Here is a 56048-nt window from a genome sequence, read left to right as displayed (position 1 = left end):
ATGTCCAGGGAGGACATGCGAGAAGTCTATAATCTGCTGTGTGTGCTGGAGCCGCTCGCGGTGCGGCAGGTGTGCTGTGAAGATGAGATCGCGACCGTCGAAGCATTCGCTGCCATGGACGTTTATGTCGAGTCAATGCGGACGGCGGAGCAGGCTGGGGAGATCGACGCCTGGGCGGAGGCGGAGCTTGGGCTGCGTCGAATGATCATCGAGTTGGGGCGCAATCGTCGCCTTTCCACCATATTGGCCAGTCTGTTTGATCAATTGCAGCGGGGGCGCCTTGTGTTGCTGCGGCTGATGCCGATGCCGGTCGGGTCTGCAGATCGATGTGCTGCGATTCTGGAGGCGATGCAAGCTCGTGATCCGGATATGGCGGAGCAGCTGATGTGTGCCTATCGGCAAGACGCCCGTGCATTGACTGACGAGGTTTTTCAGGTCAGTCGCCTGTCGCAGGTTTGAACCGGGCGAGTGTTTGTCAAAGCAAACGCCGCGCCTGATGGGGCGCCCCTTTCCTTTTTCTATCAAGGGCAGCTTGGTGAAAGGGAAAGGGGCTGGTGGGGTGTCCTGGTGAGAGGCTGGAGGCCCCGAGCCTGAAATTTTTATCGGTTTTTGTTTACGTGTAATCATAACTTATATCCTGTTCCACCCCTTTGATTTGCCGACTACTGTCCCTTCAGATAGCCTCCTGTCCAAAATCAGGAACGCTGTGACCGGACGTTCGGGCAAGATGGTGGGAGGCGTTTTCCATCTACCCAATTCGTGCCGCAGTCTGAGAATGCTTTCTGATGACACCGAGTTGGCGAGGAAATTATGTCTCAGGAGCCATGCTACGACGTTGCCCATTTGGGCCACGTCGAGTTGCTGACGAACAAGTTCGAGGAAAGTCTGGCATTCTTCGTGAATGTCTACGGCTTGACCGAGAGTGGCCGAGACGAGACCTCTGTCTATCTCCGGGCTTTCGATGATTACGAGTTCCATTCCCTCAAATTGACCCAGTCCGACACGACCGGTGTCGGCCATATCGGCTATCGCTGTTCCTCTCAGGCTGCTCTTGAGCGCCGGGTGGCTGCCATCGAGGCAATGGGCTGCGGCATCGGCTGGGTCGAGGGCGACCTGGGGCATGGCCGAGCCTATCAGTTCAATGATCCGGACGGGCATGTTTTCGAAGTCTATTTCGACACCTGCAAGTATGTGGCGCCGGATGGCGAGAGGGCGGCCTTGAAGAATATCGCTCAGCGGTATCACGGGCGCGGGGCAGCGGTTCGTCGGATCGATCATCTCAATCTGCTGGCGCATGATGTCTCGAAAATCCGTGAATGGATGCCGAAGGCGCTCGGGTCACGGGTGACCGAATACATTCAGCTCGACAACGGTCGTCTGGGCGGATGCTGGTTTACCGTCAACAACAAGTCCTATGACATCGCCTACACCGAGGATCACACGGATGCGACGGGGCGCTTTCACCATGTGACCTATGCGGTTGATCAGCGTGAAGACGTGTTGCGCGCGGCAGATATCTTTCTGGAGAACGGCGTCTTCATCGAGACAGGACCGCATAAGCACGCCGTCCAGGGCACCTTCTTTCTTTATGTCTATGAGCCTGCCGGCAACCGCGTCGAAGTTGCCAATGCCGGGGCGCGTCTGGTGTTGCAGCCGGACTGGGAGCCGGTGTGCTGGACAGAGACCGACCGCATGAAAGGTCAGGCCTGGGGCCTCAAGACCATTCCAAGTTTTCATACCCACGGCACACCGCCGGTGGACGCTTAATTCACTCGGAGATATTTCGCATGACCAACAAAACGGCCCTGGTGATCAGTGCTCATTCCGCTGACTTTGTCTGGCGCTGTGGGGGCGCTATCGCCCTGCATGAAGACAAGGGCTATGACGTCACGGTGGTCTGCCTGTCCTACGGCGAGCGCGGTGAGAGTGCCAAGCTGTGGAAGCAGGAAGGCATGACGCTGGAAAAGGTCAAAGCCGGTCGTCAAAAGGAAGCTGAGAACGCCGCCGCAGCACTTGGTGTGTCCGATATTCAGTTCTTCGATCTGGGCGACTATCCGCTGCAGCTCGATACGGATGCCAAATACAAGCTCGTCGATGTGATCCGCAAAGTTCAGCCAAGCTTCATGCTGAGCCATTCCCAGTATGATCCGTACAACACCGACCACATGTATGCGACTCAGGTGGCGCTGGAGTGCCGGATGATCGCCCAGGCCTGGGGTCACAACCCGGGTGAAAAGGTTCTCGGTGCGCCGCAGCTCTACCTGTTCGAGCCGCATCAGACCGAGCAGATGGGCTGGAAGCCGGACACGTTCCTCGACATCACCTCGGTTTGGGACAAGAAGCGCGCCGCCATCGAGTGCATGCAGGGCCAGGAACACCTCTGGGATTATTACACCAACGTTGCGGAAAACCGCGCCAACCACTTCCGGCGCAATTCCGGCGGGCAGGCAGGCGGACGTCCGGCGAAATACGCCGAAGGCTTCCAGTCGATCTTCCCGCGCACCGTTGACGAACTTTAAGAGGACGAACCTGAGATGGGCGGCATAGTCGTACAGAAAATCGAGCGGGCCGATCCGGCAGTCATCAAGGCGCTGGGGCAGGCAGGGGTTGCCACCGTTCATGAAGCGCAGGGCCGCAAGGGCCTGCTGGCCTCCAACATGCGCCCGATCTTTTCCGGCGCGCAGTTGGCGGCGTCCGCAGTGACGATCTCTGCGCCTCCGGGCGACAACTGGATGGTGCATGTGGCAATCGAGCAGGTGCAGGCGGGCGATATTCTCGTTCTGGCGCCCACCAGCTCATGTGAAGACGGCTATTTCGGCGATCTTCTGGCGACCTCCATGCAGGCGCGTGGTGGCGTTGGCCTCATCATCGATGCTGGCGTGCGTGACACCAAGGATCTGACGGAAATGAATTTTCCGGTCTGGTCCAAGGCGGTCTTCGCTCAAGGCACGGTCAAGGAGACCGTCGGCTCGGTGAATGTGCCGGTGGTTTGCGCCGGTGCCTACATAAACCCCGGCGATATCATCATCGCGGATGATGATGGCGTTTGTGTTGTGCGCCGGGAAGAGGCCGAAGAGGTGCTCAAGAAGGCACAGGTCCGCATGGATGCCGAAGAAGACAAGCGCAAGCGCCTGGCTGCCGGTGAACTGGGCCTCGACATCTACAACATGCGCGACCGTCTGAAGGAGAAGGGCCTCACGTATGTCTGAAGCCCTTGATCACGGACCTGACGTCGACAGCGGCATCCCCGCCATGTGGATGCGTGGCGGTACGTCGAAGGGCGGATATTTCCTTGCCGATGACCTGCCGTCCGACGCTCAGCTCCGCGATCAGTTTCTGTTGGCCGTGATGGGCTCTCCCGACCCGCGTCAGATCGACGGGCTCGGGGGCGCTGATCCGCTGACCTCCAAGGTGGCGGTCGTGAAGAAATCCAGCCGTCCCGGCGTCGATGTGGATTATCTGTTTCTGCAGGTCTTTGTCGATCAGGCGGTTGTCAGCGACGGTCAGAACTGCGGCAATATTCTCGCAGGCGTCGGGCCTTTTGCCATTGAGCGTGGTCTCGTCGAGGCGCATGAGGGCACGACGGATGTGCGGATCTTCATGGAGAACACCAGTCAGCTGGCGACGGTGACGGTTGTCACGCCGCAGGCGCGGGTGACCTACCGGGGCGATGCGAAGATCGACGGGGTTCCGGGATCTTCCGCTCCGGTTTCCATCGTGTTCGAGGACACTGCGGGCTCGACCTGCGGTGCGCTTCTGCCAACCGGTAATGCGGTTGATGAGATCGACGGTGTTGGCGTCACGATGATCGACAACGGCATGCCCTGTGTGGTGTTGGCGGCGGCGGATTTTGGCCTGAGCGGTCAGGAAAGCCCGGCAGAACTTGAGGCGAACACCGAGCTGAGGCAGCGGCTTGAGGCGATCCGGCTGAAAGCCGGGCCGCTGATGAACCTGGGCGATGTGAGCGAGAAATCCGTGCCCAAAATAACCCTGGTCAGTGCGCCGGAAAACGGCTGCATCTCGACCCGCACATTCATTCCACACCGCTGCCACAAGGCCATCGGTGTGTTGGGAGCTGTCAGTGTCGCTACGGCCTGTCTGCTGGAGGGCGGACCGGCACGAGGGCTGGCACAAATCCCCGAGGGCGAAACCAAGACCCTGTCGGTCGAGCATCCGACCGGAGAATTCTCCGTGTTGGCGGAGTTCGATGCTGGCGGTCAGCTTTCGCGTGCCGGCGTGCTTCGCACAGCCCGGAAATTGTCTGACGGGGTGGTCTTCGGCTGACCCGTCATTCATCGATCTGACGTTTTAAAATGGGAGGAATGTATATGTTGAAATCAATGATCGCGGCAGTCTCTGTCGCAGCTCTGTTGGCCGGTCCTGCGCTGGCGGAGGAACGTGTTTCCATCGGTACAGGCGGCACGGGCGGCGTGTTTTATGCCGTTGGCGCCGGGATGGCTGATATTCTCACCAAGAAGCTGGATGGCGTGACCGCGAATGCGGAAGTCACAGGCGCTTCGGTGGAAAATGTCCGCCGCGTCTCGGGCGGGGAAATGACCATCGGCTTCTCCAGCGCATCGACGCTGTTCGAAGGCAAGAATGGCGAAGGTCATTTCCAGGCAGAACAGAATGTCGCAGCAATTGCCATGCTCTATCCGGCTGTTCTGCAGCTGGCAGCGACCAAGGCCAGCGGTGCGACCACGGTTGAAGAACTTGGTGACCTGAACATCTCCATCGGCCCTCCGGGGTCCAACTCCGCCGTTTTCGCCCAGCGTCTGTTGAGCGCGCATGGTGCGTTCAATATGGACAAGGCAAATTTCTTGTCCTACGGCGAGGCGACCAACTCGATCAAGAACGGCAACCTGGATGGGTCCATCATCCTGGCCGGTGCGCCGGCGGCAGCGTTCATCGAACTGACAACCTCGGAAGACGTGACGATGATCCCGGTCGAGGCTGACAAGGTGAAAGGCCTGCTGGAAGAGTATCCATTCTATCAGATGGTCGAGATTCCAGGGGGTCTCTACCGTGGCGCTGATGCGGCTGTGCCGGCTGTTGGTGATCCGGCGATCCTGTTCACCAGCGCCGATGCTGATGAGGATATGATCTACCAGGTGACCAAGACACTGTTCGACAATCTGGATGAACTGGCGAAGGTTCATCCGGCTGCCAAGAAGATCAAGCTTGATTTGGCAAAGAACACGCCGATTGCCCTGCACCCAGGTGCGCAGCGGTACTTTGACGAGCAATAAGCTCCAAATGCGCAGAATGGAGCCGCCTTGCGGCTCCATTCCAAAGGGCAAGGACTGAAATGGTGTCGTCGTTTTTCGAAATTCTCCCTGACAAGAACCTCGGTCGGATCGAGCACCGGATTGCGTGCGTCGTTCTCGTGGTGTTGTCGGCTGCCGTTGCTGCGCTTGTCATTCATTCAGCCTGGACGGGCAGCTTGACCGCGCTTCTCTTGCGCTCGCTGTTCTTCTCGATGATGACATCTGCCGGCCTGCTGATCATTGCAGCCAATCGCAAGGCCGTCTGGGCGCGAACGCTGCTCTATCTTCTGGCCGCCGCCGTTCTGGTGCCCGGTCCTTATCTTTATACAAATTATATGGACATCGTCTTTTCGGGCGGAATCGCAAGCACCACTCATGTGGCGCTGTTTGTTGTGTCTGTCGTTGCGGCACTGGTCCTGGCGCGGTTCTCCATCGGTTGGGTCATGGTCGGTCTGGGGACCTTCGCTCTGGCTTATGCCTTCTGGGGGAACTTCATTCCAGGCACCTATGGCCATGCCGGGTATTCGATCTACCGGGTGACGTCCAATCTCTTCCTGCGGACGGAGGGGCTGTTCGGTCTGCCGATGGGCGTTGCCGCGCAATACATCCTGCTGTTCTCCCTGCTCGGCGCGATGTTGCTGAAGACCGGGCTGGGACAGGTGTTCGTTGATCTGGCCCACGCCATGACGGGGCGTATCCAGGGTGGTCCGGCGCTGACGGCCGTTGTTTCCTCCACCATGTTCTCGTCCATCAACGGTTCTGCTGTCGCCGGAGTGGTGACAACCGGCACCTTTACGATTCCCCTGATGAAGCGCACCGGCTATCGGCCCAAGGTGGCGGCGGCAATCGAGGCTGCTGCGTCGTCTGCCGGTCAGATCATGCCGCCGGTGATGGGGGCTGCTGCCTTCCTGATGGCGGAAATCACTCAGACGCCTTATGCGACCATCGCGGCTGCAGCGCTCATTCCGGCACTGCTTTATGTCTTTGCATTGCTTGTCGGTGTGCGTCTGGAAGCGGGCAAGTTCAATCTGGCTCGGTCCGACGGGGCGGATATTCCCGCTCTGCGCGAGGTTATCTTCAAGCGCGGATATATGCTGCTGCCGCTGATCGCGCTGATCGGTTTTCTTGTTTACGGCTACACGCCGGCCAAAGCTGCGGTTCTCTGCCTGATCAGCGGCGTGCTGATCTCTTTCATCAGCAAGGACACCCGCCTGACCCCGGCCAAGCTGGTTGAAGTGCTGGTTGAGACGGTGCGCAATGTCATGCCAGTGATTGCAGCCGTTGCCGTCGCCGGAATGCTGATCGGGGTTCTGACCCTGACGGGCATGGCGCTGAAGGTCTCCGCGATGATCCTCGATATGGGCGGCAGCAGCCTGTTCCTGGTGCTGATACTGACCATGATCGCCTCGTTCATTCTCGGGCTCGGCATGCCGACATCGGCGGCCTATCTGCTGCTGGCGATCCTGATCGCACCGGCGCTGGAAAGCTTCGGCCTGCCGGTGATCGCGGCCCATATGTTCATCTTCTACTACGGCCTGCTGTCGGCCATCACACCGCCGGTGGCGCTGGCGGCCTATGCCGGAGCATCGATTGCCGGGTCCGACCCCAACGAGACGGCTGTCGAGGCGATGCGTCTGGGCTTCGTCAAGGTCGTCGCGCCGTTCCTGTTTGTTTATGCGCCGGAGTTGTTGCTGATCGGTTCTCCCGCCGGTATCACGCTGGCCACCTATGCGGCCTTCCTTGGAGTGTTTGCAGCCGGAACGGCGATGACCGGGTGGCTCGGCCGGGCCTTGACCCTTACCGAACGTGGCGTGTTCGCCGTCATCGCCGGGCTCTGCACGCTGTCTCTTGTCGTTGACCAGTTGACGGCGGTCAGCCTCGGCGCGCAGGCGGCTGCGACTGTTCTTCTTCTCTTCACGATCTGGCGTCTTCGGAGTACCTATGAAAATCGACCCGCAAACCTGGCATCCTGATCCGAAGACCCCGGACTACCGGCCACCAGTCGGAGCGGTGGATGCGCATTGCCACGTCTTCGGGCCGGGGGATGTCTTCCCCTATGCGCCGGAGCGCAAGTACACGCCGGTCGATGCGCCGAAGGAAAACCTGTTTGCCTTGCGCAAGCACCTCGGGTTTCAGCGCAGCGTGATTGTTCAGGCGAGCTGTCATGGCAAGGACAATGCAGCGCTGATCGATGCGCTGAAGGCCGATCCGGAAAACACGCGCGGCATTGCCGTCGTGGATCTGAATATCTCCGATGAAGAGCTGGCCGTGATGGACGCCGCCGGGGTGCGTGGCGTTCGGTTCAACTTCGTCAAGCGGCTGGTGGATCCGGGCCCCAAGGATGGCTTCCTGCGAATGGCTGAACGGATCAGGAAACTCGGCTGGCATGTGATCGTCTATTTCGAAGCTCCGGATCTGGAAGAGCTGATCCCATTTCTCAAGACGTTGCCGGTGACCGTGGTGATCGACCACATGGGTCGGCCTGATGTGGCTGCGGGTGTCGATGGCACCTCGTTCCGCATGTTTCATGAGCTGATGGAAGATCCGAAGTTCTGGGTCAAGGTCGGTTGTCCCGAGCGCCTTTCACTATCTGGACCACCGTATGACGACGTGGTGCCTTTCGCCCGGTCGCTGATCGAGGCTTATCCCGACCGGGTTCTGTGGGGCACCGACTGGCCGCATCCCAACATGAAAAGCCACGTGCCGGATGATGGCTTGCTGGTTGACCGGATTGCCTTCATCGCGCCCACGCCGGAGTTGCAACAAAAGCTGCTGGTCGACAACCCGATGCGGTTATACTGGCCGGAACAACAGGGCGCATAAGGCGACATGATGGTTTCATCCGATGACCCTGGGGGACAAGGCATGACGGCAACCACCCCCCGTCAAGCATCCGTGACCTATCCGAACCTGCGGCATCTGCGGCTGTTGGAAGCGGCCCACAGGCTTGGGTCTCTGACAGCTGCTGCTGAAACCATTCTGATTTCCCAACCTGCAGCCAGCCAGGCGATCACACGACTGAACTCCCAGTTCGGCGGCAAGCTGCTTCAACGCCGCGGCAACGGGGTGTTTGCCACCGAGCGCGGACTGCTTGTCGTGCGCCGGACCGAGCGCGTTCTGGGGCTGATCAAGAACTACAGCCAAAGCAGTCTGCGGCGGCTGCGCGGTGCGCGGCTGGAGCGCGAGATCGCTCTGGAAAATCACCTGACGATTTCGCACGTGCGAGCCGTGTCGGCTGTTGGTCGGATGGGCAGCTTTTCAGCGGCCGCCCGGTCTCTTGGACAGACCGAACCCAACGTGCAGCGGGCTGCAAGAGAGCTGGAAGGCATTCTGGGCAGCAAGCTTTTTGTTGGTGGCGTCAAGGGCATGCATTTGACCGATGGTGGCGAGGCCATCGCCCGCACCGCCAATTTGATCCTCAAGGAGCTGGACAGCACCTTTGAAGAAATCCGCGAGTATGAAGGCGCCTATGATGGCCGGGTGGTCATTGGCACCTTGCCGCTGGTGCGCTCCTGGCTGGTGCCGGAAGCGGTGGTTGCCGTGTCCAAGGGCTATCCGGAAGCCACCATCGGCATTCTCGACGGCACCTATGAAGACCTGATCCATTCACTGGAAAGCGGCGGCATCGACGTGCTGTTGGGCGCGCTGCGCGAGGGGTTCACCCATCCGGGGCTGGAGCAGGAGGTGCTGTTTGAAGATCAGTTGTCCATTGTCGTGCGCAATGGCCACCCGTTGACGTCCCTGCCGGAAATTTCGCTGGAGACGCTACAGCAGTATGCCTGGGTTCTGCCCCGGCCCGGCACGCCAACGCGGGATCTCTTCGAGCGGCTTGTGCAGTCGGGGGCCTTGCCGCGCGATACACGTGGCTGCATCGAAACCGGATCTCTCGTAGCTCTTCGCGGGATTTTGATGGATACGGATTATTTGACGATCATCTCGCCTCGGCAGATCGTGCTAGAGCTTGAAGCCGGACTGTTGAAGGTGCTTCCCGTGCCGCTGAAAGGGTCTGCTCGCCCCATCGGCATGACCACCCGCAACAACTGGCAGCCAACACGCCTGCAAGAAGACTTCGTGACCTCGCTGCGCAAGGCGGTTGAAAGCCAATTCGGCGCCGATGACTGAAATCTTTTCCTGACTTCGGCAGGGTTGATCAGGCGGTCGCGTGGCAAGGGCCGGTCGACTGACCGATGATCAGCTCGGCCTCCAGATACTCATGCACGGGGACGTCAGGGTTGGGCAAAATCTGCTCGATCAGCAATTCGGCGGCGCGCTGCCCGGCATAGCGCACGGAAGAGCGAGTGCAAGTGAAGATCGGATCATCACCACCATTGGGCAGGAAGGAGAGGGCATCATCATGGGTGATGACGGAAACATCCCGTCCGATCTGCAATCCCTTTTGCGAAATGACGCGGGCAACGCCCAGAGCTGAAATCATGCTGGAGACCAGAAACGCCGTTGGCGGGTTGGCGCCGTCCAGCATGTCCAGCGCGCTTTCCGCCCCATAGGGTTCGGTCATGTCCGCCTGGCGCATCAATGCCGGATCTGTGCTGAGGCCGCGATTTGTCAGGGCCTTTTCAAAGCCGCGCCGACGGCGGGCGGCGAAGTCCATGTCTTCCAGCCCGTTGAGCAGCGCAATGCGGCGATGGCCGAGATCCAGCAGCAGGTCTGTTGCCCGCTCGAAGGCGTGGGCGTTGTTCATGTCGATCCACGACCGGGCTTCCTCCTGACCGGGAATGCGGCCATGGATGAGAAACGGCACGCCGAGAGTGTCGAGGATCTCGTGACGGGTGTCGTGGATGCGCGGTCCATGGACTATGACTGCATCGGCCTTCTTCAGAGATGCAAGCTCGCGGTAAGCGCCTTCGACCTGGGCATCAGGCACGACCTTCAGGACCATGTCGTAGCCGAGGCGTGAATAGGCTTCGCCTGCGCCGGCGATGAACTCCATGAACACGGGGTTCATCATCTCGTGCTGAGACACCGGAATGACATGACCAATCGCCATGGCCCGGCCGGTGGCGAGCTTGCGCGCCTGGCTGTTGGGGGCGTAGCCGATCTTGCGCGCCATCTCCACCACGCGTTTGCGGGTTTCGGCACTGACTTCCGGATATCCGTTGAGAGCCCTGCTGACCGTGGTTTGCGAGAGGGAAAGAGCTTCAGAAAGCTGCTTCAGATTCACGAGGGACTCCGGGTTCAAGTCGCTTTGGCGCAAATCGCCAGCTGTTTCTTGGTATTTTTCCGCAAGCTTACTTTGGCATGGTTCATCTTGACAAGTTCCGCAGTCAGCGACACTCTTGGTTGTAATTCAAAGCGGTTTGGGAGGATCCTGCGAGGGAAGAGCGCAGACCTTCTATCAAATCGATTTGCCGCAGCCTGGCTGTGGGAAGACCGGAAATGAGTTACTGGGAGGTACTTGGATGATCCGATTTCTTATGAGCGGCGCTGCCGCTCTGGCCCTGTCGAGCGGTCTGGCTGCGTCAGCTGCCCATGCCGAGCTGCTGTTCAAGCCGGGCGAAGATCCGCGCTTCAACTGGGCCAGCTACGAAGAGTTGCAGAAGACCGACCTCAGCGGTAAATCCGTGACCCTGTTTGGGCCGTGGCTCGGGCCGGACAAGGACCTGGTGGAAAACACGCTGGCCTATTTCGAAGAGGCCACCGGCATCGATGTCAAATACTCCGGCTCCGACAGCTTTGAGCAGCAGATTGTTATTGATACGCAGGCTGGGTCGGCACCGAATGTTGCCGTCTTCCCGCAGCCGGGTCTGGCCAGAGATCTGGCAGCCAAGGGCTTTTTGAGCCCGCTGGGTGAGGAAACCGCCGCCTGGGTGAAAGACAATTACGCCGCCGGTCAGTCCTGGGTGGACCTCGGCACGTTTGCCGGCAAGGACGGCAAGGGAGAGCTGTACGGCTTCTTCTACAAGGCGGATGTGAAGTCTCTCGTCTGGTTCGTTCCCGACACGTTTGAGGACGCCGGATACGAAGTGCCGGAAACCATGGAAGAGCTGAAGGCGCTGACCGAGCAGATCGTTGCCGATGGCGGCACGCCGTGGTGCATCGGTCTGGGCTCTGGCGGGGCCACCGGCTGGCCGGGCACCGACTGGGTTGAAGACATGATGCTGCGCACCCAGACGCCGGAAGACTATGACGCATGGGTTTCCAACGAGCTGAAGTTCAACGACCCGAAGGTGGTCGAAGCCATCGAGGAATTCGGCTGGTTCGCCAACAATCCGGATTTCGTCGACACGCCGAACGCGATTGCCGCAACCGACTTCCGCGACAGCCCGAAGGGTCTCTTCGCCTCGCCGCCAGCCTGCTACATGCACCGTCAGGCGTCGTTCATTCCGTCCTTCTTTCCGGAAGGCACGGAGATGGGCGTCGATGCGGACTTTTTCTACTTCCCGGCCTATGAAGGCAAGGATCTCGGCCAGCCGGTGCTGGGAGCTGGCACAGTGTTCGCCATCACCAATGACAGCCCGGAAGCCCGTGCGCTGATCGATTTCCTCAAGACCCCGATTGCGCACGAAGTCTGGATGGCTCAATCCGGCTTCCTGACACCGCACAAGGGCGTCAACACGGACGCCTATGCCGATGACACCCTGAAAGGACTTGGCGAAATCCTGCTGAGCGCAACGACCTTCCGGTTCGATGGATCTGACCTGATGCCGGGTGCTATCGGCGCCGGTGCCTTCTGGACCGGCATGGTCGACTATGTCGGTGGCAAGCCGGCGGAAGAGGTCGGAAACGACATTCAGACAGCCTGGGACGCCATTAAATAACACTCAATAAAAGTGCACGTGGCCCAGGTGAACGCGCCGGAGAGATCCGGCGCGTCTTGAACCAAGCAGAGCGCCGACAGAAGCTCTCTGCCATATAAGCCGGACTGGATCTGCAGTCCGGCATGGGGAGGAACTGATGGAACAGTTGCTGCTCGCCTTCGGCTCCATGGCCCTGGGCGTCGGTGCATGTGTCCTGTATTTCTGGGGCAGCAATCGCCTTTTGGACCTTGCCTTGCCGCCACGCAGCCGCAACGCTGCCGACAATATACGACGGGCCAACATGATCCGCCCGTGGCTGTTTCTCGGGCCGGCCGTGATTATTCTCTCGGCCTATCTGGTTTATCCCGTTTTCAATTCCATCTATCTTTCCTTTCACGGTCGTTCCGGCGATGTGTATGTCGGGCTGGACAATTACCGCTGGCTGTTTGCCGATGCTGGCTTTCGCGAAAGCATCTTCAACAATCTGCTGTGGCTTGTGGTGGTGCCTTCGGCCTCCACATTTTTCGGGCTGATCGCAGCGGCGCTGACTGACCGCATTTCCTGGGGCAATATCGCCAAATCGCTGATTTTCATGCCGATGGCGATTTCGTTTGTTGGCGCCTCGGTGATCTGGAAGTTCATTTATGACGTGCGCGCTGCCGATGTGGAGCAGATTGGCCTGCTGAATGCCATCGTCGTGTTTTTCGGCGGTGAGCCGCAGGCCTGGATCGCGCTGCCGTTCTGGAACAACTTCTTCCTGATGATCATCCTGATCTGGATCCAGACCGGCTTTGCCATGGTGATCCTGTCGGCGGCCCTGCGCGGCATCCCGGAGGAGACCGTAGAGGCTGCGGTTCTGGATGGCGCCAATCCGTTTCAGATCTTCATGAAGATCAAGGTGCCGCAGATCTGGGGGACCATTGCCGTGGTGTGGACCACCATCACCATTCTGGTTCTGAAGGTCTTCGACATCGTTCTGGCGATGACCAACGGCCAATGGGGCACACAGGTGCTGGCCAACTTCATGTTCGACTGGATGTTCCGTGGCCTGGATTTCGGTCGCTCGGCGACCATTGCCCTGGTGATCATGGCGCTCGTCGTGCCGATCATGATCTGGAACATTCGCGAAGCGCAGAAAGACGGCTGAGGACAGAAGCATGGATGGAATTGCCGGACGCAAACCTGCCCTGATCTGGGCAGTTCACCTGTCGGTTGCCCTGCTGGTGATCCTCTGGACCTTACCGACCTTCGGGCTGCTGGTGTCGTCGTTTCGCGACAAGGACCAGCTCTCGGTGTCGGGTTGGTGGACATCGCTGACCTCGACGGAGCGCAACGTGATGGTGCGGGTGCCGGCGCCGAACGACGACGGCGCGCAGGTGCTTGAAGGCAGCGTCTATGTGATTGCCGGCAATGTCTTCGATGAGGGCGGTGCCGGTGACATCAGTGCCTTCGGCATTTCCAGTCGCGAGCCCGGCGCTTACGAGGCGGGCGAGGTGGTCACCACAAAGGACGGCGAGCGCATCAGTGTTCAGGAAAGCGGTGACTACCGCATCGAGTCGGATGTGGAAATGACCGGGAAGCGAGGGCAGCGGCTGTTCTTCACGGTGCTGGAACCACCGCTTTTTACCCTCGACAATTACCGTACGGTGCTTTGGTCGGAAGGCATTGGAAAATCCTTTCTCAACACCATGACGGTGACGATCCCGGCGACGGTGATCCCGATCCTGATTGCCGCCTTCGCCGGTTATGCGCTGGCCTGGATGCGCTTTCCCGGCCGGACATTTCTTGTGGCAATGGTGGTCGGGCTGATCGTCGTGCCCCTGCAAATGTCGCTGATCCCGCTGCTACGGCTCTACACGGACATCGGCATCGGCAAGAGCTATATCGGCATCTGGCTGGCGCATACAGGGTTTGGGCTGCCTCTGGCGATCTATCTTTTGCGCAATTACATCAAGAGCTTGCCGAAAGAAATCATCGAGAGCGCCAAGGTCGACGGGGCGTCCGACTTCGAGATCTTCGTCAAGATCGTGCTGCCACTGTCGTTTCCCGCACTTGCCTCCTTCGCGATCTTCCAGTTTCTCTGGACGTGGAATGACCTGCTGGTGGCGACCGTGTTCCTCGGCAACAACGAGGAGCAGCTGGTGATGACAGGGCGCCTGCGTGAACTGCTCGGATCGCGCGGCGGCAACTGGGAAATTCTGACAGCCTCCGCCTTTGTCTCCATTGCGGTGCCGCTTGGGGTGTTCTTCGCCCTGCAGCGCTATCTGGTGCGGGGCCTTCTGGCCGGGTCGGTGAAGTGACATGAGCGCGACAAGAAAACTCAAGACACATTTGGAGCGGGACGCATGACCTCGGTTTCCTTGAAAGACGTTGCAAAGTCCTATGGCCGGGTCGAGGTGCTGCGGAACATCGATCTGGATGTGGAGCAGGGCGAGCTGGTGGTGTTCGTCGGTCCGTCCGGCTGTGGCAAGTCGACCTTGCTGCGCATGATTGCCGGGCTTGAGACGATCACCGGCGGGGAGCTGAGGATAGACGGCGAGCTCATGAACAATGTTCCGCCGGCACAGCGCGGCATCGCCATGGTGTTTCAGACCTACGCGCTCTACCCGCATATGACTGTGCGCGACAACATGGCCTTCGGCATGAAGATCGCCAAGAAATCGAAGGCGGAAATCACGGCTGCTGTCGACAAGGCCGCCAAGATCCTGCAACTCGAGCCTTACCTTGACCGGTTGCCGAAAGCGCTTTCCGGCGGGCAGCGCCAGCGGGTAGCCATCGGCCGGGCCATTGTGCGCAATCCCAAGGTGTTCCTGTTTGATGAGCCGTTGTCGAACCTGGATGCAGCGTTGCGGGTGGCGACCCGTATCGAGATCGCCCAGCTGAAGGACAGCATGCCCGACAGCACGATGATCTATGTCACCCACGATCAGGTGGAAGCGATGACGCTGGCCAGCCGTATCGTCGTGCTCAGTGGTGGCAACATCGAGCAGGTCGGTCCGCCGCTGGAGCTTTATGAAAACCCGCGCAATGTTTTCGTGGCCCAGTTCATTGGCTCACCGGCGATGAACATGCTGGACTGCAAGGTTCTGGCATGTGGCGCGCAAACCCGCGTCAGCCGGGAGGATGGCGGCGACATTGTCGTGCCGATTGCCTCGCAGGCCGCTGATGAAGGTAAACCGGTCAAGCTTGGCGTTCGCCCGGAGGATCTGACGATCACCGACAGCGACGACTACCTGCTGGAGCTGAATGTCGACATGGTCGAGGCTCTTGGTGAAACCACCGTGCTGTATTTCGATACGGCACTGGATGATCCGGGCTTCATCGCCAAACTGCCGGGCATTCATGCGATCCGCAAAGGCACCTGCCTGCGGCTTGCCACTCCGCCTGAAAAGCTTCACCTGTTTGGCACGGACGGGATTTCATTTCGACATCGTTGATCGGCTGACTTTTCCCCGCCCTGACAGCAAGCTCATACATGTGACCTAACGGGACCGCGCATTGCGGTGCGTCCGCGCGCGCGGCTGTTGGCTCGGTGCCGGACTTCAGTCGGCGCTCCCGGTCACCGCTTTGCTCCATGCCCTCTCAATCCGGTCTGACTGTCACGCACTTTTCATATGAGCGTCTCCTTGCGTTCATATGAACGGAATACCTGTTGGCTTGCACGCTGGCACCGGGGCCGCGATGAGGGTCCGGTTTATGGGGCTGGCGTGCAAGCTGAAAGGGTTGTTCTGGCGTCATGGCAATACACACCGACATCTCCGGTCGACAGGCGGAGATCGCAGATCTGGTTCAGAAGTCCGGTTTCGCTTCGGTCGAGGATCTGGCTGAGCGTTTTGAAGTCACGACACAGACCATTCGCCGCGATGTGAACGGGCTGTGTGAGCTGGGCATTTTACGCCGCACCCACGGCGGGGTGGAATCGCCTCCCGGCAACATCCATTACAACACCCGCAAGATCCTCAATCTCACTGCCAAGACCCGCATTGCGGATGCGGCCGCTGCCCTGATCGGCAATGGTCAGTCGCTGGCCTTTTCCATCGGCACGACGCCCGAGATCGTCATGCAGGCGCTGGGCGGGCATCGCGATCTGCGGGTCTTTACCAACAATTTGAACGTCGCCTTCAACGCCTCCAACCACAGCTCGTTTCAGGTGACCATTGCCGGTGGCCGGTTGCGGCCAGGCGACAGGGATGTGCTCGGAACTGCGGCGGAAGAGTTCTTCGGCCGCTACAAGGTCGATATCGGCATCTTCGGTGTCGCTGGCGTGGATGAAGACGGCACGTTGCTGGACTTTCATGAGGAAGAGGCCGCCGCGCGCGAGTCGATCTTGGCCAATTGTCGCCAGTCCTTCCTTGTGCTCGATGCCACAAAGTTTTCCCGCCCTGCCTACGTGCGGGCCGGCCATATCCGGGATGTATCCCACATCATCACCGACCATCCGCTGCCTGACGGGGTGGCGCGGGGTCTTCATGCCGACAAGACAACAGTGGTCGTCGCCGACCAGAAGGAAGGCGCCTCATGACCTCACGTCAGAGCGTTGCGGTTGCCGGTGAGGAAATCCGGCTTGAGAACGTGGTGAAGGCCTATGGCGACAGCCGCGCAGTGGATGATATCTCCGTCACCCTGCCGGCCGGTGCCTTTACCGTGCTGCTCGGGCCCTCCGGGTGCGGCAAGTCGACGACACTGCGGATGATCGCCGGACTTGAAGAGGTAACCAGTGGTGCCATCACCATCGGCGGCAAGGACATCACCGGGCTGAATGCGGCCCGACGCAACATCTCCATGGTGTTCCAGTCCTATGCGCTGTTCCCTCATCTCAGTGTGGCGGAAAACATCACCTTCGGCCTGAAGGTTCGAAGGGTGGCGAAAGCCGAACGCGAGGACCGGCTGAAAACGGTCGCGGATCTGCTCGGTCTGCCTCTGCTTCTGGATCGCAAGCCGTCGCAGCTATCGGGTGGCCAGCAGCAGCGTGTGGCTTTGGGACGGGCGATCATTGCCGAAAAGCCGGTGTGTCTGATGGACGAGCCACTGTCCAATCTGGATGCCAAGTTGCGTCACGAGATGCGGGTGGAAATCCGTGCCCTGCAACAGCAGCTCGGCTTTACCATGGTCTATGTCACCCATGATCAGGTGGAAGCGATCACCATGGCCGACCAGGTGGTGTTGCTGAACGGCGGCAAGATCGAACAGGTGGCCAACCCACGGGCGCTCTATGAAAAGCCGGCGACGGCCTTTGCGGCGCGCTTCATTGGTTCTCCGCCGATGAACATCATTCCATCCACCAGTCTGCCTCTGCTCGGCGAGAACGCGCCGGACGTGCTGTTCGGGCTGCGTCCCGAAGCGCTGGAGCTTCGGTCGGAAGGCCCTGTGCGCGGCCGGGTGCGGACCATCGAATATCTCGGGGCAGACACGCTGGTTGCCTGCGACGTGGGTGGCACCGATGTGCTGGCACGGTTGCCAAGCGGGCGCAGTGTTGCTGCTGGCGATGCGCTGAGCTTCGGCTTTGCCCCGGACACTCTTCACATTTTTGATCAGACAAGCGGCAAGCGCCGGGACGATCTGATCACCCAAATCGGACTGCAGGTGCAGTCCTCATGAGCTGTGCTGAAAAAGCGCAGGCTGTGTGCTGGGCTTCTTCTCAGGCGCGCAGATGCTTTAACGAGGGACGTTTCGCGATGCTTAAATCCACTCTTCTGACGGCTGTCACAGCGACAGCACTGACGTTCAGCACCTGGGCGACTGCTCAGGCCGTAGACCTGCAGTTCTATTTCCCTGTGGCAGTTGGCGGCAAGGCTGCCGATACCATCAAGGAACTGACCGACGGCTACATGTCCGCCAACCCTGATGTGAAGATCGACGCGGTGTATGCCGGCTCTTATCAGGACACAGTCGCCAAGGCGATCACCGCCTCGCGTGGCGGCAACCCGCCTCAGCTGTCGGTGATCCTTTCTGCCGACATGTTCACCCTGATCGACGAAGACCTGATTACCCCGTTCGACGATTACCTCACCACCGATGAGGAAAAAGAATGGCTGACCGGTTTCTACCCGGCCTTCATGGAAAACAGCCAGACCGGCGGCAAGACCTATGGCATCCCCTTCCAGCGCTCCACGCCTGTGCTTTACTGGAACAAGGAAGCCTTCAAGGAAGCTGGTCTCGACCCTGAAGTCGCCCCGGCAACCTGGGACGAAATGGTCTCCTTCAGTGAAAAGCTGACCAAGAAAGACGCCAATGGCAATGTCAGCCAGTGGGGCGTACGCATTCCGTCTTCCGGTTTCCCGTATTGGCTGTTCCAGGGGCTGGCCATTGAAAACGGCGCGATCCTTGCCAATGCTGAAGGCAACAAGACCAACTTCGATGACCCGAAGGTCGTGGAAGCGCTGGAGTACCTCGTTGATCTGAGCACCAAGCACGAAGTGATGGCACCCGGCATCATCGAGTGGGGCGCTACGCCGAAAGCCTTCTTCGAAGGTCAGACAGCCATGATGTGGACCTCCACCGGCAACCTGACCAATGTTCACGACAATGCTCCGTTCGACTTCGGTGTGGCCATGCTGCCAGAAAAAGCACAGCGCGGCGCGCCGACCGGCGGCGGCAACTTCTATCTGTTCAAGGGCGCTTCCGACGAACAGCTCGACGCAGCCGTCGATTTCGTTCAGTGGATCACAGCTCCGGACCAGTCCGCCAAATGGACCATGGCCACCGGCTATGTCGCTCCGCGCCCGGCCACCTGGGAAACGGACACCATGAAGAAATACGCCGAAGGTTTCCCGCAGGTTCTCGTTGCACGTGATCAGCTGGACCATGCCAAGGCCGAGCTTGCGACGTACCAGAACCAGCGCGTTACCGGCGTTCTGAACGACGCTCTTGCAGCTGCCATCACCGGTCAGAAGACCGCTGAAGAAGCTCTGAGCGAAGCACAGAAGCAGGCCGACGCCATCCTGGCCGAGTACCGCTAACATCAAGCGCGGAACCGGGCGGCAGCTGTCGCCCGGTTTTTCTTTTTCAGGAAATGGTTGTTGGGCCGCCGGGTGCGAAGAAGCGAGAAGACGAATGAAGGCTTTGAAACTCAAGCGAGACTGGATAATCGGTTGGCTGCTGTTGCTGCCGGCGATGGTGTTTCTGTTTGCCTTCACGCATATTCCGGCGATCACCAGTCTGGTCAGCTCGTTCTACTCCACCCCACGCGGCCGCCGACCGGCCAAGTTCCTCGGGTTGGATAACTATCAGCGCATGTTCGACGATCCGGTGTTCTGGAAAGTGCTGGGCAACAATCTGTGGTTCGCACTGGGCACCATTCCGCTGTCGATTGCTCTGGCGATCGTCATGGCGCTGTGGGTCAATGACAAGCTGCCCGGCCGCGGCTTTGCCCGCATGGCTTTCTTCACGCCGACGGTGCTGCCGCTGATCGCCGTCGCCAACATCTGGCTGTTTTTCTACACCCCGGGGTTTGGCCTGTTCGATCAGCTTTTGGGCCTGTTCGGCTTGCCCGCGACCAACTGGCTGGGCTCGCCTGAAACGGCGTTGAACTCGGTCATTGTCGTCACGGTCTGGAAGGAAGCCGGCTTCTTCATGATCTTCTACCTGGCAGCGCTTCAGGCGATCCCGAAAACCCTGATCGAGGCGGCGCAGATCGAAGGTGCCAATCGCTGGACGATCTTCTGGCGCATTACCTTTCCGCTGCTGATGCCGACGACGCTCTTCGTCTCTATCAATGCGGTGATCAACTGCTTCCGGCTGGTCGATCACATCTTCATCCTGACCGACGGCGGCCCGGACAACGCCTCGGCGCTGTTGCTGTTTTATATTTTCGAGACGGCTTTCCGCTTCTGGGAAAGCGGCTATGCCGCCACGCTGACCGTGGCGCTGCTGGTGATGCTGTGTCTGCTTGCCATCGGCCAGTTCTTCTTCTTCGACCGCAAGGTGCACTACAAATGACGTCTCAGCGGATATCCTATGATCGGACCCTCAACACGGTGGCGGCGTGGACGCTGGCACTGCTGTGGATCCTGCCGCTGGCCTATGCGGTGTGGACGGCCATTCACCCTGCCGCCTATGAGGCGCATTTCACGCTGAGCGCGCCGCTGACCCTGGAGAATTTTCAGAAGGCCTGGGCGGCGGCACCGTTTGCGCGCTACTTCCTCAATACGATCCTTCTGGTGACGCTGATCCTGGCCTGTCAGTTCTTTCTCTGCACGCTGGCGGCCTATGCCTTTGCGCGGTTCGAGTTTCCTGGCCGCAGCATCTTCTTCACACTGGTGCTGCTGCAGCTTCTGGTGATGCCGGACATTCTGATCGTCGAGAACTACAAGACCATGCGGCTGCTGGATTTGGTCGATACGATCCCGGCGATTGCACTGCCCTATGTCGCTTCGGGCTTCGGCATCTTTCTCTTGCGCCAGACATTTCTGACGGTTCCGCGCGAGCTGGATGAGGCGGCGCGGATTGAAGGCAGTTCGGCCTTGGGCGTGCTGTGGCGGGTTTATATCCCGCTCGCCAAGCCGACGTATCTGGCCTACGGGCTGGTCTCCGTCAGCCACCACTGGAACAATTTTCTATGGCCGCTGATTGTCACAAACTCCGAGGAAACGCGTCCGGTCACGGTCGGCCTGAGCGTCTTTTCCGCCATCGATAGCGGGGTCGAGTGGTCGGTGATCAATGCAGCAACGCTGATGACCTCCGGGCCGTTGCTGATTGCGTTTCTGTTGTTCCAGCGTCAGTTCGTCCAGAGCTTCATGCGCGCCGGCATCAAGTAGTTAAGGTGTTTCATCCGTCTGGGTGACGAGGGCTGGTCGTTCTGTGCGCTCACGCGGCGGTTTTGGCTTCAGCGGGCAATCCGGGCAACGGTCGACGTCTTCCAGGTTGTAGCGCATGCAGCAAATGCGGCGGGTGCGTGTGGCTTCCGATCCCGACGGACGGTAGGGCCCGAACAGCGGATTGCGCTCGCCATTGGGCAGCAGGCGTTCCTGGGTCAGCGGTTTGAAGCTCATCTGACCGGGCTTCAGAAAGACATCGCAGGTGTAGTCGAGGATTACCGCAGCGCTCATCCAGAACACCTTGGCTGAGACGCCTGACCGGGCGGAAAGCGAGAACACCAGCGGCGCGAGGTGCCGTTCGATGAAGGTCTCCATCCGTTCAAATGGCGAGGCGGTTCCAGACAGGGGTCGCCCCAGATGATCGGTCAGGATGAAGCGCCGCGGCTGATGGTCCTTGTCGAGCACCAGCCGCAAATTGTCCGGATTGTCGGGCAGCTCGCAATCGGCATCGCTACCGAGCAGGATCAGCGGCGGGATCAGGAAGCCGAAGTAATATTGGGCCCACATGGAGGCCGCAGACCGGCGATCCGAGTTGGGGTAGCGGGCGACGGAATAGTCTTCGAGAATGTGGAAGAGGCTGGCGGGGTCGAGCAGATCAGAGCACAGGCGTCCGTCGGCAGAGCCCGGTTCGATCACAAATCGGTCCACCAGATGAGCTGCCGCGCCGTGGAAAAGGCCATCCGTATAGTCGGTCAGGTCAATCGTTTCGTCGCTGCCCGGTGCGGCTGCTGGCATAATGTGCTTTCAAATTCTGACCGTGCTTTCAGGGCCACGGCAAACGGGTTCGGTCGCCGCCAAGGGTCTGGATCCGGCTTTCTCCGGCCGGAGAGGGGCGGAAAACCGCTGTCCGCACGCCTTGCGGTAGCTCAGGTGGGCCGCCTTGGGTTGGGAGGTGCGACGTTTTAAAACCTGAGCCTATTTCTCGTCATTCTTAAACTGCTTCACCGCGCAGTCCAAGTGGGCTTGTGGGTAACCTGACATGCCTTCGACCAGAATTTGAAGTCTTGGTAACTTTGTCGAGATCTAGCCGGCTTCGTTCGGGGCATAAGCGGCCGGGTTAACCGTCTCCGGGCGGCCTGCCAGCGACAGGGTGGCGATGCGCGGCGGGGTCTCGCAGATCACCTTGCCAGCCTTCACCACGGCAAGACGCGTCGCCTTCATGCGGATTGCCTCGATGGTGTCTGCCGCCTGCAGCAGAACCATGTCCGCCTTGCAGCCTTTCTCCAGGCCGTAGCCTTCGAGCCCGAGGGTCTTGGCCGGGTGATTGGTGACACAATCAAACGCATAGCGAATGTCGGCGCGCGATGTCATCTGCGCCACATGGAAGCCCATGCTGGCGACTTCCAGCATGTCGCCGGAGCCTTGAGAGTACCAAGGATCCATCACGCAATCATGGCCGAAGGAGACGTTGATGCCGTAGTCGCGCATCTCCGGAACGCGGGTCTGGCCACGGCGTTTCGGATAGCTGTCGTGGCGGCCCTGCAAGGTGATGTTGATCAGCGGATTGGCGATGGCCTGCACATCGGCCTCGGCAATCAGCGGCAGCAGCTTGGAGACGTAGTAATTGTCCATCGAGTGCATGGACGTCAGATGCGATCCCGCCGTGCGGCCCTGCAGCCCGAGGCGTTGGGTCTCATACGCCAACGTTTCGATGTGGCGGGACAGCGGATCGTCGCTCTCGTCGCAATGCAGGTCGACCATCAGGCCGCGCTCGGCGGCGATTTCGCAGAGGCGTTTTACGGAGCGGGCGCCATCGTCCATGGTGCGCTCGAAATGCGGAATGCCACCCACCACATCGACCCCCATGTCGAGGGCCTTCAGCAGGTTCTTCTCTGCGGTTTCAGAACGATAAAGCCCGTCCTGCGGAAAGGCGACAAGCTGCAGGTCGATGTAGGGCTTCACCTTCTCCTTGACTTCCAGAAGGGCTTTCACGCCGGTCAGATTGTCATCGCAGACATCAACATGGCTGCGGATGGCGAGCAGCCCCTGGCTGACGGCAAGGTCGCAATACTTCAGAGCGCGCTCGACCACCGCCTCTACGGTGAGGATCGGCTTCAACTCCCCCCACAGCGCAATGCCTTCCAGCAGGGTGCCGCTGACATTCATCCGGGGCAGGCCCAGCGACAGCGTGGCGTCCATGTGAAAGTGGCTGTCGACAAAGGGGGGCGAGACCAGCTGGCCGTCAGCCTCAATGGTGCGGGCTGCTTCGGCGGTGATCGCCGTTTCAACGGCGGTGATCAGGCCACCGGAGCAGGCGATGTCCATGACGGTGCGACCGTCAGGCAGGGTGGCGTTCTTGATGAGAAGGTCGAGGGACATGGAAATCTCTTAGCGTTGGCCGCGGAAATAGGGTGTCAGCAGGGCGCGGGGATAGTCAGCCTTGCGGGCGACCAGAATGAGCGCGGCAATCGACAGGACATAAGGCATCATCAGGAAGACCTGGCCTGGAATAAAGCTGCCGACGTCGGTTTGCAGGCGCACCTGAAAGGCATCAAAGGCGCCGAACAGCAGGGCGCCAAGCAGGGCCTTGCCGGGCCGCCAGGAGGCAAAGACCGTCAGGGCGATGCAGATCCAGCCACGGCCATTGACCATGCCGAAGAAGAACGCATCAAAGGCCGACATGGTGAGGAAGGCGCCGCCAAGAGCCATCAGGGCGGAGCCGACGACAACTGCGCCAATGCGCAGGCCATAGACCGACAGGCCCTGGCTTTCGACGGCAGACGGATTGTCACCGACAGCGCGGATCGCCAGGCCAAGCGGTGTGCGGTAAAGCACAAAGGCCGTTGCCGCGACGACGAAGAGTGCCAAAAAGGTCAGGGCGGTCTGCTGGAACAGCGCCGGGCCGATGAATGGCAGGTCCGACAGGCCAGGAATGTCCAGCGGCTTGAACGGCTCGATGCGCGGTGGCGAAGAGACATCCGGCAGGGCTGTGCGGTAGGTGAAGTAGCTCAGGCTCGTGGCAAACAGCGTCACTCCGATCCCCGAGACGTGTTGGGACAGGCCCAGCGGTACGGTTAGGATCGCATGGATCAGGCCAAAGAAGGCACCGGCACCGGCAGCCACAAGCACGCCGCCCCAAAGCCCGGCGCCGAGCCAGACGGCCATCCAGCCCGCCATGGCTCCGGCGGTGAAGATGCCTTCAATGCCGAGGTTCAACACGCCGGCCCGTTCGCAGATCAGCGCACCGATGACGCCGAAAACCAACGGTGTGGCAATGCGCAGGGCAGCTGCCCAGAAGTTGGCGCTGAGGAAGATCTCCAGGAAATCCATCACTGCGTCTCCTGGCTGATGTTGGTGCGCGGTTTGACGAACTTGATCCGGAACCGCAGGAACAGGCCGGAGATCAGCACGCAGATGAGGGACATGGCAACGATCAGGTCGGCGAGATAATTGGAAACGCTGGTGGCGCGCGACATGGAATCCGCCCCGACAAAGATGCTGGCAATGAACAGTGCGGCAATCACCACGCCGAGCGGGCTGAGACCCGCCAGCATGGCGACGACAATGCCGGAGTAGCCGAAGCCCGGCGATAGATCTGCGGTGAGATAGCCCTTCAGGCCGGCGACTTCGCCGACACCGGCGAGACCAGCCATTGCACCGGACAGCAGACCGACGCGGATGAAGGTTGCCTTGACCGGCAGGCCGGCATGGGCGGCGGCACTGGCGTTTTCGCCGACAGCGCGGATTTCAAAACCCCAGACCGTACGCTTCAGCAGGATGTGGATGGCGATGGCAGCGGCAAAGGCAATGATCAGCCCGCCGTGGATCCGCATCCGCGACATCAGCTTGGGCAGGGTCGCCGCATCGAGCATGGGCTCAGACTGGGGCCAGCCCATCCCCATTGGGTCCTGCATCGGGCCTTCCAGCATCATCTGGACGAACAGCAGAATGACGAAGTTCAACAGTAGTGTCGTGACCACCTCGTCGACACCAAGGCGCGTCTTCAAAAGAGTTGGCCCGAGCATCACCAGCCCGCCAGCAGCCGCTCCGGCAAGAATGACCAGCGGCAGCAGAACGACTGCGGGTGCATCGATCCAGCCCGTGCCGACGGCGACGGCGGCGAGCGCCCCGGCATAAAGCTGCCCCTCGGCGCCGATGTTCCAGAGCTTGGCGCGAAAGGCGATGGCGGCCGCGAGACCGGTGAGGATCAGCGGCGCGGCCCGGGTCAGCATTTCGGTGAAGGCGAACATCGAGCCGAAGGCACCTTTCGCCATCAACCCGTAGGCGGTGAAGGTGTTGACGCCGGCAGCGGTGATCGGGATGGCTGCGAGAACAAGCGCAACGATGGCAGCGGCGACCGGTATGAGGATGAGGCGCTGAAGCGAGGCGGGCTCGCGCGGTTCGAACCGGATCATGCTGCTTCTCCCGTGTCGCCATGGAAGCCGTGGCCGGCCATCTTCAGGCCAAGGGTGCTGCGGTCCAGGGTTTCTGTCTTCTCGGCAGCGGATAGATGACCGCGATGGATGACGGCGATGCGGTCTGACAGGCGCATGAGTTCGTCCAGATCCTCAGATATCAGAATAACGCCGGCGCCTCGGGCGCGGGCATCGAGCAGGCGGCGGTGAACATCGGCGGTGGCGCCAACATCCAGACCGCGCGATGGCTGGGCGGCCAGAACGACCTTTGGCGCTGCATCAAGGGTGCGCGCCAGGACGATCTTCTGGATATTGCCGCCAGACAGCAGCCGGGCCGGGGCCTTGTCGCCCTGACAGCGAATATCATAGGCCTTGATGGCCTGGCGGGCACGTTCGGCAATGGCGCCGAATTTCAAAAAGCCGAAGCGCTGGTTTTCCGGCGCCCGGATGGTTTCAATGGTCAGGTTTTCCGCCACGGACATCGGCCCGACGATGCCGTCCTTGTGGCGGTCTTCGGGAATGCGGGCAAATCCGGCGTCGATCATCTTGCGGGCGTTGGAGCCGCTGAGGTCCTTGCCGTCGAGCTGAAGCTGTCCTGCAGTCAGGGGCTCCAGACCCGAAAGGGCGCGGGCCAGGGTGGCCTGCCCGTTGCCCGAGACACCTGCGATGCCGAGGATCTCACCGGAGAACAGCTCCAGATCGACAGCATGCAGTGCCGTCCTTCCTTCCCCGGCGCTGGCCTGTTTCAGGGTCAGCAGAAGCGGTCCTGCCGCTTGTTCGGAGCGGGTGCTCTGGGGCACTGACTTGCCGACCATCAGCTCGGCCAGCTGCAGCTTGGTGCTGCCCTCGGTCGGCTGATCAGCGACCTTTTTGCCGAGGCGAAGCACCATGATCCGGTGCGAGGCTGCGATCACCTCGTCAAGCTTGTGGGAGATGAAGATAATCGCCAGGCCCTCGGCGGCGAGGGTCTTCAGCGTCTCAAACAGGGTGTCGCTTTCCTGTGGAGTCAGCACGGCGGTCGGCTCGTCCAGAACCAGCACGCGGGCGTCACGGTAAAGCGCCTTGAGGATTTCGACGCGCTGCTTTTCGCCGACGGATAAAGTGGAGATGCGCGCATCAAGATCAACGGTCAGGCCGGAGCGCCGCATCAGGTCGTCGAGCCTCTGGCGGGCAGCGGTGCGACTGGAAGTCATCGCGGAGAGTTTTTCGGTGCCCAGCAGGATGTTGTCGAGCGCCGTGAGGTTTTCTGCCAGGGTGAAATGCTGGTGGACCATGCCGATGCCGGCGTCGAGGGCGGCGTTCGGCTGTCCGGCAGGCAGGGCGTTCAATGTGCCGCTTGTCCGCTCGGCGATTTCGACATTGCCCTCGTCGGCGACATAATGGCCGAAGAGAATATTCATCAGCGTCGTCTTGCCAGCGCCGTTCTCGCCCAGAAGCGCCAGGATTTCACCCCGTCGCAGAGTCAGCGAGACATCTTCATTGGCGGCAAAACTGCCAAACCGCTTGGTGATCTGGGTGAGCTGCAAGACGATCGGTGCGGCAGACACTGTGGTCATTTGGGATCTCGGTGTCGGTGTTGTCGTGTGCCGGGAGAAGGATGGCCGTTGCTGTTTCGTCTCAAGCGGACACTCCCCCAGTGTCATTGCAGGACCATGATCCTGCGATCCATGCGGTTGTCTGGCACCCGCGGATGGACATTCATTGAAGCAGCGCCACGGCACGGATTGCCAGGGGTGAGCCTTGCAATGAAACGTGTGCCACGCATAGTCCAGGAGATTGGAAAATGGGAGCAGGCTGAGTGCTCTGCCCCCACTTAAATTGTCGCAACCCTTGATAAAGCCGTAGCTTACATCGTCGACTTCGGCTCGGTGTCGTTGACGTTGACGCGGAACAGACCGTCGAGGATTTCCTGTTCCTTTTCCTTGGCTGCGGTCACAGCGTCGGCCGAAGCCAGTGCTTCGTCGGCAACGAAGGATCCACCGCCATAGGTCATGAAGGAATAGGTTCCATAGTCTGCCGGCTCAAAGCTGTCGCTGGCAACCGCTTCGATGGCCTTGTCGATGGTCGGCTCCATGTGCCACAGGGCAGAGGCCAGGATGGTGCCCGGATAGTCGGCAGCCGTGTCGATGACGTTGCCGATCGCCAGGATACCCTTTTCCTTCGCCGCATCCGACACACCGAAGCGTTCCGCGTAGAGCAGATCGGCGCCCTTGTCGATCATCGCAAAAGCGGATTCCTTGGCCTTGGGCGGATCGTACCAGGAGTTGATAAAGGTCACGAGGAACTTGACCTCCGGGTTGACCGCGAGCGCGCCTTCCATGAAGGCATTCATCAGACGGTTGACCTCAGGGATCGCGTAGCCGCCGACCATGCCGATGATATTCGACTTGGTGGTGGAGCCGGCGATCATGCCGGTCAGGTAGGACGGCTCGTGGATGAAGTTGTCGAACACCGAGAAGTTCGGCTTGGACGGACCGAAGGACGAGCCCATCAGGAAGGCTGTTTCGGGATATTCCGCGGCGACCTTGCGGGCGGCGCGTTCCACGGCGAAAGCTTCGCCGACGACCATGTCCATGCCCTGTTCGGCATATTCGCGCATGACGCGCTCATAGTCGGTGTTGGCGACATTCTCGGAGTATGTGTAGGTCACGTCGCCGCGCTCTTGCGCGGTCGTCAGGGCCTTGTGGATCCGGCTGACCCACTGCTGTTCTACAGGAACGGTGTAGATGGCAGCGACTTTCAGCGGCTTGTCCTTGGCATCTGCGCCGGACAGGCCAAGGCTGGCGGTGGCGATCAGGCCAAGACCGACGGCGAGGATCGCGCGTCGGGAGTGACGCAGGGCGCCACGTGCATAGTTGGAAATCTTCATGAAAACCCCCTCAAGAGACTCAATGGGGGAACTTGATCACAAACCACTGTCGCCTACAATATAGGCGGTGTTGCAGATTGAATGTTTTTTGGACAATTGGTCAAAAAAACTGCTCAACCTGACGCCGCTCAATTTCCAGTGTTTCGATCTGGTGACTGTTCTCGTTCAGGTTGTTTTTGCGATGTGCCTTCATGCAGCCAATTGTGCTTGCTGTCGGCCTGGCCCATTGTGATCACCAACACGGAGCGCTACACCCACGTGGCTTTTCCATCCTTCCTCATTCGCGCAAAGTTCCCGACCCTGCCATGCTGACACCCTCCACTGCCATCCGCCCGACTGCCCGGGAACACCTGGCAAAACTGATCTCCTTCGATACATCGACGGGCAAGTCCAACCTGCCGCTTATCGACTATGTTGAAGGCTTTCTGCAGGGCCAGGGTCTTGCGCCGCAGCGCATCTATGACGAGACGGGCACCAAGGCGAACCTGATGACCGTTGTCGGGCCTGCCGGTGTGCCGGGCTATGTGCTGTCGGGACACACGGATGTGGTGCCTGTGACCGGGCAGGCCTGGTCAAGCGATCCGTTTACCCTGCGCGAGGCAGACGGTCGGCTGTATGGCCGTGGCTCCTGCGACATGAAGGGCTTCGTTGCCTGCTGTCTGGCAAAAGTGCCGGACATGCTGGACGCCAATCTGAAGACGCCGTTCGTGCTGGCCTTATCCTACGATGAAGAGATCGGTTGCCTGGGTGTGCGCTCGATGGTGGCGGAGCTGGCCGGCTGGGACAACAAGCCGTTGGGTTGTTTCGTCGGTGAGCCGACCAGCATGGAAGTGATCATCGGTCACAAGGCCAAGCGAGCGATTAAGGTGCATGTCACCGGCAAGACCGGCCATTCGTCGCTGGCTCCGGACTTCGTCAATGCGGTTGAATATGCCGCGCTGCTGATCGTCAAGATCCGGGAGCTCGGCAAGCGGTACGCAAGTGAAATGCGTGATGATGCTTACGACATGCCGGTCAGCACGGCGCATGTGGGCAAGATCGTTGGCGGCGAACAGCTTAACATCGTGCCGGAAGCCTGCTTCTTCGATTATGAAATCCGCGCCCTGCCGGAGCTGGATATGGACGCGATGTGCGGCGAAGTGGAAGCCTATGCCCGCGATGTGCTGGAGCCGGAAATGCAGGCCCTGCATCCGGAATGCGGCATTCGCTTTGAGTTGATTTCCGACACACCAGGCCTTGCGATGACGGGCGAGGAAGAGATTATTCGCCTGACCAAGCACTTGGCCGGACGCAATGGCCACGCCAAGGTCGCCTATGGCACCGAGGCCGGTCTGTTCAAGGAACGCGCTGGCGTGCCGACGGTTGTCTGCGGACCTGGCGCCATTGCCCAGGCGCACAAGGCCGACGAGTACATCGACATCTCGGAAATGCAGGCCTGCGAGGCGTTCCTCGACAAACTGATCGCCATGTGCCGGGGCTAAGGCTTTTTTGGGTGTGAGGAATGAACACCCTCTGCTGACCCGGCCTTGCGCCGGGACCTTCCATTATAGTGCAGCTAGGTCCCGGCTCAGGGCCGGGACAGCACAGTGATGGGGAATAGGTTCGCCGCTACGCCTCGGCTCACCGGTCCCGGATCAGCGCTAACGCTTGTCCGGGATGACGTGGGAGAGGTTGAGCTTTTTCGGAAGCGCGGAGAACTTGACCAAAACCCATCCTCGTCATCCCGGACGCAGCGAAGCGGAGATCCGGGATCGGTGAGCCACGGGACCAACTGAGAGCCGAAGGTTTGTCGCAGCGGCACGCTACTCAGAGCTTGATCGCGGTTTCGGCGAGGCCTTTGATGCCGGGGGAGGTGACGAAGGTTTTGCCGGCGTGGGGCTGCGCCGTTAGCTCATCCGCACTGAGGCCTTCTTGGGCTGAGGTTGCAAAAAGCGACATCAGATTGTCACCGCCAAAAGCCGGGCAGGTGATGTGGGCTGTTGGCATGTCGATGGTTTCCAGCAGTGCGCCATCCATGGAATAGGCGGCAAGGCGTGATGCGCCCCACTGGGCGTTCCAGAAGCGACCTTCCGTATCGATCACCGCGCCATCGGGGTTCAGGCCTTCTTTCTTCAGATCCAGAAAGACTTCCCGTTCACCAAGCGGCCAACCGTCGCCATCGAGCGCCTGACGCCAGATCAGACCGAGGGCCGTATCGGAGAGGAAAGCGTGGGACCCATCTGGCGTAAAACAGGTGGCGTTGGGAATGCTGACGCCGCCCCAAAGTTTGCGCAATTCGCCCTTGTACAGCCGCCAATAGCTTCCGGCGGATTGCTCTGCCGACTTGCCCATGGTGCCGATCCAGAACCCGCCAAAAGGGTCGACGCGCCCATCATTGGAGCGGGTCACCGGATTGTCGGCTTCCAGGGGCATGTAGGGCTCGCGCTTGCCGGTGGCGATATCGAACAGCGAGAAGCAGGTTTCCGAAGCGATCAGCAGACGGTCGGCATCGACGACGGCAGCAGCCGAAGCATGCTCGGCCATGTCCCACTCCAGCGCTGCGCCATCTTTCTGGCTCAGCAGCTTCTTGCCGATGATGTCGAACCAGAAAAGCTGCTTGCGCTCAGGGTGCCACAGGGGGCCTTCGCCGAGGAAACAGGCGCGGTCGTCATAAAGGTCTGCCATCGTACTGTCCCTCCCCAGAAACGTGATATTTTAAGCGGCTGCCTTGTCGTAGGCGGCCACGATGTTGGCCGCACGGGTCTTGATTTCGTCCAGGCTGTAGCCCGGCTTGAACAGATCCGAGCCGATGCCGAAACCCGCGATGCCGGCATCTAGCCATTCTTTCATGTTGTCGGGGCCGATGCCGCCGACTGCGTAACACTCGGTGCCTGCCGGAAGCACGGACTTGATCGCCTTGTAGCCTCCAAGCCCCAGAACAGATGAAGGAAAGAGCTTCAGACCATCGGCACCTGCATGCAGGGCTGCAAAGCTTTCGGTCGGGGTCATGACGCCTGGGTAGGACAGCATGCCGGCTGCCTTGGTGGCGCGGATGACCTCCGGATTGGCGTCCGGCGAGACTACCAGCTTGCCACCGGCGTCCTTGACCTTCTGCACGTTCTCCGCCGTCAGCACCGTGCCGGCGCCGATGATGGCGTTGTCGCCGTATTTCTGCGTGATCAGCTCGATGCTCTTGAAGGGCTCCGGCGAATTGAGCGGCACTTCGATCATGTGAAAGCCGGCGTCGATCAGAATGTCGGCGACATCAACGGCCTGTGCCGGGTCGAGCCCGCGCAGGATGGCGATCAGATTGCGGCCCATTCTCCGGCCTCCTTCAATGTGTGATAGGCGGCGGTGAGGCCGGCCAGGGTGGCGTCGCTGGTGTTCATCATGGTGGTCGTGACGCCGAAGGCGTCAAGGGCTGCCTGATAGCGCTGACCAAGCGGACCGGAGCCGACAAGCGCGATGGTGCGGGTGTCGGCGGCGAGCGCTTCAACCAGTTCCGCGCCGATCAGCAGGCCGGACAGATAGTCGAAGGCATCGCCAGAGCCGAAGTCGTGCAGAAGGCCTTTGGCGCGGATGGAAAACAGTTCGGCAGACAGATTACCGTTCATCTGCCTTGCCCGCTCCAACCCTTGCAGGAAGGTCGAACTGGCATCGTCTGTGGTGGCTGGAGCTGCAACCGAATGGCGCAACACGCTCTGGCCGGACAGGAGTGCGAAGAGCTCGCCGGTCATGAAGGTCCGGAATCCGGTGACCTGATTGTCTTTCAGATGGGCCCATTTGCTGTGGGTGCCGGGCAGGCAGAGTTGTCCTTCGAAGCCCTTGTTGGCAGAGAGAAATCCGGCAATCTGGGTCTCCTCGCCGCGCATGACGTCTGCCGGATCCATTTGGCACAGGCCGGGCAGGATGCGCAGGGCGAATGTCTTGTCGGCGGCAGGCGCACGAACCAGACCGTCGACGGACAGCGCCGGGCAAGGCGTGGCCGCATAGGCCGCCTCGATCCAGCCCTGACGGGCGCCGACCATGCCGCAGGCCAGAAGCGGCTTGGGGCTATCTGCCATCCACTCTGTCACCAGAGCCTTCAGGGCGGGCTCAAAGGCGTCGGGGGTCAACCCGCCCATGCCCTGGTCGGAGGATTTCTCTGCGATGGGATGGTCACGGCCATCCATTGCAAAAACGCGCAGCCGACTGGTTCCCCAATCGACTGCGATCCACTTTATTTCTGCGCTGTTATCACTGCTCATCATAGAAGGCTTCGGTGGTCACTCTCTTGCCCAGCATGAAGGCGTCGGCCACATGTACGAGCGGAGAAAGATCCACGTCGCTGGTGCGGCTCGCCAACAGGTCTGCAAAATGGGCGTAGATGCCGTCGTATTCCGACGCAAGGGCTTCATCGGATGAAACTTCCTTGCCATCGATCAAAACTGTCGCACCACCGTCTCGCAACAGGATTGTCCCGTCAGTGGTCTCCACCTCGATTTCCCAGGTCTGCTTGCCGGTCTGACGCCAGTCGAAATCCGCCTTCATGGCAAAGCCCTTGGGGCCCTGGAAGTCGATGTCGGCGGCGATCGGCGTGTCGCAGTTTTCCGGGAAGGTCAGCTCGGCTGCGGTGATGTGCAGATCGACCGGCATGATCTCGGTGAGGATCGACAAGGCGTTGATGCCCGGATCGAAAACGCCGACACCGCCGGCTTCCCAGATCCATTTCTGGCCAGGATGCCAATGCTTTACGTCTTCACGCCAGGTGATGCGTCCTGAAGTCGGTGTGCGCCCCGCCAGCCAGGCCTTGGCACCGGCAACGCCCATGGCATGGCGCGAATGCCAGGTGGCGTAGAGCACACAGCCGTTCTCGTCGGCGAGGCGGATCAGGTCGTGCACTTCCGCCAGTGTCGCTCCCGGCGGTTTTTCCAGAAGCACGTCCTTCTTGTGCTCCAGCGCCAATCGCGCGAGGTCGTAGCGTACCTGCGGCGGCACACAAAGCGCGATGGCCGTGATGTCGGCTTCGCTTTTCAGCAGCGTTTCCAGATCTTCGTAGGTCGGTACATCCAGACCGGACGCACTGCGGCTGGCGATTGCGGCCAGGTCAAAGCCATCATGCCGGGAGATGGACGGCAGATGCTGGTCCTTGGCGATCTTTCCAAGGCCGACGATGGCGATCTTTTGGGCGGTCATACGGGTCCCTGTCGGTTCGGTTTTTCCGGTCGCTTTAGTGCGCTTCACGGGCTACGGCGTTGCCGCGTGCGCCCTGAAGGAAGTCGAAGTCGGCGCCTTGATCGGCTCCAAGTACATGGTCGTAATAGAGGCTGGCATAGCCGCTGGCCGGACGTTGTACGGTCGGTGCCCAGTCGGCAAGACGCTGGTCCAGCTCTTCCTGGGGAATGTCGAGATGCAGACGGCGGTTGGCCACATCCACTTCGATGAAGTCACCGGACCTTACCACCGCCAGCGGACCGCCGACAGCTGCTTCCGGGGCCGTGTGCAGGATCACTGTGCCATAGGCGGTGCCGGACATGCGTGCATCCGAAATGCGGATCATGTCCTTGATACCTTTGCGTAAAACCTTCGGTGGCAAACCCATGTTTCCGACTTCAGCCATGCCAGGATAGCCGCGCGGACCGCAGTTCTTCATCACCATGATGCAGCTCTCGTCGATGTCGAGTGCCTCATCATTGATGCGCGCCTTGTAGTCGTCGATGTCTTCAAAGACGACGGCGCGGCCACGATGTTGCATCAGGTGCTCAGAGGCCGCAGACGGCTTCAGAACGGCGCCTTTGGGGGCGAGGTTGCCGGTCAGAACCGCGATGCCACCCGAAGAAGTCAGGGCCTTCTCCGCTGGAAGAATAACCTCTTCATTCCAGTTGCGGGCGGGCGCGACTTCTTCCGACATGGTCTTGCCGGAAACGGTCAGGGCATCGCCGTGGAGATGGCCGGCCTCCAGCAGGTTCTTCAGGACGACGGGCAAACCGCCGGCGTAGAAGAATTCTTCCATCAGGTATTTGCCCGAAGGCATCAGGTTGACGATCGTCGGAATGTCGCGACCGAGCTGGTCCCAATCGGCCAGGGTCAGATCGACACCGGCGCGGTTGGCCATGGCCAGCAGATGCACGACCGCATTGGTCGAGCCGCCGATGGCGGCGTTGGCGCGAATGGCATTTTCAAACGCCTTGCGGGTCAGAACATCAGACGGCTTGAGATCTTCCTTGACCATGTCGACGATGCGACGGCCGGTCAGATGCGCCATCACCCGGCGGCGGCTGTCGACGGCCGGGATTGCGGCATTTCCCGAAAGCGCCATGCCAAGGGCTTCGGCCATGCAAGCCATTGAAGACGCTGTGCCCATGGTGTTGCAGGATCCGGGAGACCGCGACATCGCCTGTTCGGCTTCCAGGAAGTCGTCGGTCTGCAGCTCGCCGGATTTCACCATTTCGGAGAACTGCCAGAGGGCGGTGCCCGAGCCGATGTCCTGGTTGCGCCATTTACCGTTGAGCATCGGGCCGCCGGTGACGACCACTGCCGGAATGTCGACGCTGGCCGCGCCCATCAGCAGGGCAGGGGTCGTCTTGTCACAGCCGACCATCAGAACGACGCCGTCGAGCGGATTGCCGCGCAGGGCCTCCTCGACGCCCATGGCGCAGAGGTTGCGGAACATCATCGCAGTCGGCCGCAGGGAGCTTTCGCCCGGCGAGAACACCGGAAACTCCAGCGGCAGACCACCTGCTTCGTAGATGCCATGCTTGACCCGTTCCGCCAGATCGCGGAGGTGGGCGTTGCAGGGTGTCAGCTCCGACCAGGTGTTGCAGATGCCGATCACCGGCCGGCCGTCGAACAGGTCGGCGGGCAGCCCCTGATTGCGCATCCAGGAGCGATGATAGATCTGGTCTTTTTCCGTCCCCTCAAACCATTCCTGGGAACGGAGGCGACGGGGCCATGTGCGGTTGCTGTCGGTCATAGGAGGCGATCCCGGTTGGCGGTTCTTGTTATTATTTGACCGCGGTCATTTTTGATTAGAGCTTTTTGACCACGGTCAGTTTTTCCGGTGTCTCGCCCGGCTTGAAGGTCAGCGGGTTCTTGAGCGGCAGACCAAATGGAGCCGCCGAAATCTCGAAGACGTCACCATCCTGCGGGCTGATCTTGTCGGCAAAGGAAAGCGTTGCCGTGCCGAACATGTGAACGTGCACATCGCCCGGCTTGCGGAAGACATCGTACTTGAAGTGGTGGTGCTCCAGGTTGTCCAGCGAGTAGGACATGTTGGCCTCACCGGAGACGAAAGGCTTCTCCCAGAAGGTCTTGCCGTTGCGGATGATCTTCGACGTCCCTTCGATGTTCTGCGGCAGTTCGCCGACCAGAATCTCCGGACCGAAAGAGGCCGGGCGCAGCTTGGAGTGCGCGAGGTAGAGGTAGTTGACCTTTTCCGTGACGTGGTCGGAAAATTCGTTGGCCAGGGCGAAACCGATGCGGAACGGGGTGCCGTCGTCGGAGATCACGTAGATCCCGGCGATTTCCGGCTCTTCGCCGCCGTCCTTGGCAAACTCGGGCGAGACCAGCGGCGCGCCACCTGGTACGGCACAATGACCGTTGCCCTTGTAGAACCACTCCGGCTGAACACCGGCCTTGCCGTCCACGGCCTTACCGCCTTCCAGGCCGAGCTGGAACATCTTCATGCTGTCGGTCACTTCGTCCTGTGCGTCGTTCTTTGGCTTGACGTGCATGGCGTTGCGGGTCGAGGCCGAGCCAAGGTGGGTCAGGCCGGTGCCGGTGAGGTGCAGGTGGGCCGGATCCGGCGGCATGATCGGCAGCAGCAGGCGGCCTTCGTCGGCCGCAGCAGGCAGATCCACCGCCTCGCCAAGGCCAAGCTCGCCGATGCGCTCGGAAATGCTCTTGCCGGAGCGGATACAGTCGAGGGCCAGGTCGTAGACCGTGCTGGTCCCTTTGACCACGTAGGCTTCCGTGCCGTCGCGAGTGACGACTGCGGTTTCGCCGTTGGGCAGGGTGATCTGGGAAATAAGCATTGGAGGTTTCCTCTTGCCTGCGCCGATCAGGCGGACTTGTTCTTGTTGTAGACGTCGAAGATCACGGCTGCGAGCAGCACCAGGCCCTTGATCATCTGTTGGTAATCGATGCCGATCCCCATGATCGACATGCCGTTGTTGAGAACGCCCATCAGGAAGGCGCCGACGACCGCGCCGATGATGGTGCCGACGCCACCGGACATGGAGGCCCCGCCGATGAAGACGGCAGCAATCACGTCAAGTTCCAGCGCAAAACCGGCTTTCGGCGTTGCGGTGTTGAGGCGGGCGGCGAAGACCAGACCGGCAGCAGCAGCCAGAACACCCATATTGGTGAAGGCCAGGAAGGTCAGGCGTTCCGTCTTGATGCCCGACAGCTTGGCGGCTTTCTGGTTGCCCCCCAACGCATAGACGCGGCGGCCGATGGTGGTTGTCTCGGTGATGAAGGCATAGATCACGGTGAGCACGCCCATGGTGATCAGCACATTCGGCATGCCACGGAACTGGGACAGCTTGAACAGGATGAAGATCAGGGCAGCGGCGATGATCAGGGTGCGACCCCAGAAGAAGCTCGCAGGCTCGTCTTCAATGCCATAGGCCTTGTTCTGGGAGCGCTGGCGCAGGGACAGCCAGACCACCAGACCAGCGGCCGCAAAGCCGGTGAACAGAGCGAGCGTGTTGACACGGCGCGCATCGAACATCTCTGCGAAGAAGACGCCGATGCCGGCCGGGAAGATGTCGGGAACATAGCCGGTGGCGAGGATCTGGAATTCCTTCGGGAACGGACCGACGGACTGTCCTTCAAGAAGCCACAGGGACAGACCGCGGAACACCAGCATGCCGGCGAGGGTTACGATGAAGCTCGGAATTCGCCAGTAGGCGACCCAATAGCCCTGGGCGGCACCGATGATGCCTCCGGCAACCAGGCAGACGAGAATCGTCAGGATGACCGACTGATCGTAATTGACGATCATCACCGCAGCCAACGCGCCGATGAAGCCCATCACCGAGCCGACCGAGAGGTCGATGTTGCCCGACACGATGACGATGAGCATGCCCAACGCCATGATGATGATGTAGGAGTTCTGCAGCAGCAGGTTGGTGACATTGACGGCGCGCAAAAGAGTGCCGTCGGTGACGATCTGGAAGAACGCCATCACCGCAATCAGGGCGAACAAGAGGCCATACTCGCGCAGATGGGACTTGAGATATTCCGCGATGCCCTTGGTCTTCGTGGCCGTCGACGTGGCCGCTTCGTTGTTAGCCAAATCCATGGTCTTCACTCTCATTCGTTGACGATGAGCGACATGATGCGCTCCTGGTTCGCTTCGGCGGCACTCAGCTCACCGACAAGCTCACCTTCATTCATGACGTAGATCCGGTCGCACATTCCCAGCAGTTCCGGCATCTCCGACGAGATCATCACCACGCCTTTGCCCTGAGTGGCGAGGTCGTTGATGATGGTGTAAATTTCGTACTTGGCGCCGACGTCGATGCCTCGGGTCGGTTCGTCGAGGATCAACACATCCGGCTGGGTGAACAGCCATTTTGCCAGAACCACCTTCTGCTGGTTGCCACCGGACAGGTTCATCGCCTTCTGGAAGACGCTGGGTGTACGGATTGCCAGTGCTTCGCGATAGCGCTCAGCGACCTTGGTTTCCTCGTTGTGGTTCAATATGCCGCCGGTGGAGACTTCATCCAGGTTGGACAAGGTGGTGTTGAAGCGGATGGTCTCATCGAGGATGAGGCCGAGCGACTTCCGATCTTCGGTGACATACGCCAGGCCAGCCGAGATCGCCCGATCAACCGTACTGACGTCGATCGGCTCGCCGCGCAGGGTGGCCGTGCCGGAAATGTTGCGGCCGTAGGACTTGCCGAAGATCGACATGGCCAACTCTGTACGCCCGGCGCCCATGACGCCGGCAATGCCGACGACTTCGCCAGCGCGCACGGTCATGGCGGCATTCTTGATCACCTGGCGCTCGGTATGCTCGGGATGCCAGACGTTCCAGTCCTTGACCTCAAACAGGGTGTTGCCCGGCGTGCGCTTGTGCTCGGGGAAGCGGTGGGTCATGTCGCGGCCAACCATGTGGCGGACAATCTCGTCTTCGCTCAGGGCATCGCCGGCTTCGAGGCTCGCCACGGTCATGCCGTCACGGATCACGGTGACCCGGTCGGCGACGTAGCGCACTTCGTTGAGCTTGTGGGAGATGATGATGCAGGTCACGCCCTGGGCCTTCAGCTCCAGCATCAGGTCGAGAAGCTTGCGGCTGTCGTTTTCCTGAAGTGCGGCTGTCGGCTCATCAAGGATAAGCAGCTTGACGTTCTTGGACAGTGCCTTGGCGATTTCCACCAGCTGCTGCTTGCCGACGCCGATACTGTCGACCTTGGTGGTCGGCGGTTCGATAAGGCCGACCTTGGCCAGGAGCTCTTCGGTGCTGCGGTTGGTCTTGCGCCAGTCGATCACGCCGCGCGATGCGCGCTCGTTGCCCAGGAAGATGTTTTCGGCAATCGAAAGCTGGGGCACCAGGGCCAGTTCCTGGTGAATGATGATGATGCCGCGATCTTCAGTGTCGCGAATGTTGCGGAAGTCGGCGGTTTTACCCTGGTAGACGATCTCGCCTTCATAGGTGCCGGTCGGATAGACGCCCGACAGCACTTTCATCAAGGTTGATTTGCCCGCACCGTTTTCGCCGCAAATGGCGTGAATCTCACCTTCCTGGACAGTCAGATTGACGTTGTCCAGAGCCTTCACACCGGGGAAGGTCTTGGTGATACGGCGCATTTCCAAAATCGGGTTCATGATCTTGTCTTTGCTTTTCGCAGTGCGTGGTCCGGACCAGGCAGAAAAGCCGGTCATACGGAGCGAGCAGGCCGTCAGGCGGATGGTGCCGTTTGCAAGGATGTGCCTGGCTGGGCCTATTGAAAAAGGGCGCAGGACTGCTTTGGACAGGACCTGCGCCCCAGTCAGTCTTGTGAGACTGATGGCTGGGGGAGGAGGACGAAGCCCCTGTCCCCCGGCCGGACTTCGGAGGAAGTCTTACTTGACCTGGTCCATGGTGTAGTAACCGCTGTCGATCAGGATTTCTTCCCAGTTCGACTGGTCTACAGAGACAGGCTCCAGCAGGTAGGACGGAACAATCTTGACACCGTTGTCGTATGTTTCGGTGTCATTGATTTCCGGCTCGCCACCTTCGAGAACGGCATCAACCATTCCGACGGTTACACGGGCCAGTTCACGGGTGTCCTTGAAGACAGTGGAGTACTGCTCGCCAGCCAGGATCGACTTGACGGAAGGCACTTCTGCGTCCTGTCCGGAGACGATCGGCATTTTCTGGTCGCCAGAGCCGTAGCCGACACCCTTCAGGGATGACAGGATGCCGATGGACAGTCCGTCATAGGGAGAGAGAACGCCGTGGACCTGCTTGTCGGTGTAGTTGGCAGACAGCAGGTTATCCATGCGTGCCTGTGCAACCGCACCGTCCCAACGCAGGGTTCCGACCTTGTCCATGCCGGTCTGGCCGGACACGACAGCAACCGTGCCTTCGTCGATCAGGGGCTGCAGGACGGACATGGCGCCGTTGTAGAAGAAGTAGGCGTTGTTGTCGTCCGGGGAACCGCCGAAGAGTTCAACGTTCCACGGGGATGCATCCGGGAACCGCTCTTTCAGGCCATCAACCAGGGATGAAGCCTGCTGAACGCCAACCTTGAAGTTGTCGAACGTGGCGTAATAGTCGACGTCGCCGCTGTCGCGGATCAGACGGTCATAAGCGATGATCTTGACGCCGGCAGCTGCAGCGTTTTCCAGCGCGTTGGACAGCGTTGTGCCGTCGATGGCAGCAATCACCAGAACGTCCACGCCCTTGGTGATCATGTTCTCGATCTGGGCCAGCTGGTTCGGAATGTCGTCTTCAGCATACTGCAGATCGGTTTCGTAACCGGCTTCTTCGAACTGCTTGACCATGGAGTTGCCGTCGGAGATCCAACGAGCAGAAGACTTGGTCGGCATGGAAATGCCTACGAGGCCATCGGCGAGTGCCGGAGCACCAGCGAAAGACACAGAAAGAGCTAGAGCGGCAGCGGCCGCTTTCAGAAACTTCATGATTTCCTCCCATCAGGTGGAGCTCCTGCCCGGAGGGGCAGGTCTCTCGTATCCGTTCGGCTGTCTCTTGATCCTCCCGAGATACCGATCCGGTGTTCAGGATGCGGGGACAGCTTCAGGACTGGCGGCACGCTAGAAAAAATTTGCATACCAAACAAATTTTAATTCATGATCTAAATATATCATTATTGATATGTCTTATCGAAAGTTCTGCGAAGGAAAGCTGGAAATGACGGGTGATGGGCGAAGTTTTGCCAGTCGTGGCTGGGTCGGTGGCACCGAACACGGTGACCGTTACGTCAAGAAAGGCCTGCGTCTGGGACACCTGCGCCTGCTGCAGGCGCTGAAGCTGACCGGTGCCCTCAGTCGTGCGGCGGAGGTGCTGGCGACGTCGCAGCCAGCGGCCTCGCGATTGCTGGCCGAGGCAGAGCAGATCACCGGGGTCAAACTGGCGGAACGGGCAGGGCGCGGCATGACGCTGACCCTTTATGGTCACAGCCTGGCGGAGCGTGCCACACTGATCCTGCAAGAGCTGGACGAGGCCGAGCGCGAGATTGCCAATCTGAAGACCGGTCTGTCAGGCAGTGTCAGCATTGGTGCGGTGACAGGGGCTGCGATGGAGTATGTGCTACCGGCCATTCGCCAGACCCGTGTGACCCATCCGGGTGTGCAGGTCCACGTGGAGGTGAACACCAGTGATCAGCTGACGCTGGCGCTGGACGCGGGGCGGATCGACTTCTTCATCGGCCGACTGCCGGATACGGCAAGCCCACGGCACTATGATGCGAAGTACCTTGATGAAGAACCGATCACCCTGGTGGCGCGGGCGCAACATCCGTTGACCCGCCAGTCGGATGTGACGATGGAGGATTGCGTGGCCTATGACTGGGTGATGCAGCCGGAGGGCTCGATGCTGCGTCTGGCAGTTGAAAGCTATCTGCGCCATGCCGGGATTGCCTATCCGGCCAAGGTGCTGAGCACCAGTTCGGTGTTGCTGATGATGATTGCCGTGACGCAAAGCAATGCGATTACGGCGGTGGCGCGGCCTGTGGCGGAGTTCTTCGCTGCCAACCCGAATTTGGCGGGCGCTGCCAAGATGGGGCCGGGGGGCGCGCTGGTGCCGCTGAAAGTGGATCAGGAAATTTCGATTGCGCCCTATTCGATCATCAAGCTGGCCAATCGCCGCTTGCCGCCCGTAGCGCAGAATTTTCTGGGTATGGTGCGCGCCATCTCCAAAAGCTGGTCGGATCCCTCGCAGATTTGATGCCTTGCGGCTTGGGTCCTGTGAGCGCACGCAAAAACCCCGCCCGGAGCCCGGACGGGGTTTCTGTTTCTGCGGGACGGGGCTGAATTCGTCCCGCATCATTTTCGTCGGTTTTACTGAGCCTTTACGCCAGTGGCCGAACCGGAATAGGTGTCTTCGTCATATTCCGGAGCGTTATCCAGCGCTTCTTCCGTGATGGAGGTTTTGACATAGAGGTCATCGCCGTCCTTTTCGCGGTAGATGCGGACTTCAGAGAAGTCGATTGCAACTTCCTTTTCGCCGAGACCCAGGAAACCACCTGCATCAACGATTGCGGCTTCGATCTGACCGTCGGCGTTCAGAAGGACATCGCCAACTTCACCGACAGAATTATAAGCCACGTCATAGACGGAGGCGCCGATCAGTTCATCAGCTTCCAGGGTGCCGGATTCAACGGCGACCTTGTCTTCCATCCAGTTGGCTTCAGCAGAAGCCTGGTCGTTGGCCGGGTTCAGCTCGTCAGTCGCTTCCGGAGCCATGGCTTCTTCGCGGACTTCGTCAGCCTGGACGTCGCCATCGACGACCGGCGCGGCAGCCATTTCATCAGTTTTCTGCTCGACGTTGTCGCCGGTCTGCTCAATCGACGCCGCAGCGGAGTCATAAGCTTCTTCCGTTGACTTGGTCGCGTCGTCATAGGCCTTGCTTGCGCTGGTCGTGACGTTGTCGATGCCGTCGTTGATGGCTGCGAGGCTCATCCACTCGGGAACATAGTCCGGACGCTCGTATTCGGCAGCGCCTTCCAGTTCAGCCTTGGTCACGTCAGAGACGATACGGAACTCGCTGTCACCGGTTTCCTGCATGGCAAGACGGTCGAAGTCGAGGGCAACGTCTTTTTCACCGACACCAAGGAAGCCACCGGCGCCGAGGATCACGGCCTGAATGGTGCCGTCCTGGCCAATGACGATGTCATTGATGTCGCCAAGGCTATCGGCATCTTCGGCTTCGGAAGCATAGACATACTTACCGATCAGGTTGGATGCGAGGTAGCCCTGGGTGGCGTCTTCTGCCAGCGTGTGGACCTCAAACATATAGAGGGACGGATCTTTCTCCTGGGCAGAACCTGTTGCCTGTGCGGCCGGTGCCTGAGTGGTCTCGTCCATCGTCTTTGTGGTTGCTGCATTGTCCGCGGCAAAGGCCGGAACGGTAAGAGCGGTAACCAGTGCGGTTGTGGTTAGGATCTTGCGAAGCATAACAATTCCTCCTTTTTAAATGGGTGACACTGTTTCTCGGTGTCTGATGGGGAAATGTATTCGCAAGATTTTAGTTCCTGATTTTTTCTAAAAATAATTAAAAACACGTACAGACAAAGAAAAAAGCCGCGTCGTTGGACGCGGCTTTTTTGGTGTTCCGGATTTTATGTTTAGGCAAGTCTTGGGTTCGAACCTTTCGGTCCAGCGAACAGCCATACGATAAAGCCGACAACCGGGAAGATCAGAATTCCGAGAACCCAGAGAAGTTTCGCGCCGGTTGAGGCGGAGCTGCCGAGGGTCTTGATGATCGCGTAAATGTCGGCGATCAAGACGAGCAATCCAATCAGGCCATATTCCATGTCGCATTCTCCTCATGTTTTGTGGTGAGGAAACGGCAAGGTGGCGAACTGGTTCCATATTTTTTCAAGCAGACGGATAAACGGCACCTGTTCGCCTACATCATATGGTCTTTATAAAATATCGATATTCGAAATTTATAGTTGGTCTTGGCGCGGAACCAAAATAACGCAGGCCCGTTGTCTTCACACAATCTGGATAAATGGAGACTTCATCATGCTTTCCTGGGCTTTGACATTTCTGGTGGTTGCTTTGATCGCGGCTGCACTGGGGTTCGGCGGTATTGCCGGTACTGCGGTTGGTATCGCCAAGATCATCTTCTTTGTCGCCATCGCACTGTTCATCATTTCCGCTCTCGCCCATGCGATCCGCGGACGAGCCTGACGGCTCAAACGTCAGATGAACCAAAAAAGGCCGTCCTTTCCAGGGCGGCCTTTTTTCTGTCTGACGTCTTGATGGTTACTTGGACTTTTTGGTTTTTGCGGATTTTGCCTTGCCTGCCTTTTCCTGAGCGGGCTTCTCGCTGTCCGGCTTGGTCTTGGACTTGTCTTCCGTGTCGAGGACATAGTCCTTGAAATTGCTGCGGGCCGCGCGTACCGCTCGCGCCAGGGTCTGTCGATCGGCGACGCTTCTGGTCAGGCGGTTGCTGTCTTGCGTGATGCGGAACAGATGATTTCGCAACATGGGTCGATGCGCTTCCTTGGACACCAGTCCCATCCGGCCGATGGCATTGATCAGCCGGAGCGTCACCAGGGTATTGCCACAAGCGTTCTGGCGCAGCGGGTTGAGGGCGGCGGTGAGAATATCCGACAGACGCAGCACTTCCAGCCAGACCCGGGGCTTGTCGTCTTTGTCGGTAATCAGCGGCGACGGAGCGCCTCGGCGTAGAATGCGCGACAGAGAGGCGGAGAGGTGGTCAATGGCGCTTATGGCAGTGTAGCTGTCGTTGACGCCGGGCGACAGGGCGCGAAGGGCGATCTCGACGCTCAGATGGACGGAGAACTGCAGATCGCCTTCCGGGGCGCGGGCATAATCCGTGATGATGCTTTCATCCAGCTCTTTCTCGAATGTCTCCGGGGTTTTTAGCGCACCATAGACCTTGGCAATCGGTTGCTGGTCGATGACGAAATGGCCGGGTTTGACCAGTACCTCGACGAAGACATCCTCGCGTTCAGCCATCTTGGCGATGTTGTCGGCGGTGATTGCAGTGATGTAGCCACTGCGGTGGGTCCTCATCGGGGTTCCAGTGCCGCTCGGGATGGCTTTCTCGTCGTCGTCGCTCTCGCGCGGATCATCGGCCAGGTGGGTGTCTATGGCCTTGCGCAATGATTTCTGAATACGGCCGATTTCATTGTCGACCATGATCCGGCCGGCGACGTCATTCACGAAGTAAATCAGCCAGAACATGCTGGTGGTTGCCATGAAGATGGCAATTGCAACGCTGACGCGCGGCGCACTTTCGCCGTCGATCTGGTAGAGCGTGATCAGGGAGTAGAGGAACGTCGCGCCCAACAAGCCGATGGTGATCTGGTTGACCCGGTTGTTGGCAAAGGTCTCCAGCAGGCGAGGGCCGATGTTGCCGGCAGCCAGAGTGAAAACCACCAGGGTCAGGGAATAGACGAGGCTGATCACCGACATCATTGCCCCGGCGATGGTGGACAGGACCGAGCGGGCGCCATCTGCGTCTATGTCAAGGAATGCCAGGAGGGGAACGTCGGCCACCATTTGCGCCGGGCCGTCGACGACATTGGTCACAATGCCGAGGCAGCCGCCAGCGATGGCCAATGCCAGGGGAATAAACAGGAAACCGCGCGTCAGGCGTGAAAGCCGGGCGGAAAAGCTATTGTGAAGATACCCCATGGCCGGCCTGAACCCAGTAAGTCAGACAGCCCTGACGCCGGGAGGCGCCAAGGCTGCGATGTCAGAAAGAAGTTGTACGGGCCGATCAGACGCCAAGGGCGCGCTGAAGCAATTCCCGGGAGGCTTCGATGGAGGCGCTGTCCCGTTTGAAATCGGGAGACCCGCTCATCAGTTCATCAAGGCGGGAGCGGGCGCGGGAGACACGGCTTTTGACAGTGCCGACACGCGTTTCCAGCATTTCTGCCGCCTCTTCATAGGAAAAGCCGCTGGCTCCGATCAGAATGAGCGCTTCGCGCTGATCTTCCGGCAGGCACTGCAGAGCACTGAGGAAGTCATTCATTTCGAGATGACCGTTCTGCTGCGGCAGGGCGGTCAGGGTCGCGGCATGGTCGCCATCGCTGTCTGGGACTTCCCGTTTGCGCTTTCGGCCTTCGGTATAATACTGATTTCGCAGGATGGTGATCATCCAGGCTTTCAGATTGGTTCCAGGGGTGTAGCGCTCACGGTTGGCGATGGCCTTGGCGAGTGTTTCCTGTACCAGATCGTCAGCCCTGTCCCGATTACCGGACAAGGAGCGTGCAAAGGCACGCAAAGACGGAATGGCGGCGACGATACCTTCCTTGAAGGATTCTTCACTCAATTGGAGGACTCCTTGTCAGGTTCGTCGTCGGAATCCGTCTGGTCGTCTGAAGAATCCTGAGAGGCGCTGATGTTATCCAGCTGGCTGAGCAGATCCATCATGTCATTGGGGATGTCGTCTTCAAGTGCTTCATCGTAGATGCGCCGAAACTGATTGCCGATCCAATCTTCCTTCGACTTTCCTACCTGGCTCGGAACCGCGACTCCTTCAGCGAAATGTGGCGTTCCGGCTTTTACTTTTTGAACCATTATTGCTCCTTAAACCCACTTCTTTCTTGGAGTTCTTTTCGGGCTATCGTGAGAGGGAAACGAGGGAGGTAAAAAAAAGTTCCGAAGTTGCTGGAACTTTTTTTCGTGTGATCGGTTTTCCCACCAGCGCGCTAGAAAAGTGCAAGTACGATCCACCAAGAGATCGCACTGGACGGAAAAGGAAATTTAAATATGTCTGGCAGTCTTTCTCAGGAAATTGCTCCCCACCTTCCTTACCTACGTCGTTACGCCCGGGCGCTTGCCGGCACTCAGACGAGTGGTGATGCTTATGTTCGTGCCTGTCTGCAAACGCTTGTTGCTGATCCAAGTTGCTTTGAAATGAGCAGTGGCGCCAAGATCGGTCTTTATCGCCTGTTCCATGTGTTGTGGAATGCGACCGCGGTTCCGGCGCCTGATCAGGGTGGCGGCGTGTCGATTTTCGAACAGACCGCTCAGCAGCGTCTCGCATCGATGACGCCGGAAAGCCGGCAGACACTTCTTCTGACGACGCTTGAAGGCTTTCGTCCGAATGAAGCCGCACTGATCGTCGGGAAGTCCGAAGAAGAAGTTCGCGAACTGATCACCTCAGCCATCGCAGACATCGACGAGCAGACCCGTACGCAGGTTCTCATCATTGAAGATGAACCTCTGATCTCGATGGATCTTGCCGATATCGTCGATGGTCTTGGCCACCGGGTCACGGCGGTTGCCCGTACCGCAAGCGAAGCCATTCAGGCCGCTAAGAAGGAAAAGCCAGGTCTTGTTCTGGCGGATATCCAGTTGGCTGACGGCTCCTCGGGGATTGATGCTGTCAAAAGCATTCTCGCCGATTTTGAAGTTCCAGTTATCTTCATCACCTCTTTCCCTGAGCGGCTTCTGACAGGCGAGCGTCCCGAGCCGACGTTCCTCATCACCAAGCCGTTTGACCCGAATACGGTCAAGGCCGCGATTTCGCAGGCCTTGTTCTTCAACTCGACATCGTCCATCGCGGCTTAAACGCCAGGTGCGGCACTGCCCTGATAGCGGCAGTGCCGCTGCCAGCGTATTGGGGAAAACAAATGAGCGTTAGACCAGCCGAAGGTTCTTCGGCCTGGACGAAGGGGCTTGTGTCAAAGCTGTCCCCTTCCTCTCAGGTAGCGTTGTTCGGAATTCTCCTCATCATGAGCGTTGGCGCTGCGCAATATGCACAGGCATTACTGGTGCCCGTGGTCAGCGCGTTTCTCTTCAGCCTCCTGTTGGGGCGCTCACAGGAACGGCTGGAGCGACTGGGATTGAACCCGACGCTCTCGGCGACGGTTGTCTTCGTGGTCTTTCTGGTGGCGGTCGCTGCGGCAGTTCGATTGAGCTTCCTTCCCTTTGAAGAATGGTCTTCACGGCTTCCGGAAATCTGGGCTGCCTTGAAGTCCAAGCTGTTTGAGCTTCGTGCCTTGTTGCTGAAGCTTGAGGATGTGAAGGATGCGGTGCAGCAAACGACCGGACTGGATACGTCCTCTGGTGGGGGCGGGGTCAACGCTCCCAATTTTCTGACGGAACTGGCCACTGGCGTTCCAGCGACCGCCGGTCAGCTGGTCATCTTCGGCGGGGTTCTGTTCTTTCTTCTGGCCTCGCGCTCGAAGCTTTTGACGCGACTGCGTGAGTCCGATCCGGTGCGACGCCCCTGGACACACCGGCTCTATCAGTTTCTGAAAGAAGCGGAGGCGGCAGTCTCGACCTATCTCGCGATGGTGTCGGTGATCAACATCTGTCTGGGACTGGTGGTGGGGCTTGCCCTGTTTGTGATGGGCTTCCCGAATGCCTGGTTCTGGGGATTTGTCGCCGGACTGATGAACTTCGTGCCTTACATCGGGCCGTTGCTCGTCACGCTTCTGCTTCTGGGAGCGGGGCTGCTTCAGGACGGGTCGCTGTTCACCATGGTGTCACCGGCGCTGGTGTTCTTTGTCATCAACATGCTGGAAGCCAACTTCGTGACGCCTGCCGTGTTGGGGCGCAGTCTGTTGATCGAGCCACTGTTTGTGGTTTTGTCCCTGGCCTTCTGGCTGTGGCTGTGGGGCCCGACCGGTGCGTTGCTGGCGGTGCCGCTGATGCTGTTGATGCAGTCCGCCATCTTCTGTGCCCAGGCGGCGATGGCGCCAATTCCCAGTCAGCTCTCGGAAGAGGGCGTTGACGCAGTTTGAGTGGGAGGATTGTTTGTCAGCGACGACGCCAGACAGGGCATGGAGCCCAGAAACGATTGCGGGCGCTCATGACAAGCGCCCGTCAACCCGTGTGTTATTCAGAGATCGCTCAGGAAACAGACTGATTGATCTTGCTCATCCAGTCGTCGATCTCGCGCTGGGCTTCCTCTTCGGTCTTGCCGTAGCGTTCCTGAATAAGGCCGGAAAGTTCGCGCTGGCGACCCTTGATGTTATCAAGCTCATCACCGGTCAAAAGACCCCATTGAGCCTGCGCCTTACCAACCACCTGATTCCAGTTACCTTCGATTTGATTCCAGTTCATTGGTTTTCTCCTTGCCAGAGTTACGTAGGCAGGAGGGAAACGGCTTCAGGGCTTTGTAGTTCCTTAAGGCTTATGCGGTTTACCATATTCCCTGGAGACGAGATTGAAGGTCGGGGGAGCGCTTCTCATGGCGTGTGATTTTCCGGGTTTTGACCTTCCGTACTTCGAGTTTCGCACCCTGCGAGGCGTTCGAGCGCTGTCAGGGCTGACAAATGGACTTCTCGATGTCTAATCTCATGGACTATCTTTTTGGCGCAGCCACGTTCGTCCCTCACGGCTATTGTCTGTCGTGGCGTCCGGACCTGGTGGCGTTGCATGCCGTATCAGATGCGCTTATTGCCGTCGCCTACATCACCATTCCGATGGCGGTGATTGTTTTCCTGCGACAGCGTAAGGACCTTGATGTCGAGGCGAAGAAACTGGCGAGCCTGTTTGCTGCCTTCATCGTTGCATGTGCGATTACCCATCTGACGGCGCTGTTCGTTCTGTGGGTTCCGGCTTATGGGGCGCAAGGGTTGATCAAGGCCGCCACGGCGCTGATTTCCGTCGTGACGGCGATCGCGATCTGGCCGCTGATCCCGAAGCTTCTGGCGTTGCCGTCGCCGAACCAGTTGGCGGAGGTCAACAGGCAGCTGCAGGATGCCAACAAGCAGTTGGAAGTCTCGGTCAGGGAACGGACCGAGGAGCTCAAGCGGATCAATGCGCTGTTCGAAATGGCGCTGAATGGCTCCAATATTACCGTTTATACCCAGACGCCGGAGCTGGAATACACATGGGTGCATAATCCGCGCCTGGGCCTGAGCGAAGCAGAGGTGGTTGGAAAACGCGACGTCGACATTATGCCGCCGGAAGTTGCCGAACAGACCATGGCGCTGAAGCGCAAGGTTTTGGCCACCGGACAACCCGGCTCAGTCTATCTATCGACGGAAACCGAGGTTGAAGGGCGGATCTATGTCGAGCTGAACGTCCATCCGACATTCAATGCCGATGGTGCCATGGACGGCTTGCTTGGAACTGTCGTCGACATGACGGAGAAAAACCTGTTCGAGGTGCGGCTCGCGTCGATGGCCTCGCAGTTGTCGGAAGCCAACCAACGGTTTGAAACAGCTTTGGACGGATCACTGATCACTGTCTTCGAGCAGGATGCCGACCTGGCCTATATCCATGTGGTCAATCCACCTGCCGGGACAAGTACCGACACCTATATCGGCAAGACCGACTACGACCTTCTGTCGCCAGAAGAACAGCTGATCGTTGTCGCTGCCAAGAAACGGGTGCTTGATACCGGGAAGGAAGAGGCCTTCGAGGCTGATCTCAATTCGGGTGGAGAAGCGCGCTTCTACAACATCCGCCTCGAACCGAAGATTTCTTCAGCGGGCGACGTGACCGGTCTGATCGGCACGACGGTCGACTTGACCCACAAGCGCCGCAACGAGCAGCAAATGCGCCTGGTGATGCGTGAACTGACCCACAGGTCAAAGAACCTGTTGGCGGTCATACAGGCGATGGCGCGTCAGACGGCGGCTCGATCCAATGGAAAAGAGGACTTCGTCGAGCGCTTTGCCTTGCGGTTGCGGGCGATTGCAGCGTCCCACGATCTTCTGGTTTCGCATTCCTGGTATGGCGCCAGCGTGCGGGATCTGTTGAAAGTGCATCTGGCCCAGACGCTGGAGCCCGACAGTGATCAGGTGGAGCTGGAAGGCGAGGACATCCAGATTTCGGCCGATGCTGCGCAGAACCTCGGGCTGGGCTTCCATGAGCTGACGACCAATGCTGCCAAATACGGCGCCTTGTCGACTTCGGAAGGCCGTTTGAAGGTGAGCTGGGAGGTCAAGGACGACCTGGTTCAGCTGACCTGGAAGGAAAGCGGCGGTCCGAAGGTCGAGGAGCCGAAGTCAACCGGTTTCGGTAGCGTGCTCCTGCAGAATTCGGTCGGGCCGTCTTTGGGGGGAGATGTGAAGCTGGAGTTCGAACCGAGCGGCGTGCGCTGCGTTATCGAATTTCCCGACAGCTGCATCGTGTCGTTTTAAAACCTGGGCAGGAATGCCGAAGCCATTCTAGCAAGTTTTGTTTTTTCAATCAGGCGCCGTGAGGGCGCCTGGCATGTCTTGGTCGCAGACGTCAGTTGCTGCGGGAGGCGTCCTTGCGGTTCAACCGAGCAAGGGTCTTGTCGATCTCGTGAAGCAGTTCTTCGTCCTGCCGAGGCCGTGAGGTCGCACATTGCGTCGGCCCTTGCAAGGTCCGGCGCCATCCCATCAGAGCCATTTTCTTTTCCGAGAGCCCAAGGGTGCTGTCGAGCAGCACCGAGCTGGGTGTCAGAAATCCTGCATAAGTCTTTGACTGGGGCATCATGGTATCTGCGATTCTTCTTTACTCAATGACTGGAATGAAGCCCACCGTCCTCATCTCGGACCGCAGGCGACGGCATGAGCGCCGCCTGCGGTATAAAGGCGGTTACTCGGCGATCAACGCGCGCAACATCCAGGAAGCCTGTTCGTGGAAGGCGATGCGAGCTGTCAGCATGTCTTCCGTCACCAGGTCGTCCTGATCGCCTGCATAGCTGGCAATGTCGCGGAACTGAGCGGCGATCGCCTCGTGATCCTTGACCAGGTTTTCGATCATGCCGGCTGCATTCGGCATCTTGCCCTTGGGCAGAACTTCCCCCAGTTCAACGCCGAAATCGGCGGCTTCGACAGGGGCCTGAAATCCGAGGGCGCGGATGCGTTCGGCGATCTCGTCGGCGGCAGCAAACAGGTTTTCGTAATGCTCTTCCGTGAGGTCGTGGATCGACTTGAACAGCGGGCCAACGACATTCCAGTGATAAAGGTGAGACTTGACCACGAGAATGTAGGTGCGTGCCAGAGCGACAGACAGATGCTTGGCGATCTGTTCGCGGGCTTCCGCCTCAATTCCGGTCTTCAGCGGCTCTGCATTCTTCGGGGTGACGTTCAGTACATTTGACTTGGTCATGGTGTTTCCTTTCTCAAGAGTTTAATGGCCCGGCTTCTGAGGCCGGGGGGACCGACCTGCGTGCAGGCCTTTGCATCCGAATGGGTCAGTTGGGGGCGGCGCGTCGTTCAACGGCAGCGCGTTCCGCGATGTCTTCGCCGGGGTTGAAAAGACCCAGCAGCCCGAAGGCGGCAACGGCGAGAGCAATTCCGCCCACGAGCACCGCCAGAACCGGCAAGCCCCGACGCCCCTGACGGGCGGATTGGGCCGATTTCTGGACTTCGGGCTGATCATTATCCTGAAAAGTCATCACGGCTCTCCTGGTGCTTGGAAGTAAAAGTTAAATTCAATTAACATCAACTTCGACTGTTTGACGGTCTATCAAAGCAACCCGTCAATCCCGGTTTGGTTCCGTCTTGGCCATGCACGTAAATGTGCGGCTTTGTGGCGTATTGCCTTTGTAAACTCCTGTCGGAACCAATGGCCTCTTGTTGCGTTCCAAAGTCAGGAGGTTCTCGCCTTCTGTCATGCCTGAATCATTTCAGTGTTTTTGCGGGGGAAACTCATGAGCCGTCTTGTCGTCGTGTCCAATCGCATGCCGCTGGGGTCCAATCCTTCCGGTGGTCTGGTTGTTGCCCTGCAAGACGCAATGGAAAAAGGCGGGGGCCTCTGGATCGGTGTTCAGCCGGATGCGGACGTTCTGGAGGGCGCGGAGCCGGCCGGCGAAAACGCGGTCTCGGTTCCGGGGGCAAATTTTGACAGGGTGGCAGCCGTCGTCCCTGCGTCGGCCTATGACGACTATTATCTCGGCTATGCGAATTCGGTTCTCTGGCCGCTTTGTCATGGCCGGATGGAGTTGATCGAACAACGGCCGCATTATCGGGCGGCCTATGAAGCGATAAACAGCCGCCTGGCGAAGGTCGTGGCGCGGTTTCTGCGTCCTGACGACATCCTGTGGGTGCATGATTATCATCACCTGCCTCTGGCGGCTGCCTTGCGTGCCGAAGGCGTTCAAAACGCCATCGGTTTCTTCCTTCACATTCCCTTTCCCACTGCGGCCAACATCCACGCCGTGACCGGTGTGGAGGACGTGATGAGCTGGATATCGCAGTATGATCTCGTCGGCCTTCAGACCCAGCGCGATGTTTCTTCGGCAATGGATGTGTTTCGGCAATTCCCCGACAGCCAGTTTCTGATGGATGGATCTCTGCGCTTTCGCAACCGGACGTTTGAAATCAAGAGTTTCCCCATCGGAATCGACGCAGCTGCGTTCCGCGATATCGCGGCGCGATCGCGGGCGCGGCTGGCGCCGCGGGCCCGGCGCTGGATCATTGGCGCAGAACGGCTGGATTACTCCAAGGGATTGCCGCATCGCCTGCGGGCTTTCGGCAAGTTGCTGGAAACGGAGATTGACCTGCAAGGGGCTGTGAGTTTCCTGCAAATTGCCTCGCCAACGCGGGAGGATGTTCAGGCCTACCGGGAAATTCGCGAGGAGTTGGAGCAATTGTCCGGCGCCGTGAACGGACGGTTTTCCGACATCAACTATACGCCGATCCAGTATCTGAACCGTGGGGTGCCGCGAGACCGTTTGGCCGGGTTGTTCCGCCAGGCGGACGTTGGGTTGGTGACGCCCCTGGCTGATGGCATGAACCTCGTGGCGAAAGAATACGTCGCAGCACAGGATGCCGAAGACCCCGGTGTACTGGTGCTTTCCGGATTTGCCGGAGCGCATGAACAACTGGGGCAGCATGCGCTGATCGCAAACCCGTATGACATTGAGCAGATGGCGCGAACCATTGCCGCAGCGCTTCTAATGCCGCTGGAGGAACGCATCGAGCGCCATCAGGCCATGCTTAGGATCGTCATGGAACAGGATGTGGCCTGGTGGTCCGAGAGCTTCCTGAATGCTCTGGAAGCCAAGCGACTGGGGAGCGAGTTTCTCTCCATCTTGAAAAGACTTCCCGATCATGATCGCGTGTCCGACTGAACTTGCAGAAAAGCGCTGATCATTGCAGCAGCTGGTTGCTGCCCGCCCAGGCGCTTGGAATTTGTCCTGGGGCGGGCCTCTTCATTGGCGCAGCCATAGGTCGCTAGGTGGGGGGAGCAGACAGACTGCAGTGTCCTAATGACAGAACGTCTGCGCATAGGAAAAACCCCACCGGACGAGGCCCGGTGGGGTTTTTTACGTTTGGTTTTGGTGACCGCGTATCAGTCGCGGAGCACTTCAGCTCCGGTGCTGCGGGTGGCGGAGACCGGATCGCTGGCGGGGAAGGTGTCTTCAAGGCCTTCTTCCAGACGTTCCTCATCGGTCATGCCATCGTTGTCACCGCGCAGGTTGCGCACGGTGCTTTCCGCTTTCGCACGGCCCTGCTTCAGGACTTCCTCACCGGATTTGGCAGCCTTGTGCAGCAACCCGTCGCGGCGTTCGCCGAAGACGCGGTCCTCGCGCGATGTACGCGGCAGCAGCGCTCCAAGGGCAAAGCCTGCAACAAGGCCCATGGCGCCGACAGCGAACGGATGCTCCCGGGCGAACTCACCGGCGCGCCGTGTCGTCGTCTCGTAGGTTTCGCGGGCGCGTGCACTGCCAGCATGGTAGCTCTCTTCGACAGAGGCGCGTGCGTGGTCGAAGGACTCCGATGCCTGGTCAGCTGCGTGGGAGGCGCGGGCCTTCACATCATCAGCCTTTTTCGACAGTTTGTCGGATGCCTGCTGCGCCTTTGCCTTGATGTTGGCTGTGGTGCTTGGCTCCTTGGCATTTTCCAGCTCATGCGCCGGTGTGCCGGCAACGGGGGGAGCGTTGTGCGCCCGCGCACGCGGTGCTGCTGCCTTGTTGGTTTTCACTGTGCTTGTGGTGGTGGACTTAGTCATTGGACAATTCCTCCTGGTTGAATTCGGAGTTGGGAGTGGATGCGGAGAGAAAGCGAGCGGCGAGAAAGCCGATTGCAGCTGCTCCGAGGGCAAAAGCCGCCGGGTTGGCGCTGGCGACTTCGCGCACGCGCACCACTGCAGCTTCCGGCTCGATTGTCTGCAGGCGGCGAGCAGACTGTTCGATCACGTCGGCGACGGGCATGGTCACCGCATTGAAAGCCGCATTGTCGGAGTTGGCCCCATCGCGCAGAGAGCTTGCGGCTCGACTGAGGCCGCCGGCTGCAACTTCTCTTTTGTCGCGCAAGTATGCGAAGGCCTCATCCTTGATAAGCTCATTCAGGGCTTTTGCTTCAGATTTGGCTGTCGACTTAAGATGCTCCAAATCCTCTTCCGGGCTTTGGTGTTGACTTCCGTTGTATTCGGTCATGGCGTCACCTCATTGGTTCGATCTGTAAACGCCCAATACAAGATGCCGTTCCCGACTGAATCGCTTTTGACAAAAATAAACCCTCCCGAGAGACTCGGGAGGGTGTGCACAGTGATTATTGGCGTCGTTTTATTTCGGCTTTATTTGTATCCGGCGTTCGGGGTCGCCTTGACTGTCAGGGGATCGCTTGCGGCAACAGGGCTTGAAATGGAGCCTGACAAGGGAGTGGGATCATAAACCGGGGCTGCCGCAGTTTTTGCAGGCACAGGCTGCAGCGCAGGGCTTTGCGCGGCAGGCGGTGCCTCCAGCGGGGCCTTGCGGTTGCCAGGACCAGGGTCTTTGCGGCTGTCGCCGTTTTTCTGGATGTCGGCAAAGGTTATGGCGCCCTGATAGGCGACATACCCCAAGGCCAGAGCCGCTAGGCCGCACGCAACCGGGTTCTGTTTCCAGGTGGCCTTGGCGGCAGAAATCGCGGTGCGCATCTCTTGTGACTGAAGGCCCTGTCGGGCCAGTTCTGCAGGCTGCAGCTTGGTGGTCAACTCATCGACCAGACCGGCAATACGATCCCGGTTGCGGTCGAGGTCCTGTTCCAAGGTGTCGAGGTCGCGGTTGCTCATTGCAGGCTCTCCTTGATCAGGCGTGTGTCTTCGGCTGTCTGATGCGTGGTGCGGCGCAGCGGATTGGACAGGGACTTGAGACAGCGCGCGCCAATGAACCCACACAGGCCGGCGAGCACCAGAGCGGTGGCGGCGATGATGGCAGCAGCACCTACGGGCGGCAGGCCGGCAGCGACCAGGCCGAAGTGGGCGCAGGCAAGCAGGGCAAGCAGGCCGCCAAACACCAGGATGAAGGCAAGCGCAAAGAAGAGGGCGGCGGTCTGCAGGTTGAGGACCTGCACCTTCAGCTCCTGCTTGGCGAGTTGAACCTCACCGCGCAGCAGCTGGGAGACTTCTTGCAGGAGCCGACTAAACAGCGTGCCAATGGAACGGTCGCTGAAACTGGTGTCGCTCTGTTGGGTGGTCATGGATGCCTCGGGTTGTCTTCGGTATGCCTCTGCGGCTCGTGCAGGGCTGATGTGTATGAAGACAACGATCTGATGCGCGACCGGTTCCCTGATGACAGGACACCAGCTCGAGTTCAGGTCCGGTGGCAAGGGAATGACGCGCTTCTGTCGACGGAGAGAAAACGCGCCAGGTGAGGGCATGGAGTGTGGGGAGCGGCCCGGAGGCTTTGATATAAGCCGGCCATGAGGCGCGGGCAGGGGGGGGCAGGGCTCTCGCCAAACCTTGCCGCAAATTAAGGTTCTGTGGGGAAGTTTGATTGAACGCAGGGGATGTTTGGGGTTTTGGGGGTTTGTCCGGATTTGGTTTGCCGGCTTTTCCCCAGGGCGGGCAAAGCGGGCTGAATTTTTTTGGTCGATTTGGGTTTTTTGGCGTTGACCCCTGTGCCTGGTCTCCGTATAAGCCTGTTCATCGACGGCGGCCACGTCGCTGGCGAGAGTGCCTTGCGCACTAAATTCCGGGAAATTGGCGATTTTGGCCTGAGAGCGATTTCGGGA

54 protein-coding genes (1 of these 54 running past the window's edge) are annotated in these 56048 nt (G+C 59.6%); 25 read left to right on the top strand and 29 right to left on the bottom strand.

The genetic code is table 11. The features are described from left to right. From J0X15_RS19340 to J0X15_RS19300, 9 genes are all read left to right on the top strand, one after another. Positions 1–459, top strand: partial view of a GntR family transcriptional regulator gene (locus J0X15_RS19340; protein WP_206944482.1) — the 3' portion only. 219 nt of this gene lie to the left of the window's left edge; only the last 459 of its 678 coding nucleotides appear in the window; its start codon lies beyond the left edge, outside the window; its stop codon occupies positions 457–459. A gap of 351 nt (positions 460–810) precedes the next feature. Then, positions 811–1767 (top strand): VOC family protein, encoded by a 957-nt coding sequence (locus J0X15_RS19335; protein ID WP_206944480.1) that lies wholly within the window; start codon positions 811–813, stop codon positions 1765–1767. Between the two features lie 20 nt (positions 1768–1787). Then, on the top strand, positions 1788–2519 hold the full coding sequence (locus tag J0X15_RS19330; RefSeq protein ID WP_206944479.1) for a PIG-L deacetylase family protein: 732 nt from the start codon (positions 1788–1790) through the stop codon (positions 2517–2519). Between the two features lie 15 nt (positions 2520–2534). Beyond that, entirely contained in the window at positions 2535–3209 is a 675-nt protein-coding gene (locus J0X15_RS19325; RefSeq protein ID WP_206944477.1) for a 4-carboxy-4-hydroxy-2-oxoadipate aldolase/oxaloacetate decarboxylase, read from the top strand. Further along, on the top strand, positions 3202–4284 hold the full coding sequence (locus J0X15_RS19320; protein ID WP_206944474.1) for a 4-oxalomesaconate tautomerase: 1083 nt from the start codon (positions 3202–3204) through the stop codon (positions 4282–4284). Before J0X15_RS19325 ends, J0X15_RS19320 begins: the two co-directional genes overlap by 8 nt. Before the next feature lie 44 nt (positions 4285–4328). Further along, positions 4329–5249: a TAXI family TRAP transporter solute-binding subunit gene (locus J0X15_RS19315; RefSeq protein ID WP_206944472.1), complete on the top strand. Its 921-nt coding sequence runs from the start codon at positions 4329–4331 to the stop codon at positions 5247–5249. Positions 5250–5308: 59 nt separating this feature from the next. Continuing rightward, positions 5309–7240, top strand: coding sequence for a TRAP transporter permease (locus J0X15_RS19310; RefSeq protein ID WP_209015476.1), 1932 nt, complete (start codon positions 5309–5311; stop codon positions 7238–7240). Continuing rightward, entirely contained in the window at positions 7209–8090 is an 882-nt protein-coding gene (locus J0X15_RS19305; RefSeq protein ID WP_206944470.1) for an amidohydrolase family protein, read from the top strand. The genes J0X15_RS19310 and J0X15_RS19305 overlap by 32 nt, the downstream gene beginning before the upstream one ends. A 42-nt stretch (positions 8091–8132) precedes the next feature. Next, on the top strand, positions 8133–9389 hold the full coding sequence (locus J0X15_RS19300) for a LysR family transcriptional regulator (RefSeq protein WP_206944468.1): 1257 nt from the start codon (positions 8133–8135) through the stop codon (positions 9387–9389). A gap of 28 nt (positions 9390–9417) precedes the next feature. Here the strand turns inward: J0X15_RS19300 and J0X15_RS19295 are convergent, their stop codons facing one another. Continuing rightward, positions 9418–10446 (bottom strand): substrate-binding domain-containing protein, encoded by a 1029-nt coding sequence (locus J0X15_RS19295; protein WP_206944466.1) that lies wholly within the window; start codon positions 10444–10446, stop codon positions 9418–9420. Positions 10447–10684: 238 nt separating this feature from the next. Between J0X15_RS19295 and J0X15_RS19290 the strand changes: the two genes are divergently transcribed. From J0X15_RS19290 to J0X15_RS19250, 9 genes are all read left to right on the top strand, one after another. Beyond that, positions 10685–12043 carry an ABC transporter substrate-binding protein gene (locus J0X15_RS19290; protein ID WP_206944464.1) on the top strand — a complete coding sequence of 453 codons (1359 nt, stop codon included), beginning with the start codon at positions 10685–10687 and terminating at the stop codon, positions 12041–12043. Positions 12044–12179: 136 nt separating this feature from the next. Then, positions 12180–13169, top strand: a complete 990-nt coding sequence (locus J0X15_RS19285; RefSeq protein WP_206944462.1) for a carbohydrate ABC transporter permease — start codon at positions 12180–12182, stop codon at positions 13167–13169. A 10-nt stretch (positions 13170–13179) separates the two neighbouring features. Continuing rightward, positions 13180–14322 (top strand): carbohydrate ABC transporter permease, encoded by a 1143-nt coding sequence (locus J0X15_RS19280; protein ID WP_206944460.1) that lies wholly within the window; start codon positions 13180–13182, stop codon positions 14320–14322. A 45-nt stretch (positions 14323–14367) separates the two neighbouring features. Then, positions 14368–15459, top strand: a complete 1092-nt coding sequence (locus tag J0X15_RS19275) for an ABC transporter ATP-binding protein (RefSeq protein ID WP_206944458.1) — start codon at positions 14368–14370, stop codon at positions 15457–15459. Positions 15460–15758: 299 nt separating this feature from the next. Further along, on the top strand, positions 15759–16544 hold the full coding sequence (locus tag J0X15_RS19270) for a DeoR/GlpR family DNA-binding transcription regulator (protein ID WP_206944456.1): 786 nt from the start codon (positions 15759–15761) through the stop codon (positions 16542–16544). Continuing rightward, positions 16541–17620: an ABC transporter ATP-binding protein gene (locus J0X15_RS19265; RefSeq protein WP_206944454.1), complete on the top strand. Its 1080-nt coding sequence runs from the start codon at positions 16541–16543 to the stop codon at positions 17618–17620. The genes J0X15_RS19270 and J0X15_RS19265 overlap by 4 nt, the downstream gene beginning before the upstream one ends. A 77-nt stretch (positions 17621–17697) precedes the next feature. After that, on the top strand, positions 17698–18981 hold the full coding sequence (locus tag J0X15_RS19260) for an ABC transporter substrate-binding protein (protein ID WP_206944452.1): 1284 nt from the start codon (positions 17698–17700) through the stop codon (positions 18979–18981). Positions 18982–19075: 94 nt separating this feature from the next. After that, positions 19076–19960, top strand: a complete 885-nt coding sequence (locus tag J0X15_RS19255) for a carbohydrate ABC transporter permease (protein ID WP_206944450.1) — start codon at positions 19076–19078, stop codon at positions 19958–19960. Beyond that, on the top strand, positions 19957–20778 hold the full coding sequence (locus J0X15_RS19250) for a carbohydrate ABC transporter permease (protein ID WP_206944448.1): 822 nt from the start codon (positions 19957–19959) through the stop codon (positions 20776–20778). The genes J0X15_RS19255 and J0X15_RS19250 overlap by 4 nt, the downstream gene beginning before the upstream one ends. Here J0X15_RS19250 and fhuF read toward each other — a convergent pair whose 3' ends face one another. From fhuF to J0X15_RS19220, 6 genes are all read right to left on the bottom strand, one after another. Then, positions 20779–21573: a siderophore-iron reductase FhuF gene (gene fhuF / locus J0X15_RS19245; RefSeq protein ID WP_206944446.1), complete on the bottom strand. Its 795-nt coding sequence runs from the start codon at positions 21571–21573 to the stop codon at positions 20779–20781. Positions 21574–21861: 288 nt separating this feature from the next. Further along, a complete protein-coding gene (locus tag J0X15_RS19240; RefSeq protein ID WP_206944444.1) occupies positions 21862–23157 on the bottom strand; it encodes an amidohydrolase family protein in 1296 nt (431 codons plus the stop codon). 9 nt (positions 23158–23166) lie between these two features. Next, a complete protein-coding gene (locus J0X15_RS19235) occupies positions 23167–24108 on the bottom strand; it encodes an ABC transporter permease (protein ID WP_206944442.1) in 942 nt (313 codons plus the stop codon). Continuing rightward, positions 24108–25193 carry an ABC transporter permease gene (locus J0X15_RS19230; RefSeq protein ID WP_206944440.1) on the bottom strand — a complete coding sequence of 362 codons (1086 nt, stop codon included), beginning with the start codon at positions 25191–25193 and terminating at the stop codon, positions 24108–24110. The genes J0X15_RS19235 and J0X15_RS19230 overlap by 1 nt, the downstream gene beginning before the upstream one ends. Beyond that, positions 25190–26749 carry an ABC transporter ATP-binding protein gene (locus tag J0X15_RS19225; RefSeq protein WP_206944438.1) on the bottom strand — a complete coding sequence of 520 codons (1560 nt, stop codon included), beginning with the start codon at positions 26747–26749 and terminating at the stop codon, positions 25190–25192. The genes J0X15_RS19230 and J0X15_RS19225 overlap by 4 nt, the downstream gene beginning before the upstream one ends. Before the next feature lie 290 nt (positions 26750–27039). Then, positions 27040–28062: a BMP family protein gene (locus J0X15_RS19220; protein ID WP_206944436.1), complete on the bottom strand. Its 1023-nt coding sequence runs from the start codon at positions 28060–28062 to the stop codon at positions 27040–27042. Positions 28063–28253: 191 nt separating this feature from the next. On the opposite strand from J0X15_RS19220, the gene argE reads away from it, so the two are divergent. Beyond that, positions 28254–29543, top strand: coding sequence for an acetylornithine deacetylase (argE, locus tag J0X15_RS19215; RefSeq protein ID WP_331461956.1), 1290 nt, complete (start codon positions 28254–28256; stop codon positions 29541–29543). A 325-nt stretch (positions 29544–29868) separates the two neighbouring features. Here the strand turns inward: argE and J0X15_RS19210 are convergent, their stop codons facing one another. The 9 genes from J0X15_RS19210 to chvE all read right to left on the bottom strand — a co-directional run bounded on the left by J0X15_RS19210 (position 29869) and on the right by chvE (position 40152). Then, positions 29869–30726 (bottom strand): SMP-30/gluconolactonase/LRE family protein, encoded by an 858-nt coding sequence (locus tag J0X15_RS19210; protein ID WP_206944435.1) that lies wholly within the window; start codon positions 30724–30726, stop codon positions 29869–29871. 30 nt (positions 30727–30756) lie between these two features. Continuing rightward, positions 30757–31362 (bottom strand): 2-dehydro-3-deoxy-6-phosphogalactonate aldolase, encoded by a 606-nt coding sequence (locus J0X15_RS19205; protein ID WP_206944434.1) that lies wholly within the window; start codon positions 31360–31362, stop codon positions 30757–30759. Next, positions 31347–32291 carry a 2-dehydro-3-deoxygalactonokinase gene (locus J0X15_RS19200; protein WP_209015475.1) on the bottom strand — a complete coding sequence of 315 codons (945 nt, stop codon included), beginning with the start codon at positions 32289–32291 and terminating at the stop codon, positions 31347–31349. Before J0X15_RS19200 ends, J0X15_RS19205 begins: the two co-directional genes overlap by 16 nt. Further along, entirely contained in the window at positions 32278–33216 is a 939-nt protein-coding gene (locus J0X15_RS19195; RefSeq protein ID WP_206944432.1) for a Gfo/Idh/MocA family protein, read from the bottom strand. Before J0X15_RS19195 ends, J0X15_RS19200 begins: the two co-directional genes overlap by 14 nt. A 34-nt stretch (positions 33217–33250) precedes the next feature. Further along, positions 33251–34993, bottom strand: a complete 1743-nt coding sequence (araD, locus tag J0X15_RS19190; protein WP_206944430.1) for an L-arabinonate dehydratase — start codon at positions 34991–34993, stop codon at positions 33251–33253. A gap of 55 nt (positions 34994–35048) precedes the next feature. Beyond that, positions 35049–36053: an AraD1 family protein gene (araD1, locus tag J0X15_RS19185; RefSeq protein ID WP_206944428.1), complete on the bottom strand. Its 1005-nt coding sequence runs from the start codon at positions 36051–36053 to the stop codon at positions 35049–35051. Between the two features lie 26 nt (positions 36054–36079). Further along, positions 36080–37324 (bottom strand): multiple monosaccharide ABC transporter permease, encoded by a 1245-nt coding sequence (mmsB, locus tag J0X15_RS19180; RefSeq protein ID WP_206944426.1) that lies wholly within the window; start codon positions 37322–37324, stop codon positions 36080–36082. An 11-nt stretch (positions 37325–37335) separates the two neighbouring features. Then, positions 37336–38856 carry a multiple monosaccharide ABC transporter ATP-binding protein gene (gene mmsA / locus J0X15_RS19175; protein ID WP_206944490.1) on the bottom strand — a complete coding sequence of 507 codons (1521 nt, stop codon included), beginning with the start codon at positions 38854–38856 and terminating at the stop codon, positions 37336–37338. A 234-nt stretch (positions 38857–39090) separates the two neighbouring features. After that, positions 39091–40152, bottom strand: coding sequence for a multiple monosaccharide ABC transporter substrate-binding protein (chvE, locus tag J0X15_RS19170; RefSeq protein WP_206944424.1), 1062 nt, complete (start codon positions 40150–40152; stop codon positions 39091–39093). Positions 40153–40381: 229 nt separating this feature from the next. Between chvE and J0X15_RS19165 the strand changes: the two genes are divergently transcribed. Then, positions 40382–41416 (top strand): LysR substrate-binding domain-containing protein, encoded by a 1035-nt coding sequence (locus J0X15_RS19165; protein WP_206944422.1) that lies wholly within the window; start codon positions 40382–40384, stop codon positions 41414–41416. Between the two features lie 113 nt (positions 41417–41529). Here J0X15_RS19165 and J0X15_RS19160 read toward each other — a convergent pair whose 3' ends face one another. Both J0X15_RS19160 and J0X15_RS19155 read right to left on the bottom strand, forming a co-directional pair. Next, positions 41530–42645 (bottom strand): PRC-barrel domain-containing protein, encoded by a 1116-nt coding sequence (locus J0X15_RS19160; protein ID WP_206944420.1) that lies wholly within the window; start codon positions 42643–42645, stop codon positions 41530–41532. Between the two features lie 170 nt (positions 42646–42815). Beyond that, positions 42816–43004 carry a PLD nuclease N-terminal domain-containing protein gene (locus tag J0X15_RS19155; RefSeq protein ID WP_206944418.1) on the bottom strand — a complete coding sequence of 63 codons (189 nt, stop codon included), beginning with the start codon at positions 43002–43004 and terminating at the stop codon, positions 42816–42818. A 214-nt stretch (positions 43005–43218) separates the two neighbouring features. Here J0X15_RS19155 and J0X15_RS19150 point away from each other — a divergent pair, with 214 nt between their 5' ends. After that, the gene (locus J0X15_RS19150; protein ID WP_206944416.1) at positions 43219–43386 is read left to right on the top strand and encodes a DUF1328 domain-containing protein; all 168 of its coding nucleotides are present in this window, start codon (positions 43219–43221) and stop codon (positions 43384–43386) included. 75 nt (positions 43387–43461) lie between these two features. Here the strand turns inward: J0X15_RS19150 and J0X15_RS19145 are convergent, their stop codons facing one another. The 3 genes from J0X15_RS19145 to J0X15_RS19135 form a co-directional block, all read right to left on the bottom strand. Then, positions 43462–44862: a DUF2254 domain-containing protein gene (locus tag J0X15_RS19145; RefSeq protein WP_206944414.1), complete on the bottom strand. Its 1401-nt coding sequence runs from the start codon at positions 44860–44862 to the stop codon at positions 43462–43464. A gap of 85 nt (positions 44863–44947) precedes the next feature. Next, positions 44948–45502 carry a sigma-70 family RNA polymerase sigma factor gene (locus J0X15_RS19140; protein WP_206944412.1) on the bottom strand — a complete coding sequence of 185 codons (555 nt, stop codon included), beginning with the start codon at positions 45500–45502 and terminating at the stop codon, positions 44948–44950. Continuing rightward, complete coding sequence (locus J0X15_RS19135; RefSeq protein WP_206944410.1) at positions 45499–45750, bottom strand: NepR family anti-sigma factor; 252 nt, start codon at positions 45748–45750, stop codon at positions 45499–45501. The genes J0X15_RS19140 and J0X15_RS19135 overlap by 4 nt, the downstream gene beginning before the upstream one ends. A 192-nt stretch (positions 45751–45942) precedes the next feature. Here J0X15_RS19135 and J0X15_RS19130 point away from each other — a divergent pair, with 192 nt between their 5' ends. Together J0X15_RS19130 and J0X15_RS19125 are read left to right on the top strand one after the other, a co-directional pair. Further along, a complete protein-coding gene (locus J0X15_RS19130) occupies positions 45943–46746 on the top strand; it encodes a response regulator (protein ID WP_206944408.1) in 804 nt (267 codons plus the stop codon). Between the two features lie 62 nt (positions 46747–46808). Further along, positions 46809–47924: an AI-2E family transporter gene (locus J0X15_RS19125; protein ID WP_206944406.1), complete on the top strand. Its 1116-nt coding sequence runs from the start codon at positions 46809–46811 to the stop codon at positions 47922–47924. 109 nt (positions 47925–48033) lie between these two features. On the opposite strand, the gene J0X15_RS19120 is transcribed toward J0X15_RS19125, so the two are convergent. Beyond that, positions 48034–48246, bottom strand: a complete 213-nt coding sequence (locus tag J0X15_RS19120; RefSeq protein WP_206944404.1) for a CsbD family protein — start codon at positions 48244–48246, stop codon at positions 48034–48036. A gap of 224 nt (positions 48247–48470) precedes the next feature. Here J0X15_RS19120 and J0X15_RS19115 point away from each other — a divergent pair, with 224 nt between their 5' ends. Continuing rightward, entirely contained in the window at positions 48471–50276 is a 1806-nt protein-coding gene (locus tag J0X15_RS19115) for a sensor histidine kinase (RefSeq protein ID WP_206944402.1), read from the top strand. A 91-nt stretch (positions 50277–50367) separates the two neighbouring features. On the opposite strand, the gene J0X15_RS19110 is transcribed toward J0X15_RS19115, so the two are convergent. The 3 genes from J0X15_RS19110 to J0X15_RS19100 form a co-directional block, all read right to left on the bottom strand. Beyond that, positions 50368–50598, bottom strand: coding sequence for a hypothetical protein (locus tag J0X15_RS19110; protein ID WP_206944393.1), 231 nt, complete (start codon positions 50596–50598; stop codon positions 50368–50370). A 102-nt stretch (positions 50599–50700) separates the two neighbouring features. Next, on the bottom strand, positions 50701–51216 hold the full coding sequence (locus tag J0X15_RS19105; RefSeq protein ID WP_206944391.1) for a Dps family protein: 516 nt from the start codon (positions 51214–51216) through the stop codon (positions 50701–50703). An 85-nt stretch (positions 51217–51301) separates the two neighbouring features. Continuing rightward, positions 51302–51505: a hypothetical protein gene (locus tag J0X15_RS19100; RefSeq protein WP_206944389.1), complete on the bottom strand. Its 204-nt coding sequence runs from the start codon at positions 51503–51505 to the stop codon at positions 51302–51304. A 255-nt stretch (positions 51506–51760) separates the two neighbouring features. Between J0X15_RS19100 and J0X15_RS19095 the strand changes: the two genes are divergently transcribed. Continuing rightward, positions 51761–53182, top strand: coding sequence for an alpha,alpha-trehalose-phosphate synthase (UDP-forming) (locus tag J0X15_RS19095; RefSeq protein WP_206944387.1), 1422 nt, complete (start codon positions 51761–51763; stop codon positions 53180–53182). Between the two features lie 221 nt (positions 53183–53403). Here the strand turns inward: J0X15_RS19095 and J0X15_RS19090 are convergent, their stop codons facing one another. The 4 genes from J0X15_RS19090 to J0X15_RS19075 all read right to left on the bottom strand — a co-directional run bounded on the left by J0X15_RS19090 (position 53404) and on the right by J0X15_RS19075 (position 55514). Next, the gene (locus tag J0X15_RS19090) at positions 53404–54063 is read right to left on the bottom strand and encodes a DUF883 family protein (protein WP_206944378.1); all 660 of its coding nucleotides are present in this window, start codon (positions 54061–54063) and stop codon (positions 53404–53406) included. Next, positions 54056–54490, bottom strand: a complete 435-nt coding sequence (locus J0X15_RS19085; protein WP_206944375.1) for a hypothetical protein — start codon at positions 54488–54490, stop codon at positions 54056–54058. Before J0X15_RS19085 ends, J0X15_RS19090 begins: the two co-directional genes overlap by 8 nt. 140 nt (positions 54491–54630) lie before the next feature. Beyond that, positions 54631–55107 carry a DUF3618 domain-containing protein gene (locus tag J0X15_RS19080; protein WP_206944373.1) on the bottom strand — a complete coding sequence of 159 codons (477 nt, stop codon included), beginning with the start codon at positions 55105–55107 and terminating at the stop codon, positions 54631–54633. Beyond that, positions 55104–55514, bottom strand: coding sequence for a phage holin family protein (locus tag J0X15_RS19075; protein ID WP_206944371.1), 411 nt, complete (start codon positions 55512–55514; stop codon positions 55104–55106). Before J0X15_RS19075 ends, J0X15_RS19080 begins: the two co-directional genes overlap by 4 nt. Positions 55515–56048 lie beyond the last annotated feature (534 nt).

It is taken from the genome of Roseibium limicola (assembly GCF_017313085.1).
GTDB lineage: Bacteria > Pseudomonadota > Alphaproteobacteria > Rhizobiales > Stappiaceae > Roseibium > Roseibium limicola.
This window is presented reverse-complemented; position numbering and strand designations above follow the sequence as displayed.

What these genes read in the sequence shown, in the direction of transcription:
- J0X15_RS19315 (WP_206944472.1), top strand. Translation starts at nt 4,329, where the DNA reads ATGTTGAAATCAATGATCGCGGCAGTCTCTGTCGCAGCTCTGTTGGCC.
- J0X15_RS19205 (WP_206944434.1), bottom strand. Translation starts at nt 31,362, where the DNA reads ATGGGCCGCAATCTGATCGCCATCCTGCGCGGGCTCGACCCGGCACAG.
- J0X15_RS19270 (WP_206944456.1), top strand. Translation starts at nt 15,759, where the DNA reads ATGGCAATACACACCGACATCTCCGGTCGACAGGCGGAGATCGCAGAT.
- J0X15_RS19115 (WP_206944402.1), top strand. Translation starts at nt 48,471, where the DNA reads ATGTCTAATCTCATGGACTATCTTTTTGGCGCAGCCACGTTCGTCCCT.
- J0X15_RS19320 (WP_206944474.1), top strand. Translation starts at nt 3,202, where the DNA reads ATGTCTGAAGCCCTTGATCACGGACCTGACGTCGACAGCGGCATCCCC.
- J0X15_RS19135 (WP_206944410.1), bottom strand. Translation starts at nt 45,750, where the DNA reads ATGGTTCAAAAAGTAAAAGCCGGAACGCCACATTTCGCTGAAGGAGTC.
- J0X15_RS19105 (WP_206944391.1), bottom strand. Translation starts at nt 51,216, where the DNA reads ATGACCAAGTCAAATGTACTGAACGTCACCCCGAAGAATGCAGAGCCG.
- J0X15_RS19090 (WP_206944378.1), bottom strand. Translation starts at nt 54,063, where the DNA reads ATGACTAAGTCCACCACCACAAGCACAGTGAAAACCAACAAGGCAGCA.
- J0X15_RS19220 (WP_206944436.1), bottom strand. Translation starts at nt 28,062, where the DNA reads ATGAAGATTTCCAACTATGCACGTGGCGCCCTGCGTCACTCCCGACGC.
- J0X15_RS19325 (WP_206944477.1), top strand. Translation starts at nt 2,535, where the DNA reads ATGGGCGGCATAGTCGTACAGAAAATCGAGCGGGCCGATCCGGCAGTC.
- J0X15_RS19195 (WP_206944432.1), bottom strand. Translation starts at nt 33,216, where the DNA reads ATGACCGCCCAAAAGATCGCCATCGTCGGCCTTGGAAAGATCGCCAAG.
- J0X15_RS19110 (WP_206944393.1), bottom strand. Translation starts at nt 50,598, where the DNA reads ATGATGCCCCAGTCAAAGACTTATGCAGGATTTCTGACACCCAGCTCG.
- J0X15_RS19085 (WP_206944375.1), bottom strand. Translation starts at nt 54,490, where the DNA reads ATGACCGAATACAACGGAAGTCAACACCAAAGCCCGGAAGAGGATTTG.
- J0X15_RS19150 (WP_206944416.1), top strand. Translation starts at nt 43,219, where the DNA reads ATGCTTTCCTGGGCTTTGACATTTCTGGTGGTTGCTTTGATCGCGGCT.
- J0X15_RS19235 (WP_206944442.1), bottom strand. Translation starts at nt 24,108, where the DNA reads ATGGATTTCCTGGAGATCTTCCTCAGCGCCAACTTCTGGGCAGCTGCC.
- J0X15_RS19290 (WP_206944464.1), top strand. Translation starts at nt 10,685, where the DNA reads ATGATCCGATTTCTTATGAGCGGCGCTGCCGCTCTGGCCCTGTCGAGC.
- J0X15_RS19130 (WP_206944408.1), top strand. Translation starts at nt 45,943, where the DNA reads ATGTCTGGCAGTCTTTCTCAGGAAATTGCTCCCCACCTTCCTTACCTA.
- araD1 (WP_206944428.1), bottom strand. Translation starts at nt 36,053, where the DNA reads ATGCTTATTTCCCAGATCACCCTGCCCAACGGCGAAACCGCAGTCGTC.
- J0X15_RS19280 (WP_206944460.1), top strand. Translation starts at nt 13,180, where the DNA reads ATGGATGGAATTGCCGGACGCAAACCTGCCCTGATCTGGGCAGTTCAC.
- J0X15_RS19310 (WP_209015476.1), top strand. Translation starts at nt 5,309, where the DNA reads ATGGTGTCGTCGTTTTTCGAAATTCTCCCTGACAAGAACCTCGGTCGG.
- J0X15_RS19260 (WP_206944452.1), top strand. Translation starts at nt 17,698, where the DNA reads ATGCTTAAATCCACTCTTCTGACGGCTGTCACAGCGACAGCACTGACG.
- J0X15_RS19100 (WP_206944389.1), bottom strand. Translation starts at nt 51,505, where the DNA reads ATGACTTTTCAGGATAATGATCAGCCCGAAGTCCAGAAATCGGCCCAA.
- J0X15_RS19165 (WP_206944422.1), top strand. Translation starts at nt 40,382, where the DNA reads ATGACGGGTGATGGGCGAAGTTTTGCCAGTCGTGGCTGGGTCGGTGGC.
- J0X15_RS19075 (WP_206944371.1), bottom strand. Translation starts at nt 55,514, where the DNA reads ATGACCACCCAACAGAGCGACACCAGTTTCAGCGACCGTTCCATTGGC.
- J0X15_RS19120 (WP_206944404.1), bottom strand. Translation starts at nt 48,246, where the DNA reads ATGAACTGGAATCAAATCGAAGGTAACTGGAATCAGGTGGTTGGTAAG.
- chvE (WP_206944424.1), bottom strand. Translation starts at nt 40,152, where the DNA reads ATGAAGTTTCTGAAAGCGGCCGCTGCCGCTCTAGCTCTTTCTGTGTCT.
- J0X15_RS19080 (WP_206944373.1), bottom strand. Translation starts at nt 55,107, where the DNA reads ATGAGCAACCGCGACCTCGACACCTTGGAACAGGACCTCGACCGCAAC.
- J0X15_RS19265 (WP_206944454.1), top strand. Translation starts at nt 16,541, where the DNA reads ATGACCTCACGTCAGAGCGTTGCGGTTGCCGGTGAGGAAATCCGGCTT.
- argE (WP_331461956.1), top strand. Translation starts at nt 28,254, where the DNA reads ATGCAGCCAATTGTGCTTGCTGTCGGCCTGGCCCATTGTGATCACCAA.
- J0X15_RS19330 (WP_206944479.1), top strand. Translation starts at nt 1,788, where the DNA reads ATGACCAACAAAACGGCCCTGGTGATCAGTGCTCATTCCGCTGACTTT.
- J0X15_RS19160 (WP_206944420.1), bottom strand. Translation starts at nt 42,645, where the DNA reads ATGCTTCGCAAGATCCTAACCACAACCGCACTGGTTACCGCTCTTACC.
- J0X15_RS19225 (WP_206944438.1), bottom strand. Translation starts at nt 26,749, where the DNA reads ATGACCACAGTGTCTGCCGCACCGATCGTCTTGCAGCTCACCCAGATC.
- mmsB (WP_206944426.1), bottom strand. Translation starts at nt 37,324, where the DNA reads ATGGATTTGGCTAACAACGAAGCGGCCACGTCGACGGCCACGAAGACC.
- J0X15_RS19145 (WP_206944414.1), bottom strand. Translation starts at nt 44,862, where the DNA reads ATGGGGTATCTTCACAATAGCTTTTCCGCCCGGCTTTCACGCCTGACG.
- J0X15_RS19275 (WP_206944458.1), top strand. Translation starts at nt 14,368, where the DNA reads ATGACCTCGGTTTCCTTGAAAGACGTTGCAAAGTCCTATGGCCGGGTC.
- J0X15_RS19155 (WP_206944418.1), bottom strand. Translation starts at nt 43,004, where the DNA reads ATGGAATATGGCCTGATTGGATTGCTCGTCTTGATCGCCGACATTTAC.
- J0X15_RS19230 (WP_206944440.1), bottom strand. Translation starts at nt 25,193, where the DNA reads ATGATCCGGTTCGAACCGCGCGAGCCCGCCTCGCTTCAGCGCCTCATC.
- J0X15_RS19335 (WP_206944480.1), top strand. Translation starts at nt 811, where the DNA reads ATGTCTCAGGAGCCATGCTACGACGTTGCCCATTTGGGCCACGTCGAG.
- J0X15_RS19255 (WP_206944450.1), top strand. Translation starts at nt 19,076, where the DNA reads ATGAAGGCTTTGAAACTCAAGCGAGACTGGATAATCGGTTGGCTGCTG.
- J0X15_RS19285 (WP_206944462.1), top strand. Translation starts at nt 12,180, where the DNA reads ATGGAACAGTTGCTGCTCGCCTTCGGCTCCATGGCCCTGGGCGTCGGT.
- J0X15_RS19210 (WP_206944435.1), bottom strand. Translation starts at nt 30,726, where the DNA reads ATGGCAGACCTTTATGACGACCGCGCCTGTTTCCTCGGCGAAGGCCCC.
- araD (WP_206944430.1), bottom strand. Translation starts at nt 34,993, where the DNA reads ATGACCGACAGCAACCGCACATGGCCCCGTCGCCTCCGTTCCCAGGAA.
- J0X15_RS19200 (WP_209015475.1), bottom strand. Translation starts at nt 32,291, where the DNA reads ATGATGAGCAGTGATAACAGCGCAGAAATAAAGTGGATCGCAGTCGAT.
- J0X15_RS19300 (WP_206944468.1), top strand. Translation starts at nt 8,133, where the DNA reads ATGACGGCAACCACCCCCCGTCAAGCATCCGTGACCTATCCGAACCTG.
- J0X15_RS19125 (WP_206944406.1), top strand. Translation starts at nt 46,809, where the DNA reads ATGAGCGTTAGACCAGCCGAAGGTTCTTCGGCCTGGACGAAGGGGCTT.
- J0X15_RS19250 (WP_206944448.1), top strand. Translation starts at nt 19,957, where the DNA reads ATGACGTCTCAGCGGATATCCTATGATCGGACCCTCAACACGGTGGCG.
- J0X15_RS19095 (WP_206944387.1), top strand. Translation starts at nt 51,761, where the DNA reads ATGAGCCGTCTTGTCGTCGTGTCCAATCGCATGCCGCTGGGGTCCAAT.
- J0X15_RS19305 (WP_206944470.1), top strand. Translation starts at nt 7,209, where the DNA reads ATGAAAATCGACCCGCAAACCTGGCATCCTGATCCGAAGACCCCGGAC.
- fhuF (WP_206944446.1), bottom strand. Translation starts at nt 21,573, where the DNA reads ATGCCAGCAGCCGCACCGGGCAGCGACGAAACGATTGACCTGACCGAC.
- J0X15_RS19240 (WP_206944444.1), bottom strand. Translation starts at nt 23,157, where the DNA reads ATGTCCCTCGACCTTCTCATCAAGAACGCCACCCTGCCTGACGGTCGC.